This window comes from Iamia sp. (assembly GCF_035575815.1).
Classification (GTDB): Bacteria; Actinomycetota; Acidimicrobiia; order Acidimicrobiales; family Iamiaceae; genus Iamia.
In genome coordinates this window covers 1-44,685 of the sequence record NZ_DATLXO010000118.1, presented here as the reverse complement: position 1 = coordinate 44,685, position 44,685 = coordinate 1, and the positions used below count along the sequence as shown (strand labels likewise).

General features: G+C 73.9%; 40 protein-coding genes and 1 pseudogene. 20 read left to right on the top strand and 21 right to left on the bottom strand.

The annotated features are described in order from the left end of the window. Nucleotides 1–744 (top strand): annotated as a pseudogene (locus VNL12_RS12350) (hypothetical protein); the annotation flags it as partial. Between the two features lie 97 nt (nt 745–841). Next, nucleotides 842–2,242, top strand: a complete 1,401-nt coding sequence (locus VNL12_RS12345; RefSeq protein ID WP_325594975.1) for an adenylate/guanylate cyclase domain-containing protein — start codon at nt 842–844, stop codon at nt 2,240–2,242. 13 nt (nt 2,243–2,255) lie between these two features. Here the strand turns inward: VNL12_RS12345 and VNL12_RS12340 are convergent, their stop codons facing one another. Next, on the bottom strand, nt 2,256–4,949 hold the full coding sequence (locus VNL12_RS12340; RefSeq protein ID WP_325594973.1) for a hypothetical protein: 2,694 nt from the start codon (nt 4,947–4,949) through the stop codon (nt 2,256–2,258). 66 nt (nt 4,950–5,015) lie between these two features. On the opposite strand from VNL12_RS12340, the gene VNL12_RS12335 reads away from it, so the two are divergent. After that, complete coding sequence (locus tag VNL12_RS12335; protein ID WP_325594971.1) at nt 5,016–5,315, top strand: GYD domain-containing protein; 300 nt, start codon at nt 5,016–5,018, stop codon at nt 5,313–5,315. Nucleotides 5,316–5,325: 10 nt separating this feature from the next. On the opposite strand, the gene VNL12_RS12330 is transcribed toward VNL12_RS12335, so the two are convergent. Together VNL12_RS12330 and VNL12_RS12325 are read right to left on the bottom strand one after the other, a co-directional pair. Beyond that, complete coding sequence (locus tag VNL12_RS12330; RefSeq protein ID WP_325594969.1) at nt 5,326–5,547, bottom strand: hypothetical protein; 222 nt, start codon at nt 5,545–5,547, stop codon at nt 5,326–5,328. A 3-nt stretch (nt 5,548–5,550) separates the two neighbouring features. Beyond that, nucleotides 5,551–6,006 carry a hypothetical protein gene (locus VNL12_RS12325; RefSeq protein WP_325594967.1) on the bottom strand — a complete coding sequence of 152 codons (456 nt, stop codon included), beginning with the start codon at nt 6,004–6,006 and terminating at the stop codon, nt 5,551–5,553. Here VNL12_RS12325 and VNL12_RS12320 point away from each other — a divergent pair. Then, on the top strand, nt 5,999–6,748 hold the full coding sequence (locus tag VNL12_RS12320) for a ribonuclease HII (protein ID WP_325594965.1): 750 nt from the start codon (nt 5,999–6,001) through the stop codon (nt 6,746–6,748). The genes VNL12_RS12325 and VNL12_RS12320 overlap by 8 nt on opposite strands. 16 nt (nt 6,749–6,764) lie before the next feature. Here the strand turns inward: VNL12_RS12320 and VNL12_RS12315 are convergent, their stop codons facing one another. Next, nucleotides 6,765–7,658 (bottom strand): hypothetical protein, encoded by an 894-nt coding sequence (locus VNL12_RS12315; RefSeq protein WP_325594963.1) that lies wholly within the window; start codon nt 7,656–7,658, stop codon nt 6,765–6,767. A 176-nt stretch (nt 7,659–7,834) separates the two neighbouring features. Between VNL12_RS12315 and VNL12_RS12310 the strand changes: the two genes are divergently transcribed. Further along, nucleotides 7,835–8,263 (top strand): hypothetical protein, encoded by a 429-nt coding sequence (locus VNL12_RS12310; protein WP_325594961.1) that lies wholly within the window; start codon nt 7,835–7,837, stop codon nt 8,261–8,263. A gap of 23 nt (nt 8,264–8,286) precedes the next feature. On the opposite strand, the gene VNL12_RS12305 is transcribed toward VNL12_RS12310, so the two are convergent. Further along, a complete protein-coding gene (locus VNL12_RS12305; RefSeq protein ID WP_325594959.1) occupies nt 8,287–9,153 on the bottom strand; it encodes a dimethylarginine dimethylaminohydrolase family protein in 867 nt (288 codons plus the stop codon). A gap of 39 nt (nt 9,154–9,192) precedes the next feature. On the opposite strand from VNL12_RS12305, the gene VNL12_RS12300 reads away from it, so the two are divergent. The 3 genes from VNL12_RS12300 (at nt 9,193) to VNL12_RS12290 (ending at nt 12,425) form a co-directional block, all read left to right on the top strand. Next, nucleotides 9,193–9,813 carry a hypothetical protein gene (locus VNL12_RS12300; protein WP_325594957.1) on the top strand — a complete coding sequence of 207 codons (621 nt, stop codon included), beginning with the start codon at nt 9,193–9,195 and terminating at the stop codon, nt 9,811–9,813. Between the two features lie 186 nt (nt 9,814–9,999). Further along, complete coding sequence (locus VNL12_RS12295; protein WP_325594955.1) at nt 10,000–10,797, top strand: hypothetical protein; 798 nt, start codon at nt 10,000–10,002, stop codon at nt 10,795–10,797. A gap of 53 nt (nt 10,798–10,850) precedes the next feature. Beyond that, nucleotides 10,851–12,425 (top strand): DNA polymerase Y family protein, encoded by a 1,575-nt coding sequence (locus VNL12_RS12290; RefSeq protein ID WP_325594953.1) that lies wholly within the window; start codon nt 10,851–10,853, stop codon nt 12,423–12,425. A gap of 140 nt (nt 12,426–12,565) precedes the next feature. On the opposite strand, the gene VNL12_RS12285 is transcribed toward VNL12_RS12290, so the two are convergent. From VNL12_RS12285 to VNL12_RS12235, 11 genes are all read right to left on the bottom strand, one after another. Further along, the gene (locus tag VNL12_RS12285; RefSeq protein ID WP_325594951.1) at nt 12,566–14,038 is read right to left on the bottom strand and encodes a sugar transferase; all 1,473 of its coding nucleotides are present in this window, start codon (nt 14,036–14,038) and stop codon (nt 12,566–12,568) included. Between the two features lie 150 nt (nt 14,039–14,188). Then, nucleotides 14,189–15,724: a polysaccharide biosynthesis tyrosine autokinase gene (locus tag VNL12_RS12280; RefSeq protein WP_325594949.1), complete on the bottom strand. Its 1,536-nt coding sequence runs from the start codon at nt 15,722–15,724 to the stop codon at nt 14,189–14,191. Between the two features lie 42 nt (nt 15,725–15,766). Then, entirely contained in the window at nt 15,767–17,479 is a 1,713-nt protein-coding gene (locus VNL12_RS12275) for a polysaccharide biosynthesis C-terminal domain-containing protein (protein WP_325594947.1), read from the bottom strand. After that, the gene (locus VNL12_RS12270) at nt 17,476–18,423 is read right to left on the bottom strand and encodes a sulfotransferase (protein ID WP_325594945.1); all 948 of its coding nucleotides are present in this window, start codon (nt 18,421–18,423) and stop codon (nt 17,476–17,478) included. The genes VNL12_RS12275 and VNL12_RS12270 overlap by 4 nt, the downstream gene beginning before the upstream one ends. Then, complete coding sequence (locus VNL12_RS12265; protein ID WP_325594944.1) at nt 18,420–19,595, bottom strand: hypothetical protein; 1,176 nt, start codon at nt 19,593–19,595, stop codon at nt 18,420–18,422. The genes VNL12_RS12270 and VNL12_RS12265 overlap by 4 nt, the downstream gene beginning before the upstream one ends. Beyond that, nucleotides 19,592–21,004 carry an O-antigen ligase family protein gene (locus VNL12_RS12260; protein ID WP_325594943.1) on the bottom strand — a complete coding sequence of 471 codons (1,413 nt, stop codon included), beginning with the start codon at nt 21,002–21,004 and terminating at the stop codon, nt 19,592–19,594. Before VNL12_RS12260 ends, VNL12_RS12265 begins: the two co-directional genes overlap by 4 nt. Beyond that, nucleotides 21,004–21,981, bottom strand: coding sequence for a glycosyltransferase family A protein (locus VNL12_RS12255; protein WP_325594941.1), 978 nt, complete (start codon nt 21,979–21,981; stop codon nt 21,004–21,006). The genes VNL12_RS12260 and VNL12_RS12255 overlap by 1 nt, the downstream gene beginning before the upstream one ends. Before the next feature lie 14 nt (nt 21,982–21,995). Beyond that, nucleotides 21,996–22,958 (bottom strand): sulfotransferase, encoded by a 963-nt coding sequence (locus VNL12_RS12250; RefSeq protein WP_325594939.1) that lies wholly within the window; start codon nt 22,956–22,958, stop codon nt 21,996–21,998. Further along, complete coding sequence (locus VNL12_RS12245; RefSeq protein WP_325594937.1) at nt 22,955–23,497, bottom strand: glycosyltransferase; 543 nt, start codon at nt 23,495–23,497, stop codon at nt 22,955–22,957. Before VNL12_RS12245 ends, VNL12_RS12250 begins: the two co-directional genes overlap by 4 nt. Next, complete coding sequence (gene pssD / locus VNL12_RS12240; RefSeq protein ID WP_325594935.1) at nt 23,494–23,970, bottom strand: PssD/Cps14F family polysaccharide biosynthesis glycosyltransferase; 477 nt, start codon at nt 23,968–23,970, stop codon at nt 23,494–23,496. The genes VNL12_RS12245 and pssD overlap by 4 nt, the downstream gene beginning before the upstream one ends. 57 nt (nt 23,971–24,027) lie before the next feature. Beyond that, on the bottom strand, nt 24,028–25,338 hold the full coding sequence (locus tag VNL12_RS12235) for a delta-60 repeat domain-containing protein (protein ID WP_325594933.1): 1,311 nt from the start codon (nt 25,336–25,338) through the stop codon (nt 24,028–24,030). A gap of 181 nt (nt 25,339–25,519) precedes the next feature. Between VNL12_RS12235 and VNL12_RS12230 the strand changes: the two genes are divergently transcribed. Then, nucleotides 25,520–26,371 carry a hypothetical protein gene (locus VNL12_RS12230; protein ID WP_325594931.1) on the top strand — a complete coding sequence of 284 codons (852 nt, stop codon included), beginning with the start codon at nt 25,520–25,522 and terminating at the stop codon, nt 26,369–26,371. Nucleotides 26,372–26,467: 96 nt separating this feature from the next. Here the strand turns inward: VNL12_RS12230 and VNL12_RS12225 are convergent, their stop codons facing one another. Together VNL12_RS12225 and metH are read right to left on the bottom strand one after the other, a co-directional pair. Next, entirely contained in the window at nt 26,468–27,367 is a 900-nt protein-coding gene (locus VNL12_RS12225) for an endonuclease/exonuclease/phosphatase family protein (RefSeq protein ID WP_325594929.1), read from the bottom strand. Further along, nucleotides 27,364–30,900 (bottom strand): methionine synthase, encoded by a 3,537-nt coding sequence (gene metH, locus VNL12_RS12220; protein WP_325594927.1) that lies wholly within the window; start codon nt 30,898–30,900, stop codon nt 27,364–27,366. Before metH ends, VNL12_RS12225 begins: the two co-directional genes overlap by 4 nt. 147 nt (nt 30,901–31,047) lie before the next feature. On the opposite strand from metH, the gene VNL12_RS12215 reads away from it, so the two are divergent. The 3 genes from VNL12_RS12215 (at nt 31,048) to VNL12_RS12205 (ending at nt 31,921) form a co-directional block, all read left to right on the top strand. Next, nucleotides 31,048–31,305, top strand: coding sequence for an AbrB/MazE/SpoVT family DNA-binding domain-containing protein (locus tag VNL12_RS12215; RefSeq protein ID WP_325594925.1), 258 nt, complete (start codon nt 31,048–31,050; stop codon nt 31,303–31,305). Continuing rightward, entirely contained in the window at nt 31,302–31,667 is a 366-nt protein-coding gene (locus VNL12_RS12210) for a PIN domain-containing protein (protein WP_325594923.1), read from the top strand. Before VNL12_RS12215 ends, VNL12_RS12210 begins: the two co-directional genes overlap by 4 nt. A gap of 83 nt (nt 31,668–31,750) precedes the next feature. Next, nucleotides 31,751–31,921, top strand: a complete 171-nt coding sequence (locus tag VNL12_RS12205; RefSeq protein WP_325594921.1) for a hypothetical protein — start codon at nt 31,751–31,753, stop codon at nt 31,919–31,921. Between the two features lie 8 nt (nt 31,922–31,929). On the opposite strand, the gene VNL12_RS12200 is transcribed toward VNL12_RS12205, so the two are convergent. After that, nucleotides 31,930–32,106, bottom strand: a complete 177-nt coding sequence (locus VNL12_RS12200; RefSeq protein ID WP_325594919.1) for a hypothetical protein — start codon at nt 32,104–32,106, stop codon at nt 31,930–31,932. 208 nt (nt 32,107–32,314) lie between these two features. On the opposite strand from VNL12_RS12200, the gene uppS reads away from it, so the two are divergent. The 4 genes from uppS to VNL12_RS12180 all read left to right on the top strand — a co-directional run bounded on the left by uppS (nt 32,315) and on the right by VNL12_RS12180 (nt 36,547). Next, nucleotides 32,315–33,082, top strand: coding sequence for a polyprenyl diphosphate synthase (gene uppS / locus VNL12_RS12195; protein ID WP_325594917.1), 768 nt, complete (start codon nt 32,315–32,317; stop codon nt 33,080–33,082). A gap of 159 nt (nt 33,083–33,241) precedes the next feature. Further along, nucleotides 33,242–34,270: a polyprenyl synthetase family protein gene (locus VNL12_RS12190; protein WP_325594915.1), complete on the top strand. Its 1,029-nt coding sequence runs from the start codon at nt 33,242–33,244 to the stop codon at nt 34,268–34,270. A 132-nt stretch (nt 34,271–34,402) separates the two neighbouring features. Continuing rightward, entirely contained in the window at nt 34,403–34,939 is a 537-nt protein-coding gene (locus VNL12_RS12185) for a cob(I)yrinic acid a,c-diamide adenosyltransferase (protein WP_325594913.1), read from the top strand. A gap of 120 nt (nt 34,940–35,059) precedes the next feature. Next, nucleotides 35,060–36,547, top strand: a complete 1,488-nt coding sequence (locus tag VNL12_RS12180; RefSeq protein ID WP_325594911.1) for a leucyl aminopeptidase — start codon at nt 35,060–35,062, stop codon at nt 36,545–36,547. A 316-nt stretch (nt 36,548–36,863) separates the two neighbouring features. Here the strand turns inward: VNL12_RS12180 and VNL12_RS12175 are convergent, their stop codons facing one another. Beyond that, nucleotides 36,864–37,646, bottom strand: a complete 783-nt coding sequence (locus tag VNL12_RS12175) for a hypothetical protein (protein WP_325594909.1) — start codon at nt 37,644–37,646, stop codon at nt 36,864–36,866. A 152-nt stretch (nt 37,647–37,798) separates the two neighbouring features. On the opposite strand from VNL12_RS12175, the gene VNL12_RS12170 reads away from it, so the two are divergent. Next, a complete protein-coding gene (locus VNL12_RS12170; RefSeq protein ID WP_325594907.1) occupies nt 37,799–38,656 on the top strand; it encodes an SIR2 family NAD-dependent protein deacylase in 858 nt (285 codons plus the stop codon). Between the two features lie 5 nt (nt 38,657–38,661). On the opposite strand, the gene VNL12_RS12165 is transcribed toward VNL12_RS12170, so the two are convergent. Continuing rightward, nucleotides 38,662–40,959, bottom strand: coding sequence for a hypothetical protein (locus VNL12_RS12165; RefSeq protein ID WP_325594905.1), 2,298 nt, complete (start codon nt 40,957–40,959; stop codon nt 38,662–38,664). Nucleotides 40,960–41,286: 327 nt separating this feature from the next. On the opposite strand from VNL12_RS12165, the gene moeB reads away from it, so the two are divergent. The 3 genes from moeB to VNL12_RS12150 form a co-directional block, all read left to right on the top strand. Further along, a complete protein-coding gene (gene moeB / locus VNL12_RS12160; protein WP_325594903.1) occupies nt 41,287–42,480 on the top strand; it encodes a molybdopterin-synthase adenylyltransferase MoeB in 1,194 nt (397 codons plus the stop codon). 63 nt (nt 42,481–42,543) lie between these two features. Continuing rightward, a complete protein-coding gene (locus tag VNL12_RS12155; RefSeq protein ID WP_325594901.1) occupies nt 42,544–43,668 on the top strand; it encodes a lysylphosphatidylglycerol synthase domain-containing protein in 1,125 nt (374 codons plus the stop codon). A 92-nt stretch (nt 43,669–43,760) separates the two neighbouring features. Further along, the coding region (locus VNL12_RS12150; protein ID WP_325594899.1) for a glycerophosphoryl diester phosphodiesterase membrane domain-containing protein at nt 43,761–44,685 on the top strand (925 nt) is incomplete at its 3' end.

Sequence of the window (44,685 nt, the reverse complement as noted above, 5' to 3'; positions counted from 1 at the left end):
GCCGCTGCGGTGCTCGCCGCCGCCCCGCCGGGCCGCCCCGACGGATCCATCGATGGCGGCCGGCGGGCCGACACCCCCCGGGCCCTCGCGGCCGCTGCGGTGATCACGACCCGCATGGGCGCCCCGTCGCCCGACCTGTGGGCCCTGCTCCGCCGGGCGACGCCCACCTGGACGTGGTCGGACCCCGACCGATGGGTCGGCGACGACGGCCTGGTGCCCGCCCGGTTGCTGACCGCCGTGGCCCAGCTGTTCGTCGACGACCGGCCCGACAGCCTCGCTCTCGTGCCGTGGATGCCGTCGGAGTGGTGGGGGCGGGGCTGGGAGATCCACGCCGCGCCGACGCGGTGGGGCCACCTGTCCTACGCGGTGCGCTGGCACAGCGGGCGACCGGCGGTGCTCTGGGAGCTGGGCGACCCCCTCGACGGCGTCACCGCGGAACCCGTCCTCACCGCCCCCGGTCTCGACCCGACCTGGCGGGCCACGGGCCGCACCGGCGAGGCCCTGCTGGCCCCGGTCCGCCCGCCCGACGAGCTGGACATCGGCGCGGAGGGGCCCGAGCGCACCGGCGGGGTCGCTGTCGCCGCTCCGCCCCGCTCGGTGTGGCGCCCCGAGCACCCCGGGCCCGATGCGCCCTCCCGGCGCGGTCCCGACGGCGGGCCGTCCGAGGACACCGACGGCCCGAGCGCTCCTCCCGAGGGCGACCGCGGCCCGGCGGCACCGCCCGACGGGGGCTCGTTCTCCTGACCCGGCCCCGGCCGTGCCCCGACGTTCGCCCCTGCCCACCCCGTTGACCCCGACGGCCATCTGGCACTCGCCGCCCCGACGCGGGAGGATCCTCGGCGTGACCGATGCCGTCGACGGGCCGCCGTCCCTGCCCGTCGACGGCGCCGCCGGTGACGACGGCGCCCTCGGTGACGATCGTGAGGACGACGATCGCGAGGCGGAGCTGGTGACCCTCGACGACGATCCCGGATGGCTCGACCCGGACCCGGCGTTCGGCCTGCCCACGCTGCGGCGCCTGCTGAACGACACCGGCGTCGACGACGAGCTGGTCGCCCGGGCCGAGGAGGCCGGGGTGCTGGGCTTCTTCGCCATCGAGCGCTTCGCCGTGCCCGAGCCGGCCCGCTACGACCTCGGGGAGATCGCCGCGGCCACCGGCATGCCGGCCCAGCAGATCGCCCTCATGTGGCGCTCGCTGGGCCTGCCCGAGCCCCGACCGGGGGTGCGGATCTTCACCGAGGTCGACGCCGAGATGCTCGGCACCATCGCCGGGCTCATGGACCTGGGGCTGATCGAGCCCGACCTGGCCGCCCAGATGAGCCGGGTGATCGGCTGGTCGCTGGCCCGGGTGGCCACCGCCATGGTCGACTCGATCGAGGTCGACCCGGCCGGACGGGCCGCGGATGCCCCCGAGCTGGCCGTCTTCGCCGGCACCATGCTCCCCACCATGACCCAGGTCATCGAGCACGTCTGGCGCCGTCACCTGCAGATCGCGGCCCGGCGCCGCATCGTGCGCGAGCTCGACACCGGCGAGAACCGGGACGTCAAGGCGGTGGGCTTCGCCGATCTGGTGGGGTTCACGACCCTCAGCCAGCAGGTCGACGAGCACACCCTGGCGAGCATCGTCGGACGCTTCGAGGAGATCGCCTACGACACCGTCACCAGCTTCGAGGGGCGGGTCGTGAAGATGATCGGCGACGAGGTCATGTACGTCCTCGACGACCCCACTGAGGCGGTGCGGGTGGGCCTGGCCCTCGCCGATGAGTACGCCGCGGACGAGGCGCTCTCCGACGTGCGGGTCGGCTTGGCGTGCGGGCCGGTGGTCGGGCGCGAGGCCGACCTCTACGGCCCGGTGGTCAACCTGGCCAGTCGCATCGTCAACATCGCCTTCCCCGGCTCGGTGGTGACCACCGACGAGGTGCACGGGGTGGTGGGCGACGATGACCGCTTCGCGTGGAAGTCGCTCAAGCCCCGCAAGATCAAGGACATCGGCCGGGTGCCGCTGTGGGCGGTGCGCCCGGCCACCGACGTCGACCGGGCCGGCCCGCGCTCAGAGGTGCGCGAGCGGCGCACCGAGGCACGCGAACGGCGCCTCGACGCCCTCGACGAGAGTCGGCCGCACTCCCGGCGCGCCCAGCGCTCGACCCCGGCCGAACCTGACGGCGCACCGGTCTCGCACGACGATGAGCCGGCCCCGTCGGACCGCGACGCCGCGGCTCCGGACGACGGCGCTCACCGGTAGCTCCGGTCGATGATCAGCGTCGGGTCGCGATCGCGGCTCCCGCTTCGTCGAGGGCGAGGGTGGCGATGCCCCACGGGCGAAGCGCGAACGGTCCGTCGAGGCGGGCCTCCGGTCGGCCCCGCAGGTCGACGCGCCAGCCGGGCCGGTCGACGGTCACCGTCTTCTCGGCGTCGGTGGGGTTGAACACCCGCACCTCGAGGTGCCCGCCCCGGCGGCGCACGGACCCCACCTCGGCCCCCTCCACGGCCAGCGCGGTGTGGTCATCGGCGCGGTGCGGGCCCCGGGGCTTCGCCACCAGTAGTGGCAGGAAGGCATCGTCCACCAGAGCCCGGGGGTCGTCGGTGTCCACGGCGAGCCCGTAGCGCACGGTCGTGACCCCCTGCAGCTGGGCGCCGGGGGCGGCCACCACCGGCCCGGCCGGCACCGGGCGGGTCTCCATCGGGCCCTGCGACAGCAGCCCGGTGCTCCGCAGCAGCGTCAGGGCGAGGGCGCCGGCGCCAGTGTCGCCGATGTCGACCAGCTCGTACTCGGCCACGCCCTCGACGACGACGGTGAGGCCTCCGGCGGTGACGTGGTCGCGGGCCGGGAACGTCGCCAGCGGCACCTCGGTGGGCCCTCCCTCGGCTTCGAGCCCCCGGGTGACGGTGGCGAACGCACAGCCGGCCGCCGACGCGTCGGCCCGGCGGGGCAGCGGCAGGTGCACCCGCAGTCGGTGGTCGCGACTGCGGTTGTCGATCGTGGTGGCCACCCGCACCAGGCCCTCGCCGGCGTGCAGGGTGAGCGTCGTCACCACCGTGGTGGTGACCCACGAGACATCGGGTCCCCGGCGAGTGGAACCCTCGTCGAGGGCCTCGGGCCAGGTCCAGGTGGTGGCGATCTCGACCGCGCCCCGCACCGGGCCCTCCTCGGCGACCGAGGTCACGACGGCGTCGGGGCGGTCGACGAGCAGGTCGCCGCCGACCGGCGGGCACCAGTTGTAGGTGTCGCCCATGTCGCCGCCGTCGACGAGGCGGCCGTAGCCGGGCACCCCGTCGAGCGACCAGGTGCCATCGGCGGGATCCACCTCCACGGTGACCCGATCGTTGGCGAGGCGCGCCCGACCGTCGGCCGCGACGGCGACGGTCACCGGGTCGACCTCGAGGGGGGTGGGGTGCCAGCGGGCCCACGTGAAGCCGCGAACGCCCGTTCGGGCCGCGACCCGCACCGATGCCGGTCGGTCGCGCCACACCGTCACCGGCGTCGCCGGTGGCCCGCCGGCGCCCACCTGGGAGGCCCGGGCGCGCACCGCGGGCCGGTCGAGCTCGACACCGCTCCCGGCGCCGACGACGACGGTGACCTCGTCGCCTCCGTCGTCGATCTCGACCTCGGTCAACGTGGGGTCGCGATCGAGCACCCGGGCCACGACCTCGCCCAGGTTGGCCCGGCTTCCTTCGTCGACCCGACGCCGGCCCGCCACGACCTCGAGCACCTGGGTCCCGGGCGGGGCCTCGGCCTCCTCGACGAGCAGCTCGATGACCCCGGCGCGGGCCCGGGCCGCCGGGTTCAAGATCAGCGCGCCGGTGCCCCCGGCGGCGGCCCCGATGTGGCGCAGCGCACGGGCCGTGAGGCCGTCGGCCAGGTCGATGGCCTCGTCGTAGCGGTGGAGCACGGCGTCGACGACCGGATCGACCGAGCAGGCGCAGATCGAGTCGTGGGCCGCGTTGCGCACGACCAGGCCCCAGGCCTCGCCGAGGAACGCGTCGGGCCACTCCTCGGGTGCCGCGAACAGGGCCCACAGCGGCTCGGCCCGGCGCTCGAGGCCGACCTCCGCCCGGGCGGCGCGGTGGCGCACGTCGACGCGGTTCGAGGTCACGCCCATGAGCACGTTGGTGCGGGCCCCCGAGCGCATCTCACCGGTCCACGCCGGCAGCGCGGCGCGGCCGCCGGCGGCGGCCTCGAGCCCGGCGACGCGCGTCCGGACGTGATCGGCCAGCGAGCACACCCGCAGGTCCCACTCCTCGGAGAGGGCGTCGGCCTCGTCCACCAGGCGGCCCAGGGCGGCCTGGGGCATGAGGTGGTCGGTGCCGTTCATCCACAGCAGCGGGTCACCCGAGCGGGGCTCGTGGCGGTCGGCCCAGTCCGAGATCCGCGACAGCAGCTCCTTGGCGTCGCCGGGGAGCACGGCCCCGTTGGAGTACCCGTCGGCGAGGTACTCGGCGGTCACCTCGCTGCCGTCGGGGGCGATCCAGCGGAAGGCGGGGGCGTCGATGGCCCGCGGGATGCCCCGCCACACCACGGCCTCGCCGAAGCCGAAGCCGGCCAGGATCTGGGGCATCTGGGCGATGTGGCCGAACATGTCGGGCAGGTAGCCCAGCTCCATGGCCCCGCCGAACTCGGCAGCCCGGTCGAGGCCCATCTCCATGTCGCGGATGATCGTCTCGCCCGACACGAGGTACTCGTCCATGAGGATGTACCAGGGGCCCAGGGTGAGGCGCCCGGAGCCCGCCAAGCGACGGATCCGGTCGGCCTCGTGCGGACGGATGGCGAGGTAGTCGTCGACCACCGCCATCTGCCCGTCGAGCATGAAGTGGGCGTAGCCGGGATCGGTGTCGAGGCGGTCGAGCAGCCCGTCGAGCAGGTCGACCAGGCGCATCCGGAACGACTGGAAGGGGCGGTACCACTCACGGTCCCAGTGGGTGTGGGGGACGATGTCGACGCGACGAGCCATGACGGCCACGCTACGCGCCGCCCCGGCCCGGAGAGGGCGCCGTCGGGGCGCGAGTAGGTTCGGTGCATGCCCAAGTACGTGATGTTGTCGACCCTCGGTCCCGATGGCGCGGCCCGGCTGCGGGACGACCCGCAGCGGCTCAAGGCGGTCAACGCCGAGCTGGAGGCCATGGGCGTCAAGGTGCTCGAGCAGTACGCCCTGCTCGGGCCGTACGACTTCCTGAACATCCTCGAGGCGCCCGACGAGGTCACCATGGCCCGGGTCGCCACCGCCCTCGGCGCGCGGGGCACGTTGAAGACCCTGACGCTCACCGCCATCGACGTCGACACCTTCATCGACTCCCTGGGCGAAGGCGTCGGGCGCTAGGCGCTGCTTCTCAGATCCACCACATCGAGTTGCGCCGCTCGCGCCGCACCGACGGGCGGGGGAGGGCGCTCGGCAGCACCGCGTCGTCGGAGGTCCGCCGGACCCGGTAGCCCTCCGGGGCGATCTCCTCGACCACGAACCCGCGGTGCCACTGGCCCTCGAAGCCGTCGCGGACCTCGACGCGCGTGCCGGGCTCGAGGTCCGACTGCGCCGGCGCGTCCTGTTCGGTCACCGGTCACGCGTTTCCGCGGAGGACGGTGACCAGTGCGACCACGGCCACCACGCACGCGACGGTCGGGACCGCACGATCGGGGGCGGTTCGTCGAGGGCGGGCACCGACCGACCCGCTCCGGCCGATGGAGGCGATCCCGGCCGCCGAGCCGATCGAGGCGATCGAGCCGGCGGACGCGATGGAGGCCATGCTGGCGACCGAGCCGATGGACAGGATGCTGCCGGCGGAGCCGATGGACAGGATGCTCCCGGCGGAGCCGATGGAGAGGATGCTGCCGGCGGAGCCGATGGACAGGATGCTCCCGGCGGAGCCGATCGACCGGGTCGGCCGGGGCCGGGTCTCGCGACCGTCGACCCGGTGGCGCGCCTGGGAGCGGAGCGAGGCCGCGGGGGCCGACGACGGGACGGGCAGCGAGCGGAGGGGGCGGATCGCGGAACGGTAGCGTCGGGCCGTGCCCACTCGCTCGCCATCGACCCGGCCCCGCCCGAGGATGCGGCGCGCCCTGCAGGGCGGGGCGCCGTCGCTGGCCGTGGAGCGCGAGCTGTGGGCCGAGGGCCACGGTGTCGTCGTCGGCCTGGACGAGGTGGGCAAGGGCGCGTGGGCCGGGCCGTTGACCGTCGGTGCCGCCGTGCTACCGGCCGACCGTCGGGTCAACGGCGTGCGCGACTCCAAGGCCCTGACCGAACCCGAGCGCGAGCGCCTCTTCGACCGGGTGGCCGGGTGGTGCCGGGCCTGGGCCGTCGGCCACGCCAGCGCCGCGGAGTGCGACGCCCTCGGCATGTCCGAGGCCCAGCGCCTGGCCGCCCGCCGGGCGCTGGCGGGGCTCGGCATCGTCCCCTCGGCGGTGCTGCTCGACGGGCGCTGGGACTTCGTGGGCGCGAGCACGACCCGGCTCATCGTGAAGGGAGACGCGACCTGCCTGTCGATCTCGGCCGCCTCGGTGCTGGCCAAGGTGACCCGTGACCGCATCATGCGAGGCTTGGCCGCCACCCATCCCGGCTTCGAGTTCGACGCCAACAAGGGCTACCCGTGCCCCCGGCACAAGGTGGCGCTCCGGGGCCAGGGACCCACGGCCATCCACCGAGTGAGCTGGGCGTTCGTCGACGACCTGCCGTGGTCCACCGGCGCCCGCGAGCGGGCCATCGCCCGGCTGGCGGTGCGGGCGGGGAACCACCCCGACCAGCCGCGCCTCTTCCCGTAGCGGTCGGCGGGTCCCGTCAGCCCCAGCCGGGCGGCAGCTGCGCATCGGGCGGACGGGGACCGCGCACCGGCCGCCCGGTGCGGCGGGCCTCGGCCCGGGCCTCCTGCGGTGTGGGCGCCGCCTCGTCCGGGGACCCGTCGCCAGGGGCCCCGTCGGTGACCGGATCGCTCCACGGCGGCGGCGGCGGAGGGGTCGCGGCGCGCTCGTGGTCCGGGCCCCACCCAGGGTTCGGCGGGGCCGGGGTCCAGCCCGTGGCGGGTGGCACCGGACCGGTCGGCGTCGCCGTCGGCCCGGACGTCGGCTCGGGCGGCGGCTCGGGCGGCGGACCCGTCGGCGGTCCGGCTGGCGCATCGCCCGGGCGCGGCGCCCATGGCGCCGGGGTCATCTCCGAGCCGGGTGGGCCGTAGGCGCCGGGTCGGGAACCGGCGGCCCGGCGACGCGACCGCACCACGAGCAGGACGACCAGCCCGACGACGACCACCACCAGGACACCACCGCCCAGCAGCGCGACCAGCACGCCGATGCCCACCCGGTTGATGTCGTCGGAGAGCTCGCCGCCGTCGTCGAGCTTCGCAGGGCGGTCGCCGTAGCGCTCCTGCATCTGGGCCCGGGTGACGGTGCGGCCGTCGCCGTCGATCGTGATGCGGGCCTCGGCGAAGCGGCGCGGGAACGTGTCCCACACGATCTCCGCGGCGGCGTCGTGGCCCTCGTCGGTCGTGTCGCCCGAGGGGGCGCCGGCCCGGACGGTGAGCGCCACCGGGTCGCCACCCGACACGTTGACCTGCGTGGAGGTGAAGCCGGCGGACTCCAGCTCGGAGCTGAGGTCGGTGAACGCCCGGACCGTGCTGCACCCGGCGAGCACGGCCAAGACGACGAGGACGAGCGCCGCTCCCCACCGGGGGCAGCGCATCGATCGTCTCGCGGCGGACGGGTCCGGCCGGATCGGCTGTGGGTGCTCCACATCTCCCCCTGGGTCGGGTGCCGCCCGAGCCTACGGGCCGCGCCCGGTGGCCCACGTCCGGTGCCCGCGCCGGAGGGCCCTGCTCCGGTGGGGAGCAGTCCCGGGCGCGCTCGTAGGGTAAGGGGGTGGCCGCCGTCCTCTCTCCCCGCAGCCGGGTCCCCGCCCTCGCCCTGGCCGGGTGGACGCTGCTGACCTGGATCACCCGGGTGCCGCTCTTCGTGACCGACGAGGAGCTCGGCGTCGGCGAGAAGGTGCTCTCCACGTTGCCGGTGGCGGTCTTCGTGGTGCTCGCTGCGGTCACCGCGGTCGCGGTGCTGCGCCGGTTGGTCCGGGGTGACACCGCGGTGCGCGCCCTGGCGGGCTGGTCGCTCGCGTACTGGGCCGTGCGGCTCCCCCTCATCTTGGTCAACGACCACCCGGTGCCCTTCTACGTCGTGCACGCCGTGCTGGCCCTGGTGGCCGCCGCGCTGTCGATCCTGGCTCTGGCGCGGCTGTCGTCCGAGGGCGCCGGGCCCCGACCGGCAGCCCGCGTCGGGTCCCGTTCTTCGGCCTGAGCCCCCCCGTCGCCCGGCTGCGCTCAGGGGCCGCCGGTCGGGGCGACGAGGTCGACGTCGAGGGCGAGGGTGAGGCAGCGGCACGCCCCGCCGGCCTTCAGGAACTCACCGACGTCGACGGCGACGGGGTCGAAGCCCCACGCCTCGAGCTGGCGGCCCACCCGCGGTGGCACCTCGGGCATGACGACCGTGGTTCCCACCACGACCGAGTTGGCGGTGAACGAGAGCGCCTCGGTGTCGGTGAGCCACAGTGGCTCGGGCACCAGCGACTCGATGGCCTTGGTGCCGTAGCGGTCCCACCCGACCGGTGCGCAGAGGGCGCAGCGGTCATCGAGCGGGCAGAACGTGATGTCGAGGTGGTAGAGCCTTTCGTCGACCAGCTCGAGGGGGCGGACGATGGCGCCGGTGAGCACACTGAGGGGGGTGGTGGCAGCTGCGTCGGAGCGGAACCGGTAGCCCGAGAGCAGCACCGGGGCCGACCCGCGGTCATCCGCGCCGAACGGGAGGGCGTCGCCGGCACCCTCGTGGCCGAGCTCCGCGGGCAGGCGCTCGACGGAGAAGCCGCGGTCGGCGAACCAGGTGGCGAAGCGCTCGGTCTCGGGCTGGCGCTCGGGGTGGCGGAAGTGCGCGGGCACGAACGTGGACCCCGACACGACGCCGGCGTTGGCGGTGAAGACGAGGTCGGGGACCTCCTCGTCCTGGGTGATCTCATCGACGGTCGCGCCGGCGCGGCGGAGGGTGGCGACGAGGCCCTCCCACTGGGCGAGGGCCCGGTCGGGGTCGACCGCGACCTCGGCGTGCATCCAGGGGTTGATCTCGTAGAGGACGCCGAAGTGGGTCGGGCGACAGCAGAGGAAGTGTCGCCCCCAGCTGAGGTCGCCGGCGGCCATCGGAAGAGTCTGACCCCTCAGCAGGTATGTTGCCCGGCCATGGGTCAGCCGATCGTCGTCGTGGAGAAGCCCTCGATCGCCAACCCGGGGATGGTGCGCTTCGAGACCAACCGGGCGCTCACCGGCATGGGGCACGAGCGCTACCTGGCGGGGACCGAGGTGCGGGGTGACCGCCCGCCCGACGAGATCGCTCGGCGCCTGCTCGCCCTCGGTGGGATCGAGGCCGTCCACGTCAACGGCAGCGTGATCACCGTCGACCTGATCAAGGACCACGGTCCGGCGGGCATGCGCGAGGTGATCGAGAGCCTCTTCATCCACTACCCGGCGGTGGCCGAGGACGAGGTGGTGGTCCCCGACGCCGACCAGCCCGAGACCGAGGGGGAGCTCGTCGAGCAGGTCGCCGCAGCCGAGACGGCCGCCCCGGACCCTCATCACGAGCCGGCCCGGACCGGGTCGGACGCCGCGGCCGAGGCGATGGTCGCATCGGGCGGGGGCTCGGCGTCGACGGCCGCGTCGTCGGAGGCCGCCGCCGACGCGGACGATGCGACCGGCGTGGATGGTGCGACCGACGCGGCCGACCCGCCGGCCGACCCGCCGGCCGATGCCGATGCCGATGCCGATGTCGAGGCCGATGTCGAGGAGCCCGACCCCGCACCGTGAGGTCGCAGGGCGTCGTCGTCACTCGTCGGCCAGCGAATCGACAGCGAATCGCCCGCGGACGGCCGTCATGGGTGCGAGGCAGGTTGTGTCGGTCAGCGAATCGACGTCGAATCGCCATCCGACGGAGTGGACGCTCCTCGACCTGAGCCCTTGCCGGATGCGAACGCATGTTCGATACTGAAGGTGATGATGTCCGCCCCGGTCCCCGCCTCCCGCCCGGTCGTGCCCCTCGACCTGTTGGAACAGCGCACCCGTCCGGTCACCCTGGCCGCCGAGCGCTCGCTGCCGGTGCCGGCGGCTCTGGCCCCGCTCCTGCCCGACGGCGCCCTGCCCCGGGGATCGACGGTGGAGGTCGCCGGCCCCGGCGCCACCAGCCTGGCCCTCGGCCTGGTGGCGGCCGCCTCCGCCGCCGGATCGTGGACGGTGGCCGTCGGCGCCGCCGACCTGGGTCTGGTGGCGGCGGCCGAGGCCGGCCTGGTGCTGTCGCGCACGGTGCTGGTGGCCTCGCCTCCACCGGAGCGGTGGGGCACCGTGGTCGTCACCCTGGCCGAATCGGTCGAGATCCTCCTGGTGCGGCCGGTGGGTCAGGTGCGGGCGGCCGACGTCCGTCGGTTGGGCGCCCACCTGCGGACCCGCGGCGGGGTGTTGGTGCGGCTGCCCGGCCCGGGCTCGTGGCCTGAGGCCCCCGACATCGCCCTGCAGACGTCTCAGCCCGACTGGTGGGGTGCCGTCCCCGCCGACCGGGCCGACGGCGCCGGCCGCCTGCGGGCCCGTCGCCTGGTCGTGGCGGCCACCGGTCGACGCCGGGCGGCCCGTCCCCGCCGCATCGAGCTGTGGCTGCCCGGCGCCGATGGCGCCCCCGTCCCGGTCGTGGCCGAGCCGCACCGGACGGGGACCGACCCGCCCGGAGCGACCCCGCCCGAGGCTCCCCGTGCCTCGACCCCGACCCGCCCTCCCGACCCGGGCTGGGCCCACGCGGTGTGAAGCCGGCGGGAGGGCAGGAGACCGATCGTCCCGAGCGGAGCCTCGTCGCCCGGGTGCCCGATTGGCCCGTGGTGGCCGCCGGGCACGACGGCGACGAGCCGGTGGTGGTGGTCCGCGCCAACCGGGTGGTGGCGGCCTCGGCTGCGGCCCGCGCCGTCGGGGTGACGGTCGGGCTTCGCCGCCGTGAGGCCCAGCGCCGCAGCCCCGATGCGCTGATCGTCGCATCGGATCCTGCCCGCGACGCCCGCGCCTTCGAGCCGGTGGTGGCCGCCCTCGACGCGATCACCCCCCGGGTCGAGGTCAGCCGACCCGGCCTGGTCGCCGTCGGCACCCGAGGGCCGTCGCGCTACCACGGGGGCGACGCCGCCCTGGGTGCGCGGATCGTCGCGGTCCTCGCCGCCACCCTGCCCCGGCCCGCGCCGGTGCGGGTGGGCGTGGCCGACGGGATCTTCGCTGCCACCTGCGCAGCGCACCGGCCCCGGCGCCCGACGCCCGGCGCCGCGCCCGGTGCGGCGTCCGGCCCGGTGACCGTGATCGCCCCGGGGGAGACCCCGGCCTTCCTCGCCTCCTGGCCGGTCGCGGTGGCCGCCGTGCACCTGGGCACGGCTGAGGCCGACGCCGCCGCCGACGTGCTGGGTCGCCTCGGCCTCCGCACCCTCGGATCCCTCGCCACGCTGGCCGCCACCGACGTGCTGGCTCGCTTCGGCACTGACGGCGTGCTGCTCCACCGCCTGGCCCGGGGCGTCGATCCCCGCCCCCTCGCGGCCCGGCGACCGGCCCCCGAGCTGGCCGTGGGCACCGAGATCGACCCCCCGGTCGAACGGGTCGACGCCCTGGCCTTCCGCGCCGTGGCGCTGGCCGACGACCTCCACGCCCGCCTCGGGTGCGACGGCCTGGCCTGCCTGCGGCTCGGCATCGAGGTGGAGACCGAGCACGGCGAGCTGCGCCGTCGGTCATGGCGCCACGAGGGTGGGCTCACCGCCGCCGCGGTGGCCGAGCGGGCCCGCTGGCAGTTCGACGGGTGGCTCAACGGGCCGGTCGCCGATCGGCCCACCGCCGGGATCACCCGCCTCCTGCTCGACCCCGAGGAGGTCACCGCGGCGCGTGGTCGACAGCTCGGGTTCTGGGGCGGGGAGACCCGCATCGACGAGGGCGCGGCCCGGGCCCTCGCCCGGGTGGCCGCCTTGCTGGGAACCGATGCGGTGACCGTGCCCGAGGTGAACGGGGGCCGGGGGCCTGCCGATCGCATTGGTTCGGTCCCCACCTCGGCCGTCGACCTCACCGGGGAGAGGGCTCTCTCCCGTCCCGGGGGCGAGGGCCCCTGGCCCGGGCGCCTTCCCCCACCGTCACCGGCGCTGGTGTTCCCCGAGCCCGAGGTGATCGACCTCCTCGATGCCGCCGACCAGCCGGTCCGGGTCGGGGGTCGGGGCGTCATCAGCGCCCCGCCGAGCCGGATGGGCCGCCACCCCGTGGTCGGCTGGGCGGGACCGTGGCCTGCCGAGGAGCGGTGGTGGGACCCCGACCGGGCCCGCCGCCGGGCTCGGGTGCAGGTGGTGCTGGGCGACGGCTCGGCTCACCTCCTCGCCCTCGAGCACGGCCGCTGGCACCTCGAGGCCACCTACGACTGAGCGGGCGCCGTGTCGGTGCTGGTCGGGCCGGTCATGGCGACTCGTTCGCCGACCTCGTGGCTGTCTCGCTGATGCCTGACAGACCGCTGGCCGCCACGGCGCCCATCCCCTGCTCGACGAGGAGGAGCGGTGCGTCGGGGTCAGGAGGCGCCGCTGCGGAGGAGGACGACGGGGATGGTCTTGGCCAGGATGGCCAGGTCGATGAGCAGCGACCAGTTGTCGACGTAGTAGAGGTCGAGGCGGGTGTAGTCCTCGAACGACGACTCGCTGCGCCCGTTCACCTGCCACATGCCGGTGATGCCGGGCGTGACCCGCAGGCGCTGGGTGAGCAGCGGGTCCCAGGCCTCGGTCTCGTGGGGCAGCGCGGGGCGGGGCCCGACCATGCTCATCTCGCCCCGCACCACGTTCCACAGCTGGGGCAGCTCGTCGATCGACGTGCGGCGCAGGAAGCCCCCGACGCGGGTGACCCGGGGGTCATCGCGCATCTTGAACAGCGGGCCGTCGGCCTCGTTGTCGGCCATGAGGTCGCGCCGGCGGGCCTCGGCGTCGGCCACCATCGTCCGCAGCTTCAGCACCTGGAACGGACGCCCGTTGCGCCCCACGCGCACTTGGCGGAACAGGACCGGCCCGGGCGTGTCGATGCGGATGGCGACCATGGCCAGGGCCACGAGGGGGCTGGTGGCCACGAGGGCCGAGAGGGCCAGGACCATGTCGAAGGACCGCTTGGCCGTGCGGCGCCAGCCGTCGCGCTGCACGGGCTCGACGTAGACGACCGGGAAGCGGCCGAGGGGGCGCACCACGAGGCGCTGCGAGGCGATGTCGCGCAGGGTGGAGGACAGCTCGACGTGGACGCCGCGGTCAAGCAGGTCGCGGGCCAGGCGGTTGGTGGTGGTGCTCTCGATGGCCGAGGCGGCGACGATGACCGACGCCCCCCGACGCGAGCGCAGGATCTCGGCCGCGTCGGCCACGGTGCCCAGCAGCGGCACGCCGGGCACGGGCTCGGGGTCGGTCACCGTGTCGTCGACGAAGCCGAGCACCCGGTAGCCGAGCCACGCATCGGTGCGCAGCATCGCCGCCAGCTCACGGCCCTCGGGGTTGGCGCCGGCGATCACCACGTTGCGGATCAGGCGGCCACGGCCGCGGAGAGCGGCGAAGACCCGCCGGGCGATCTCCCGCTCGATCGACACGAGGAGCGTCACGGTCACGAACAGCACCACGATGCGTGACCGCGGGAGCTCGACGTCGCCGAAGAACCCGACGAGGGCCACGCCCATGGAGCCGAGGAACGTGGCGTTCACGATGCGGCGGACCTCGTCGATGCGGCGCCCGATGAAGCGGATGTTGTAGAGCCGCTGGCCCGAGAAGATCGCCAGCCACAGCGGCAACGTGGCCCCGCCCAGGAGGAGGAAGAGCAGATCACCTCGGGCGTTGGTGTCCCGGACGGCGGGCACGGTGAGCAGCGTGCAGGCCAGGATCGAGATCATGACGGTGGTGAGATCGGCGGCGCCGAGGGCGAGCTTGGGGTCGATGCGGGGCGGCCGCGGGTCGGTGCCGGCGACGACGTCGGCGGCAGCATCGACCCTCAGGTTGGTGGCGGCCTGTGTCAGCGTCACGGATGGTTCCCCTTGCGTTCAACGATCGGCCACAGAGAGTAGTCGAAATCTGACCGACAGGCACGTTTCGGAGGCGCGGCACCGCGACCATCGGCACGCACACGGGGTGACATGAGCTGCACCGAGCCCAGGCGAGGCCGACGGCCGGGGTCAGGAGCGGATGCCGTAGGCCGAGGCGCTGGCCGAGCGCCGGCGGGAATCCGCGTCGTTGTTGATGGCGGCGCCGAGCACCTTGGCCCCCGCCAGGGTCAGCTCGGTGCCGGCCTCGGCGACCTGGGCGGTGCTGGCCTGGGCCAGGGACACGACCATGAGCGTGGCGTCGAGCAGCGGCGCCAGCACCAACACGTCGGCCACGGCCAGCACCGGCGGCGTGTCGATGATGACGAGGTCGAAGCCCTGGGCCAGCTCGAGCAGGGCACGAGTGGAGCTCTCCGAGCCGAGCAGGTCGGTGGCGTTCTCGACCGGTGATCCACGGGTGATGATGGTGAGGTCACCGACGCGGTGCTCGACCTCGTCGATCGTCCGGTGGCCGAGGAGCAGGTCACTCAGCCCTGGGCTGGCCGGCAGGTCGAAGAGCTCCTCGATGCCGGCTCGCCGCAGGTCGGCCGAGACGAGGATGACCTTGCGGCCCCCCTGGGCCAGGGCCACGGCCAGGTTGGCGGCCACTGTGGTCTTGCCCTCATCAGCGACCGAGCTGGTGATGGCGAGGGTGCGCACCTCCTGGTCGCGCGAGGCGAGCACCACCGACGTGCGCAGGCGTCGGAAGGCGTCGGCCTCGAGCCCGGCGGGGGCGTGCACGGTCACGAGGCGGGTGCCGGGGTGGCGGTGACGCTCGGGGAAGGTGGGGATGCTGCCCAGCACCGACACGCCGAGGGCGCGCTGGAGGTCGGCCGCGCCCCGCAACCGGGTGTCGAGGCGGTCGAGGACGAAGGCGGCCCCCAGCCCCAGGAGCAGTCCGGCGGCGAGGGCGGCGGCCAGGGTGCGGGCCAGGCCACGGGGCTGCGGACCCTGGGGCAGGCGGGCCGGGGTGATGATGGTGCCGCCGTCGACCAGCGTGCTCTCGAGCTCGGTGAGCTGGCCGGTCAGGTCGCTGAGCGTGGTCGACGCCCGGTCGATCTCGTCTTGGGCCTGCGCCGCCTCGGCGCTGCCCTCCTCGGCGTCGTCGCGCAGGGCGACCTGGGCGTCGATCCCTTCTTCCACCGACGCGATGCGCTCGCGGAAGGTCTCGCCCCGGGTCTCGATGGTGGCGCTCTGCTCGGACTCCTTCTGGGCCAGGTACGCCTCGGCGAAGGCCTGGGCCCCGCGCTGGGCCGCCTCGGGGCCCGCCGCCGCGTAGGAGACGATCAGGATCCGCGCGTCGGGCGGGGCCTCCACGCTGACTCGCCCCAGGAGCGTGCGGGTGTCGTCGGAACCGGGGATCGCCTCGGCGGCGCGCGCCGCCACCAGCTCCGAGCGGATCACCGCCAGCTCGGTCTGCACCTCGGCGGTGACCGCGGCGGGGGTCTGGGTGTCGGTGGCGGCGGGCAGGGCGATCTGGGCGTTGGCCCGGTAGACGTCGGGGCGGGTCAGGCCGTAGGCGGCGCCGAGCAGGACGCAGATCGCCACCGCGGCACCGACGACGACGTAGCGCCGGCGGATGACCCCGAGGTAGTCGCCCAGCTCGACCGATGCCGGTTCAGCGGCCATGGGGGTGTCCTCCGGGGGAGCGGTGGGTGGTGGTGAGGTCGGTCATGTGACGGCCCTGCGGAGCACGTCGGCCATGCCCATGCGGTCGGGGCTGTGCACCACGCCCACGACCAGCACGGCTCCGCCCAGGGTCACGCCCAGCAGCAGCCCGGGCAGAGTGGCGCCCAGAGCGGCGCGGGAGGCGACGAGGGCCACCCCTACGCCGGCGCCGATGGCGAGGGCCCGCAGGCTGCGCGCCCCGAACGGCGAGATGCCCAGCAGCTTCCACATCTGGGCCATCGGCACCGCGTTGGCCACCACCAGGCTGAGGGTCCAGGCCAGCGCCGCGCCACGGATGCCGAGGTGGGGGATGAGCACCAGGTTGGCGCCGATGTTGGCGGCCAGGGCGATGCCGGTGTTGATGAGGCTCAGACGGCTGCGCCCCGCCATCAGCAGCAACATGTCGATGGGGCCGGCGGCGGCGGCGAGAAGGAACCCGGCGCCGGCGATCACGATGACCGTGGCCCCCTCGTCGAAGCCGTCGCCGAACGCGGTCACGAGGAAGGGGGCGAAGACCATGGCGGTGAGGTACGCCGGCCAGGCCAGCAGCACCAGCCAGGCGGTGGCGGACTGGAACAGGCGGCGGGCCCCGTCGGTGCCGTCGGTGGCGAGCACCGCGGCGATCTGCGGGCCGAAGGCGATGGCCACGGCGTTGCCGGCCACGTTCCCGACGATCAGCCAGCGGGTCGCGGCGGTGTACACGCCGACCGACTCGGTCGACTCGAGGGCGCCGAGCATCAGGGCGTCGACCCAGAGGATCGTGAGGGCGAAGACCCCGGCGAAGGACCGGGGGAGGGCGAAGGCCCAGAAGCGGCGGCGCAGCTCCCGGCCCGCGATCGGCTCCGGCACGCCGGCGGTGGGGGCGGCGGGCTCGGGAACGGCCCCACCGGTTGCCGCGCCGGCGCCGGGGGACGCGTCCAGGCCGTCGAGGTCACCGGTCCCGACGAGCGGTGTCGCCGCCGGGGTGCCCGGCGGGTCGAGGCGGTCCCTGAGCGACCGCTCGGCCCGGCGCACCAGGACCGTGGTCCACAGCGCGATCGGCACCAGGGCCACGGCGTAGGGGCCGGCCCAGGCCAGCCCGACGGCGGTCGTGCCGCCGCCGGCACCGATGACCACCAGCATCAGCACGGGCAGGGAGGCGGCGCGGCCCAGGCGCTCGGTGACCACGCCCGGCACCATGGTGCCGAACCCCCGCGACCCGCCCTCGATGACCTGGTACACCGTCGCCACCGGGATGAACGGCGCCAGCACCCGCAGGTAGGTCGTCAGGTCGTCGGCCGAGCTCCCCGCTTCCTCGCCGCCGGAGGTGAGCAGGCGGCCGAGGGGCTCGGCCACCACGAACAGCGCCGCAGCGGCGGTGGCCGACACGGCGGCGACGGGGACGAGGGCGATGCGGAAGAGGTGGCGCACCTCGCGGTGGCGGTCTCGGGCGAGGAACCGGCTGGTGAAGCGGACGAGGGCCAGGTCGGTGCCGGCCATGGCCGAGCGGGCCACGATGTTGAACACCGCGATGGCCAGCAGCAGGGCCCCGGCCCCCGCGTTGCCGAGCTGGCGGGTGATGACCACGATCAGGGCGAAGTTGCACAGGCCGTAGACGCCGAATCCGGCCAGGTTGATCAGGCTGGAGCGGCCGAGGGCCCGGCCGCCGGGGTCGCCCGGGTCCTCCGAGGCCACCACGGCCGTGGGTCCGGCGGGGCCGGGGACGAGGTCGGTCACGGCGCGACGGTCCACGGGGGCGGCGTGGGGAGCTCGGCGCGCAGCCAGGCGTCGGACTCCGCGGTGGCGGCGCGGATCTGGGCCGCGGCGGAGGCCGGGATCGAGCCCTCACTCCGTGGGTTCCACCGCCCCGGGGTCACCTGGCGTCGGCTGAGGCCGAGGAAGTCGTGCAGGCGGTCGAGGGTCGGGTCCGGGCGTTGCTCCAGGTCGTCGGTGTAGAGCACCAGCACCCGCTCGCGTCCTACCGCAGCCCACAGGCGCGCGATCTGCTCGGCGTAGCGTCCCCTCGCCACGTACGACTGGTGCTGGTGAGCCAGGTGGCGGCCAGGTCGCTGGGCGAGCGTGAGCTCGGCGCCGCGGAGGCGGGCGGCCTCGGCACCGATGGCGTCGCCGAAGTCGGCGAGGGGCTCCCAGCCCCGGGCCCGCTCGTGGTGAAAGTGCGACCAGGCCCTCGTCACCGGGTCGCGCAGGATCATCACCAGCTTGACCCGGGGGAGCTGTTCGGCGATGCGGGCGGGGGCGAAGGGGTGGAAGCCGTAGTACGGCGCGGCCTCGCCCACCGCGACCTGCTCACCGACGCGTGCCGCGTCGCGGGCGACGACGGCGCGGAGCGCGAAGTTCGAGCGGTACCACCCGGGCGAGCGGTGGTACTCGACGTCGAACCAGTGCGCGCCCTTGGTCAGCCGCGGGAAGCGCACCGCCGGGTGGTCGGCCAGCAGCCGGTAGAGGGTGGTGGTGCCCGAGCGCTGGGCGCCGACGATGAGGAAGTCGGGCTCGACCCGCCACGCCGCGGTGGGGCGGGCCACGTACTGGGCGCCGCGCAGCGCAGCCAGGAACAGCCGGTAGCGCACCATCTCGGGCACCTTCGGCGCCGTCTTGGGGCGACCCGAGGGACTCCGGTCGGGCTCGGCGGCGGGCGACGGGGAGGTCGAGGGGGCGGTCATGGGGTGCTGGTAGCCCTCCGGCCGAACGTGGGATCGGCGTCGTCGTCGATGGCCCGGGCGATGGGACCGCCGGGGCCGAGGGACCCGGTGCGGGCGTCCTCGGCGTAGCGGACCCGCAGGGTGGCGAGGTAGGCCGAGATCACGAGGGGCACCTCGCCGGGCCCGTAGCCGAGCGCCACCAGGGTGTCGGCCTCGCGGGCGACGACGGTCCCCACGGCGAGCGCGAGATCGGCGCCGTCGCGCAGCAGGGCCACCTGCACCCGGTTGTGCACCAGGTCGAGCCCGAGGGGCACCGGGCCCCCGGCGCGCTCCCAGTCCCACACGTGGAGGCGGTCGCCCTCCCACGTGGCGTTCCACGGGGCCAGGTCGCCGTGCCAGGTGCCGAAGGGCCACGACCGCGCGCCCAGGGCCACGTCGAGGTCGTCGAGCAGGGCGCCGATGCGGCCGTCGGGGTCGGTGCCGGGGGTGGCCACGGAGGTCCGCAGCCGCTGCCACCACGCGCTGGCCGTGGCCTCCTCGTGGGTGGTGGGCCCGGCGATGGCCCGGATCACCGGGGCGGTGAGGGCCAGGTCGTTGGCGGTCTCGGTCATCTCCAGGTGGGCGAGGGCGAGGAGGCGGTGGCCCCGCCACGAACCCGAGGCCAGCACCTTCGGGGTCACGACGGGATCTCCGGGCGCACGGGTGAGGGCGTCGGTCTCGTGGGCGACGAGGCGGTCGGTGTGATCGTCGACGCCGAGCTTGACCCAGGCCACCGTCGCCCCGTCGCCGCCGATGGCCTGGATGACCGGCTTGCGGTTCGGGCGGGGGGCGCCGAGGGCCACGGCCAGGTCGATGTCGGCCCGGCCGAGCAGGGCGGCCAGGTGGCGGCGCAGGCTCGGGTCCGCATCGGTGCCGTCCGCGACCCGCACCCGACCGGGCACCAGGCGCGCCGCACCGAGGCGCAGCGCCGGGCGCAGGACCAGCCGGGTGAGCACGTCTCGTCGCGGGTCGGCCGCGGGTCGGATGAACGTGGCGCCCGCGGCGCGCCCGGCGGCGGGTAGCACGTAGCGGGGCCGGGTCGGGCGGGGGAGCACCGCGTAGGCGCGCCGGGGCCCTGCCGGCGCGCCCTCCGGTGCGAGGAGGGCGACCACGGCGTCGAGGGCGGTGGCGTCCGAGCGCAGGGCCGGGGTCATCGGCCCACCGCCAGCGGCCGGTCGTCGCCGGTCCTGAGGTCGGCCTCCTCGTCCTCCGCGCCGTGGCGGACGGCACGGAAGCCCAGGGCGGCGGCGATGAACACGATGTGCAGCGACGACGGGATCATGTCGTAGACGAGGATCTGCACCAGGCCCACGATCAGCACCACGTGGCACCAGAAGGTGATCGACGGCCCGGCGCGGGTCTCCCAGATCAGGCGCAGCCAGGCGGCCAGGAACACCCCCAGCCCCACGTACCCGGTCGACACCAGCACCGTCCAGAACATGCCCTGGGTGCCGATGTTGGGGTAGATCCGGTCGCCGGGGAGCGGCCGGGGGCCGCCGAGGCCGATGACGGGGCTCTCGAGGGTGGTCGTGAAGGCGGCCTCGTAGAGCAGGGTGCGCCCCTTGGAGCTGTGGTCGTTCTCGGCCCGGCCCTCGACGATGCTGCCCACCGGGGTGAAGACGATCACCAGCATCCCCACGGTCACGAGCGCGAGCAGCGCCTTGCGGGCCAGGCGGGCCACGTCGCCCGAGCGCCCGGCGGCGTAGATCAACGCGATGCCCAGGCTGAGCCAGAGGCCACGGTTGAGCGAGATGAACACCGGGATCAGCGACGCCCCCAGCAGCAGGTAGGCCAGCGAACGACGACGGGCGTCGGGCGCCTGGAGCCACGACAGGAAGAAGAACGGCAGCAACAGGGCGTAGGCCGAGCCCCAGTCGTTGGTGTAGACGAACGGCGCCTTGGGGCGTCCGAGGGGGTAGCCGAGGATGTCCTGCACCTGGGCGAAGCCGGGCGTGACCAGCTCCTGGAAGAACTCGTTCGACGCGATCGACCCCGGCAGCAGCCGCGCCGTGAGGCTCGGCAGCGATCCGTCGGGCAGCAGGGTGCCCAACCACCCCCCGATCACCACCACGACCCAGAACCCGGCCAGCAGCCGCACCAGGTGCGCGGAGGGGATCTCGTCCTCGTCGGAGCCGACGATGGCGAGGAAGAACACGGTGCACGAGGCGTAGTTGGCGAACCGCCACAGGTAGGCGAACGGCAGCCCGCCGCTGTCGAGGGCGGTGAACGACAGCACCACGAACACGAGGTACAGCAGCCACAGCCCGAAGCCGATCGGTACCCGGATCGGCCGGCGGCGGGTGATGAGCCGCACCGCCAGCGGGGCGGCGAAGACCGGCCAGATCAGGGCCCCGGCGCCCAGGGCCCACCAGAGCGGGAACCCGCCGATGCACAGCGTGATGGGCCAGTGGGCAGGCAGGCGAGCGACCCGCCCCGCCGGGCGCCCGGTCGCCCGACCGCGCGCCAGGCCGGGGGCCACCTCGTCGATCCGGCGGGTCCTCCCGCTCAGGCCGGTCGCGCCGAGCGGGGCGCGACGGTCGCGGAGCGCTCCGGCCACCGCCATCAGATGCCCCGGCCGCCGGCCTGCAGGGCGCGCAGCACCCACTCCGAGCGCACCGCTCCCGAGGCCACCAGCAGCGCCAGCCAGGCCCGGGGCTGGCGCCGGTCGCGGCCGAGGGCCCGTCGCGCCGTGACCCACGCGCCGCGTCGGTCGCCCATCGACGCCCGGGCGAAGGCCTGCTGGCCCTCGATGCGGGCCAGCCCGGCGGGCACCGTCGCCAGCTCGGGGTGGGCGGCGACGAGGTGGTCGAGGGCGTCGACGATGGTCTGCCAGCGCTCGGCGAAGAACGACGACCGGTGCCAGAACACCTTGGCCAGCGGCAGGTTGACGGCGCCGACATCGGCCCGCCGGGCGGCGCGCAGGAGGAAGTCGTAGTCCTCGGCGTAGCTGCCGGGCAGCTCCTCGTCGATGAGGCCGATGCCGTTCAGCACCGCGGTTCGCCGGACGAGGTAGGTCGATGGGTGCGCCTCGGACACCCGCGACCGCAGCAGCTCGGCGTGGGTGATGCGGGACCGGTCGAGCACGCGGGTCGACACCCGGCCCCGGGCCGCGACGAGGACTCCGGCGGTCACCAGCTCGAGGGCCGGGTCGGCGACGAGCAGGGCGACCTGGGCGGTCAGCTTGTTGGCCAGCCACAGGTCGTCGTCGTCGCAGAACGCGACCAGGTCACCGGTCGCGGCGGTGAGCCCGGTGTTGCGGGCGCCGGCCAGGCCCGCCACCCGCACGTTGCGCAGGGCCCGCACCCGGCGCCGGGCGCCCTCGGGGGTGACCTCGTCGCGACCGAGGTCGGCCTCCGGCTCGGACTGGTCGAACACGGCGAGCACCTCGAGGTCGCCGTCGTAGCGCTGGGCGAGCACCGAGGCCACGGCTCGACGCAGCAGGACCGGGCGGTCGCGCGTGGCGATCACCACCGTCACCGATGGAGGGCGCGCCTCGTCGGGTCGCTGCTCGTCGCCGTCGGGGCGCGCCGGGTGGTCCACGGGTGCCCTATCGGTCACTGGGGCCGCCGGGTGTAGCCGTAGGCGAAGAGCAGAGGAGCGGTGAGGGCCGTGACCACCCGTCGGTCCGCCGCGGGCAGCGCCTCGCGCCAGGCGTCGTCGCGGCGCAGCGGCACCGTGCCGGTGCCGAAGCGCATGGGGTTGCCGGCGACCGAGTGGCTGGCGCCCAGCCGGGCGCCGTCGGGGGTCAAGAAGGCGTCCCACCCGGGTGCGAGGTGCAGACCGGTGGGGGCCAGCACGGCGCGCAGGGTGGCCGCCGGGTCGACCAGCAGGTCCTCGTAGCGCAGGCGGTGCACCGCGGTGCCGGTGGCGCTGAGGGCGGCCAGCATCACGTTGAACGCGTCCCACCACGCGGCGGAGCTGGCGGGTGAGTAGCGGGGCATGAGGCCGTCCTGCTGCTCGGGGCGGGCCACCTCCTTGGTCCACGAGTAGGCCACGCCCCGGCTGTCGCGCACGATGTGGGTGACGCAGACGTCGACGGCGCGCAGGTGGCGCAGGGCGAAGGCGGTCGAGGCGTGCTTGGAGGAGTCGACGAGCACCGCGGCGCCCGACACGCGGGCGGCGGCGAGGTACAGGCGCTCGAGGCGGGCCACGTGGTCGGCCAGGTCGCGGCGGAACCCGGCGCGCACCGGCACCGCCAGCAGGGGCAGGTGGCGGTTGCGGTCGACGCGGTGCTGGAGGGCCTGCCACCCCGGACCGTCGACCTGGTCCCACCCGCCGAAGGCCATCCGGCCCACCTCACCCCAGAACGCACAGCTCGCCAGGCGCGCACCACAGGCACAGGGTTCGCCCTCGACCAGCCCCCGGGTCGGCAGGTGGACCACCTCGCCCAGGGTCGTCACGCCGGGCACCGCGCCCAGGAGGCGCTCGAGCAGGGTGCTGCCGCTGCGCCCCGAGCCGCCGAGGTAGAGGACGACGGGACGGTCGGGGGTGGGCGGCTTGGGCCGGGCGGCGCTCACCGGGCCAAGAGCCCGTCGACGAGGTCGCCGAAGAGGGTGACCGCCGCGGGTGGTCGATCGGTGCCCGCGGTGGTGACATAGGCCGTCGGGTCGGCGACGGCGGCGTCGATGTGGCGGCGCAGGTCGGCCTCCTCGGTGACGCAGACGGCCTGGCCCCGGTCGTCCATCCACCGGCCGAAGCTCACCTGGTGGTCGTCGACGACCTCGCCCCGATGGCCTCGCCGCGGCACGATCACCGGGAGGCGCCCGGCGCCCCGGGCGTCGAGCACGGTGCCGGGCCCGGCGTGGCCCACCACCACCCGGGCGCGCGCCATGAGGGCGGGGATCACCGCCGGGTCGAGCACGGCGTGGCCCTCGGCGTGGCGCGGCGCCGGGGCCGTGCCGTGCTGGATGACGCACACCGAGCCGGGGTGGTCCGCGGCCCACCTGTCGACCCACTCCACGAGACGGGTGAAGGGGTGGTGGTCGGTGCCGAGGGTGACGACGACGTCGAGCGGGCCGGTGCCCTCGACCGCCGAGGGGACGGGTCGCGGCGTCACAGCAGCGGCCCGATCACGACGCTGCGGGGGTAGAAGGCCTGCTGCTCGGCCCACTGCACGCAGAACAGGTCGGTGAGCGGGCGGCACATGCGTCCGGTGAGCGTCGGGCTGTCGACCCGGTCGAACACCTCGACGTACACGGTGGGGATGCCCATCCGCCGGGCCAGCAGGAAGAACGGCACGGCCACGCCGGCCCCGTTGCTGACGATCACGTCGGGGCGCTCGTCGCGCAGCACCCGGCGGGCGAGCACCAGGTTGCGCAGCGCGTTGGGCAGGTTGCGGGTGGTGGGGTGGTGGGCCCACCAGGTGCGTTCCGAGGCGAGGTGCGAGCGGGCGTCGGCCCGGTCGAAGGTGACCCACGCCCGATCGAGGGCTGCCCACCACGGGCGCAGGCACAGCAGCTGGGCCAGGTGCCCGCCGGTGGAGCAGACCAGCAGCACCCGCCGGTCGCGAGGGGTCGGCTCCGAGGTCACAGGGCCGCGACCCCACTGGCCACCCCGGGCCCGATCCGGTGCCCGATCGGCGGTGCCTCAACGGGGCAAGAACGCAAGGCGCGGGTGCCACTCGCCGCCGATGCGGCTCGAGTCGCTGCCGATCCAGAGGCCCTCGTCGGTGGGGGTCATGGTGCCCACCTGGAGGCCCCGCTCGCGGTCGGGGGCGAACGGCAGCACCGACCCGTCCGACGACCGGTAGGCGGCGATGCCGGGGCGGTCGACGGCACCGGGGCCCTTGGCGTCAGCCCGGGGGGCGTTCTCGTTGTTCGCCCAGCGCTGGTGTCCGGCGGCGTAGATCACCGGTCCGGTGACGGCGACCGCCGAGAGCGAATCCCCGCCGGTCCAGTCGGCCCACGTCTGGCGCTGACCCCCGCCGGTGCGGCCCATCTCCCAGCGGGCGACGGTGTCGCAGAGGGTGGCCAGTCCACCGCCCCAGGCTCCGGTCGTGACGATGGCGAAGAACGAGTCGTCGGGCGCGATGTCGACGTCCTTGACGTAGTAGTCGACGTTCGGGCTGCACACCCCGCCCCGGTACGCGGTGGTGGCCCAGGTGCTCACCTGGGCCGACGAGGCGCCCACGTCGATGATCGCCACCTGGGCGCGGGGCTGGTAGCCGACGCGGGTGAAGTTGCCCGTGATGACCAGCTTCGACCCGTTCCTCGTGGCGTCGAGGCGCCAGACGTTGGGGGCGCCCCGCAGGGCCAGGTCGACGGGCACGTTGAAGCCGGGGTCGACCACGCCGGTCGTGGCCCTCACCGCCGCGAGGCGGTAGCGGTTGGTGGCGCCCACCTTGGTGAAGGTGCCGCCGATGAACAGCCGCTCGCCGCGCAGGGCCATGGTGTTGACCCAGCCGTTGGTCGTGCCCTGGAACCCGGTGTCGGTGGCCCCGGTGGTGAGGTCGATCTTGGCCAGCCCCACGTAGGGCCGGCCGTTGACCGTCTGGAACGAGCCGCCGATGACCAGACGACCGTCGGAGCTGACCACCATGTCGCGCACCCCGCCTCGGTCGAGGGCCGGGGCGAACCTGGTGTCGATGGCGCCGGTGGCCTTGTCGTAGGCGAAGAGGCCGCGGCGGGCATGGACGGTGGGGTGGTTGAACCGCTTCACCCGGGTGAACTCGCCGCCCACGATGACCCGGTCGCCCAGGTCGATCACCGCGTACACCTGCCCGTCGAGGATGTGCGGGGTGCGGTCGTCGGGGTTGGTCGACACCGCCCGGGCGTGCACCGGGTTGGCCGGCGGGGCCACGACGGTCGGGCCACACGCCGAGAAGGTCAGGACGAGGGTCGCGAGCAGGGCGATGCCGCCGGTGGCGGTGCGGGCGGGGCTGCGGGTGGCTCGGGCCATCTCAGATGTTCTCCGTGGTTCTGTATGTATCACCCTCTGTGTACCCGTGGGACAGCGTCTCACCCTTCGTGGCGAGAATCAAGGGATATTCACACAGAGTGATCTCAAGGTCGCAGCGGGCGGTGACCCGGCCCGGGCCCGAACTCTCCCGCCCTCGGATCCGACCAATAGGTTCGGCGCCGTGATCCGCCTCGACGCCGCCACCGTGCTGCTGCAGTGGAGCACTGGGGGCCTGGCCTTCCTGTGGGTCACCACCCGCCGGCGCGAGGTCGGGCTCGGCTACGGCTGGCTGCTGCGGGCCACGTTCGGGCTTCTCGCCCTCGCCGGCGCCGTCATCGGCTTCGGAGTGGGCGTCGTCTGGGTCCGGGACCTGGCCTCCCTCGCCGTGGCCGCGGCGGCGGCCGCGGCGCTCGCCGTGTCGATCGTCCGTCGGCGCGCCGGGGTCGTCGGCCAGCGCCAGCGCGTCGAGGGTCGCAGCGCCCGGGTGGCGGCCATGACCGGTATCGATCGCGACGAGCAGACCTTCGACCACGGGGCGCCCGAGTTCCCGGCCCGGCTCGATCTGATCGCTCCGGCCATCGGGCTCGTCGGGCTGGTCGCGGCCGGCGTTGACGCCGGCTCGCCGGTCTGGCTCTCGGTGGCCCGCACGGTGGTCGGCGCGCTGTTCCTCGGCGCCATCACCGACGCCATGTTGCTCGGGCACTGGTACCTCGTGCAGCCCGGCCTGGCCCGCGGGCCCCTGCTGGAGATGGTGTGGGCCACGGCGCTGGTGTGGCCCCTCGAGGTGGCCCTGCTGCTCGTCCCCACCGGGATGGCCTCGGTGCTCTCGGGCACCATCGACGACGAGTACGGGGGGATCCTGGGCTGGACGTGGGTCACGTGCGCGGTCACCACCCTCGGGCTTCTGGCGGTGACCCGTGCCGCGCTGAAGGAACGCCAGTACAGCGCGGTGATGGCCGCCACCGGCCTGCTCTACCTGGCCATCCTCACCGCCTTCGGCACCGACCTCATCGCCCGCGCCCTGCTCTCCTGACCCACCGGCACCGAGAGAAGAGCGCCGGGCTTCGTGACCGTCAGAAGACCACTTCGGGACCGGCGTGACCGGATGCGGGGACCGGCGTGGAGGGGGTCAGGCGGGGAGGCGGAGCGTGGCCCGGAGGGCCATGTGGTCGGTGCCGGGGACGCGGATCCGTTCGAGGGCCTCGGTCAGCACGTCGCGCGAGGTGACGATGTGGTCGAGGGGCAGGAACGGGGGGAACCGGATGCCGGCGATGGGATGGTCGACGGGCCAGGTCGGGAACCACCTCCGACCGACGCGCGCCTGGGCGTCGACCAGGTCGTGGTGCGCGAGGGCGCGTCGGTAGTGGCCGTGGCCGCCGGTGGCGTTCCAGTCGCCCGCCAAGATGAGCGGCCGGTCGCAGCCCTCGGCGATCGCCGCGGCCGCGGCGATCGTGGTGTGCCAGAGGCTCACGTCGCCGACCTCGATCGGGGCCTGGGCGTGGACCGGAACGACGCGGATGTCGATCCCGTCGACGTCGATGTCCACCACGTGCCCGGGCCGCCCCCCGAGGTCGAGCAGCCGCCGATCGACGATCGGGTGGCGAGCGGCGACCAGGGAGCCGAACCACCCCTCGTCCACGTCCTCCGAGACGTGGGGGTAGAGCTCACCGAATGCCGATCGCGCCAAGGCGTCGGCCGTGGCGGTGGTGTGCTCGATGATGCAGACGAGGTCGGCGTCGGCGTCGAGCAGGGCAGCGACCTGTGCGTCGGCATCGGCCATGGTGCACTCCACGTTGGCGGCGAGCAGGGTGAGCGTGGCGCCCGGCGCGCCCAGCGCGCTCGGCGGGGGGCCGGGGTCGCGCGGGAGCAGCGGCAACGCGGCGAGGCCCATGATGAACCGTTTGCGCACCTCGAGCGCGACCCGGCCCTGCGGCCCCGCCGGGCGAACCCCCTCGGTCGCCCCCGGCGTCTCCGCCGACCCGGTGTCACCGCCGGCCTGAAGCCGGTCGGGCCCCTCGCGTCCGCTCAACGGACGACGAAGTACTTGGCCTTGGGGTGGTGCAGCAGGATCGCCGAGGTGGTCTGCTCGGGCTGGTACTGGTAGCCGGTGTCCTCGCTGACCTCGATGCCGATGCGCTCCGCGCCGAGCAGCTGGGCCACCTTCTCGTTGTCCTCGAGGTCGGGGCACGCCGGGTAGCCCCACGAGTAGCGGCCGCCGCGGTACTGCTGGCGGAACAGCCCGGCGATCGAGGGGCCGTCCTCGGCCGCGAAGCCCCACTCCTCGCGGATGCGGCGGTGCCACAGCTCGGCCAGGGCCTCGGCCATCTCGACGCCGAGGCCGTGGAGCATCAGGTAGTCCTGGTACTTGTCGGCGGCGAAGAGCTCGGCGGTGCGTTCGGAGACGGCCGATCCCATGGTGACGATGTGGAACGCCACGTAGTCGACCTCGTCGGAGCCCACGGGGCGCACGAGATCGCTGATGCAGGGCCAGGGCTCGACCCGCGAGCGGGGGAACCAGAACCGGTCGAGCTCGGCGTCGCGGGACTCGTCGGCCCAGATGACGATGTCCTGACCGTCGGCGTTGCACGGGTAGTAGCCGTAGACGACCGCCGGGTGGAGCAGGTTCTCGGTCACCGCGGCGGCGAGCTGGGCCCGCAGCTGGGGGCGCATGCGCCCGCGGAACTCGTCGTTGGTCTCCTTGGTGCCGTCGGCTCGCTTCTCGGGGCGGAACTGCCACTGGTTGCGGAACAGCGCCGTCTCGTTGACGTAGGTCAAGATGTCGTCGAGGGCGATGCCCTTGACGATCTTCGACCCGGTGAACGGCGGTACGAAGATCGGGTTGTCGGTCTCGAGCTCGGGGGAGCGGTCGGGGACCTCCGCGTCGTCGCTGGCGCCGGCGTCACGGCCGCCGAAGCGCCCGGCCAGCTGGACCTCGGACTCGCTCGGCGTCACGCCCCAGTCGGGATCGTCACCGTCGGGGTTCCGCTTGATCTCGTTGAGGCGGTCCATCACGTGGAGGCCCTCGAAGGCGTCCTTGCCGTAGAAGAGCCGCCCGCCGTAGACGTTGCGCAGGTCACGCTCCACATAGGTGCGGGTGAGCGCGGCGCCGCCCAGCAGCACCGGGAACCCGAGGGAGCGCTGGTTCAGCTCCTCGAGGTTCTCGCGCATGATGAGGGTGGACTTCACCAGCAGGCCGCTCATGCCGATGGCGTCGGCCTCGACCTCCAGCGCCTTGTCGATCATGTCGCTGATCGACACCTTGATGCCGATGTTGTGGACCTCGTAGCCGTTGTTGGTGAGGATGATGTCGACGAGGTTCTTGCCGATGTCGTGGACGTCGCCCTTCACGGTGGCGAGCACGATGCGACCCTTGCCCGAGTCGCCCTCGACCTTCTCCATGTACTGCTCGAGGTAGGCGACCGACGCCTTCATGGTCTCCGCCGACTGGAGCACGAAGGGGAGCTGCATCTCGCCCTTGCCGAAGAGCTCGCCCACGACCTTCATGCCCGAGAGCAGCACGTCGTTGACGATCTGCAGGGCGGTGAAGTCGCCGGCGAGGGCCTCGTCGAGCTCGGCGACCAGGCCGTCGCGCTCGCCGTCGATGATCCGCTGGGCGAGGCGCTTGTCGACCGGCCAGTCCGACCGGTCCTCCTTTTCGACGACCTGGGCCTTCACATCGGCGAAGATCTCCAGCAGCTTGTGCAGCGGGTCGTACTTCTCGTCCCCATCGGCCAGCGCACCGGCGGCGCCCCGGCGGTCGTAGATGAGGTCGAGGCTGACGTCGCGCTGCTCGTCGGGGATGCGCGACAGCGGCAGGATCTTCGACGCGTGGACAATGGCCGAGTCGAGGCCGTTCTTCACGCACTCGGCGATGAACACGGAGTTCAGGACGTGGCGGCTCGCCGGGTTGAGCCCGAAGCTCACGTTGGACACGCCGAGGGTGGTGTGGGCGCCGGGGATCTCGGACTTGATGCGGCTGATGGCCTCCATGGTGGCCATGGCGTCGCGGCGCAGGTCCTCGTCGCCGGTCGAGAGCGGGAAGGTGAGGGCGTCGAAGATGAGGTCCGACGGCGCCAGGCCGTAGGTCCCCACGGCAAGGTCGGTGATGCGGTGGGCGATGCGCATCTTCCACTCGACGTCGCGGGCCTGGCCCTCCTCGTCGATGAGCAGGCAGATCACCGCCGCGCCGTACTCCTTGGCCAGCCCGAAGACCCGGTCGAGGCGGCTGCCGGGGGCGAAGCCGTCCTCCAGGTTGGCCGAGTTGAGGATGGCCCGGCCGCCGATCCACTGCAGCCCGGCCTCCATGACCTGCGGCTCGGTCGAGTCGAGGACGAGCGGCGCGTTGGCCTGGGTGGCGAAGCGGCTGGCGAGGGCGTCCATGTCGCCGGTGCCGTCGCGGCCCACGTAGTCGACGCAGAGGTCGAGGACGTGGGCGCCCTCCTTGATCTGGGCGTTGGCCATGGCCGAGCAGGTGTCGTAGTCGGCTTCGAGCATGGCCTCGCGGAACTTCTTCGAGCCGTTGGCGTTGGTGCGCTCGCCGATCATGAGGAACGAGGCGTCCTGCTCGAGGGTGACCGCCGAGTAGATCGAGGTCACCGCGGGCTCGAACTCCGGTGTGCGCGCCGCCGGGGTCAGCCCCGGGGCCATCTCGGTGAGCAGCCTGATGTACTCCGGCGTGGTGCCGCAGCAGCCGCCGATGACCGAGACGCCCATGTCGGTGACGAAGCGACGCTGGTGGTCGCGCAGCTCCTCGGCGGTCAGGTCGTAGTGCATCTGGCCGTCGACCACCGAGGGCAGCCCGGCGTTGGGCAGGCACGAGATGGGCCGCCGGCTGTGCTGGGACAGGTGGCGCAGGTGCTCACCCATCTCCGACGGGCCGGTGGCGCAGTTGAGGCCGAGGATGTCGATGCCGAGGGGCTCGATGGCCGAGAGGGCGGCGCCGATCTCGGTGCCGAGCAGCATGCGCCCCGTGAGCTCCATGGTGACCTGGGCCTGGATCGGCACCGGGCGGCCGTGGGCGGCCATGGCCCGCCGGGAGCCGATGACCGCCGCCTTCAGGGCCAGCAGGTCGAAGTGGGTCTCGAGGATGAGGAGGTCGACGCCGCCCTCGATGAGGGCGTGGGCCGCGTCCTCGTAGGCGTCGCGCAGGGGCGCGAAGCGGATCTGGCCGAGAGAGGGCGACTTGGTGCCCGGCCCGAGCGAGCCGGCGACGAAGCGGGGCCGGTCGGGGGTCGAGAACTCATCGGCCACCTCGCGGGCGATGCGGGCGTTGGCCAGGGCGATCTCGTGGCTGCGCTCACCGATGTCGTACTCGCCGAGGGGCACGGCGAAGGCGCCGAAGGTGTTGGTCTCGACCACGTCGGCGCCGACCTCGAGGTAGGCCGTGTGCAGGGCCCGGACGATGTCAGGGCGGGTGACGCCGAGGATGTCGGTGCACCCCTCGAAGGCGGGGCCGCCGTAGTCGTCCAGGTCCAGGTCCTGGGTCTGGAGCCAGGTGCCGGTGGCCCCGTCGTAGACGACGACCCGTTCGGCGACGGCGTCGAGGAAGGTGCTGCTGCCCATCGGGCGAGGCTACCGAGACGCCGCGACGTGGCTGCCATCCCTTCCTCGCAGAACCGCCCGCCATCTTGCGTGCGGGAGGTGGAACAACGCTCCGGTCTGGGGTTCAGTCCGTCCCACAGTGGTGTCGTTGGTGGTACATTCGGGACCATGGATGGGACATCAGCCATGACGATGGGAGACCGGGGACGGGTCGTGATCCCGGCGGAGCTGCGGCAGCGAGAGGGCTGGACGCAGGGCACCACGTTGCTCCTGATCGATACCGACGAGGGTGTCCTCCTGCTCACCCGCGACCAGCTCCGCGATCGGATACAGCGGGATCTGGCCGGAGGGCCGAGCCTGGTGGACGAGCTCATCGCTGAGCGCGGCGCCGCGGCGGCCGAGGAAGACCGGGAGAGCGGGTATTGAACGTCTTCGATTCCTCCGCGCTCCTGGCCTACATCAGGAAGGAGCCCGGAGCCGAGGTCACCGAGGCCGCGCTCATCGCCGGGGGGACGTGTGGCGCGGCCAACTGGTCCGAGGTGGCACAGAAGGTTACGGCGACCGGGTACCGCTGGGCGGCCGTCTCACGGTTCCTGCGGGCGTACCCATTCACGATCGAGCCCGTGACGCGCATCGACGCGGAGTGGGCCGCCGCCCGATGGCGGGCGGGCGAGGGACTGTCGTTGGGTGACCGCCTGTGCCTCGCGCTCGGCGAGCGCCTCGACGCAACGGTGTGGACCGCCGATGGGCGCTGGGGGGAGGGCGGTCGCATCCGCCAGATCCGCTGACCCCGGCGCGGCCCGTCGGGCCCAGGCCCTCATGACGGCGACAGACTCGCCTGCCTACGACAAGTCATAGTAGGTTGAATCGAGTGAGCATCGGAGCCGGGAACCAAGCACCGAGCTCCCGGCCGACGCTGCGGCGGCCGGCCGTCCTCGTCTGTGTGGTGGTCCTTCTGATCGTCGTGGGCTACTTCGCGCTCGGGATGCCGGGGATGGATCACTCACCGAGCGGCTCCCGCATGCCGGCCATGGATCACTAGCACGCCGGTCAACGACGCTCCAGCAGGTTGAGCTGCCCGAGGAGGACCACGCTGACGATCCCGATCAGCCCTAAGCAGGAGCCGGCGAGGAAGCCGACGGCGGTGAAGATGCCGTGGGGCGAGACCGAGAGGACGCCCAGGTCGATGGTCACGAGCGGGGGATAGGAGAGGGCGCTCCAGATCATGAGCGCAACCTACGACGTCATGTCGTAGTTGTCTTCCCGGAACGCAACGCCTGGACGCCACGTCCTACTACGTCGCTGAAGTAGCGAGGCCCAGAGGCAGATGTCGCTGACCGTGATCGACCGCCATCATCGTTGGCGAGGTCGACCTCGATGCCCACGATGTCGGGGGGAACGGAGGTGGTGGCGGGCGCGCCGGTACTGTGCGGCCATGCGGATCATCGAGGCCGACCAGGTCGCCGACGTGCGGGCGGGGGAGATCCCCGCCCACATCGGGGTCATCATGGACGGCAACGGGCGGTGGGCCCAGATGCGCACCCTGACCCGTTCCCAGGGCCACGCCGCGGCCGAGGACGCCGTGGTCGCCACCGTCGACGCCTGCCTCGCCCTGGGCGTCGAGTGGCTCTCCGCGTACGCCTTCTCGACCGAGAACTGGACCCGCGACATGGAGGAGATCGCCTTCCTCATGCGCTTCGACGAGTGGCTGCTGCGCAAGGAGCGGCGCGACGAGCTCAACGACAAAGGCGTGCAGATCCGGTTCCTCGGGCGCCTGGACGACCCCCGCATCCCGCCCGACTCCCGTGACTGGTTGACCGAGACCGCGGCGCTGACCGCGCACAACTCGCGCATGGTGCTGGGCATCGCCTTCAACTACGGGGGCCGGGCCGAGATCGCGGATGCAGCCCGGCGGCTGGTGGCGTCGGGCATCGGACCCGACGATGTCACCGAGGAGCGCCTCGCGGCTGAGCTCTACGCGCCGGACATGCCCGACATGGACCTGGTCGTGCGCACCTCGAGCGAGCACCGCATGTCGAACTTCTTCCCCTGGCAGGCCACCTACGCCGAGCTGGTCTTCCTCGACACGCTGTGGCCCGACTTCCGCGAGGGCCACCTCTACTCGGCGGTGGCCGAGTACCAGGCCCGTCGTCGGCGCATGGGCGCGGCGAGCGTCGCCTCGCTCGGGGCCCGTCGCGAGTGAGAGGCGACCGCCGATCGCGGCGGGCCGAGGGCCCACGACCAGGGCGGACGGGCACGGCCTCGAACCCGAGGCCCATCGAGATGTGACGGGCGGATCGTCGGCGGCGACGCCGTCGCTCCGACTCGTCGGTCCGCAGGGGCAGGTCGGTACGCTCCTGCCATGACCCCGGAGGACCTGGCGGCCCGGCTCGGCCTGGCGGAGCTCCCCGTGGGACTCGACGCCGTGGAGGTCGAGCTCGACCGGGCCGTCGTCGTCGATCGGGCCGAGCTCGAGGCGCCTGCCCGGCGGGTGGTGCTCGGAGGAGGCAAGCGCCTGCGCCCGGCCCTCGCCCTCGCCTGCGCAGCCGCAGCCACCGGTCGGGGCGACGACGTCGTCCGCAACCCCGACGTCGTCGCCGGGGCCACCGCGATCGAGCTGGTCCAGGCCGGCTCCCTGGTCCATGACGACATCATGGACGAGGCTGGCGAACGCCGCGGCGTGCCCACGATCAACGCCGTCGAGGGGCCCAGCCAGGCCCTGCTCGTCGGTGACTTCCTCCTCGCCCGCGCCGGCCAGCTCGCCGCCGGGGTGAACCAGTCGGTCGCCGGGTTCCTGGCCACCGCCATCGCGGATCTCTGCATCGGCCAGTCGGCCGAGGTCGCCACCCTCTACGACCCGGAGCGCAGCCTCGACGCCTACGAGGACTCGATCCGAGGCAAGACCGCGGCGCTCTTCCGGGCGTCGTGTGAGATCGGCGTCGCCGCCACGGGGGAGGCCTCCGACGCGATCGCCGCGGTGGCCGCCTACGGCACCGCGTTCGGCATGGCCTTCCAGATCGTCGACGACGTGCTCGACCTCGTCTCGACCGCCGAGGCCCTCGGCAAGCCGGTAGGCAACGACATCCGCGAGGGCGTCTACAGCCTCCCTGTCCTGCTGGCCCTGAAAGGCCCCGACGGCACCGCCCTGCGGTCCCGGCTCGGCCACGTCCCGGCCGAGGGCGAGGTGGCCCACGCCCTCTCCCTGGTGCGGACCTCCGCCGGGGTCACCGACGCCCTCGAGCGGGCCCGGGCGTTCAACGACGAGGCCGCCGCCGCCCTCGTGGTGCTGCCCGCTGGAGCCGTGCGCGACGGCCTGGCCGGCCTCCCCGCCGCCTACCTCGACTGGGCCCTCGAGCAGAAGGCACCGGACCTCGTCCCGACCGGCTCCTGAGCCCGCCCGATCGGCCGGGCGCCGGTGCGATCTGCGAAGTGGGGCACACATCGTCGCCCCGACGACCAAATCGCGCCCCGGTTCGGGCTCGTCGGCGGGGGGCCGCCCGTCACGCCGGTAGCCTCGACGCCGATGAAGATCTACACGAGGAAGGGCGACGACGGCACCACCGGTCTGCTCTACGGCGGTCGGGTCTCGAAGCACTCGGCCCGACCCGAGGCCTACGGGCAGCTCGACGAGGCCCAGGCCTTCCTGGGCGTCGCCCGCGCCCACGCCGAGCCCGGCGGCGAGCTCGACGGCATCCTCACCGGCATCCAGCGCGACCTCTGGGTGCTGATGGCCGATCTGGCCACCGACGCGGCCAACCGGGCCAAGCTGACCCCCGGCGCCACCCTCGCCACCGGCGAGATGGTCACGCCGCTCGAGGCCATGATCGACGACATCGGCACCCGGTTCGAGGCCCCCACCGAGTTCGTGATCCCCGGGGGCACCGTCGTCGCCGCCCACCTCGACGTGGCCCGCACCGTCGTACGCCGAGCCGAGCGCGTCGCGGTCGCCCTCGCCCCCGAGAGCGCCGCCGCCCTCGCCTACCTCAACCGCCTCTCCGACCTGCTGTGGATCCTCGCCCGGTGGCAGGAGGGCACGTCGCTCACCAGCCGCTCGGCCTGAGCGGTGCCGCCGCCGACCCACCGGACCCCGAGAAACGTCGTACGGATGTGTGTCACCGAGGATCACATTCGGTACGAAGCTCGAGGCCCCGCTCGCTGATATCGCCCTGAGAGGACTTTCGTGACCGCTACACCCGTCACCCCCACCACCGCGGCCCAGGCGCCCGCCCGCGCCGATCTCCGCGTCGTGGCCGCCCGCTCCGACCGTCTGGGTGCCGACCTCACCGACCTCGGCGTCGACGAGGGCTTCGCCGAGGCCGCCGGGTTCGGGGGCCAGGCGAACCAGACCCTCCTGCTGCCGGCGGGCGGTCCCGGTCCCGACACGTTGCTCGTCGGCGTCGGCGAGGAGGCGGGGGTCGACGGCAACCGGCTGCGCGCCGCCGCCGGCGCCGCCGGGCGCAAGGTGACCCGCCACCGCAAGGTCGTGGTGGCGTTGGGCGAGAAGGCGGCCGACGGCACGAGCCGCGAGCACGTCGCCCAGGCCGTCGCCGAGGGCTGGGTGCTCGGCGCCTACCGCTTCGATGGGCACCGCTCGAAGCCCTCAGAGGTCGAGGTCACCTCCGTCGTGCTCACCGCCGGAGCCGCCAAGGTGGCCAAGGACGCCGTGGCCCGGGGCGTGGCCCTGGCTCGCGCTGTCAACCTCGCCCGCGACCTCGTGAACGAGCCCGGCGGTTCCCTCCTGCCCGCCGACCTCGCGGCCCGGGTCAAGGCCGTGGGCGCCGAGGTCGGGCTGAAGGTGAAGGTCGACGGCCTGGCCGCCATCAAGCGGCGCGGGCTCGGCGGCCTGGCCGGTGTGGCCCAGGGCGCGACCAACGAGCCCCGCTTCGTCGAGATCGCCTACGAGCCGAAGGGCAAGCCCACCGGCCACGTCGCCCTGGTGGGCAAGGGCGTCACCTTCGACACCGGCGGGTACTCGCTCAAGACCTCCGACGGGATGAAGGGCATGAACGGCGACATGGGCGGCGCGGCGGCGGTCATCGGGGCCATGAGCGTGCTCGGCACCCTCGGCGTGAAGGTCAAGGTCACCGGCTACCTCCCGCTGGTGGAGAACATGATCGGGCCCGACGCGATCCGCGTCGGTGACGTGCTCACGACACGCGGGGGCACCACCGTCGAGGTGCAGAACACCGACGCCGAGGGTCGCCTGATCCTCGCCGACGGCCTGCGGGTCGCCTCGGAGGCCGAGCCCGACGCCATCATCGACCTGGCCACCCTCACCGGTGCCTGCATGGTGGCCCTCGGCCCCCGGGTCGCCGGCCTCTTCGGCAGTGACGACGGCCTCGTCGGGCGGATCCACGCGGTTGCCGACGCGGCCGGGGAGTCGGTGTGGCCGATGCCCATGCCCGAGCACCTCCGCGCCGGGCTCGACTCCGACATCGCCGACCTCCGGAACATCTCCGGTGGCCGCCACGCCGGGGCGTCGGTGGCCGCGCTGTTCCTGCGCCACTTCGTCGGCGACGGCATCGCCTGGGCGCACCTCGACATCGCCGGCCCGTCGTGGATCACCGATTCGGCCCAGGGCGAGGTCCCCAAGCTGGGCACCGGCTTCGGCGTGCGCCTGCTCACCGACCTGCTCGCCGGCTGGGAGCCGCTGCCCGCGTCCGGCTGATCGACCCGGCATCGTGGTGCCTGAGCCGTTCTTGCGCCCGATCACCGCGGTGGGTCTCGGCCGTTCTTGCGCCCGATCACCGCGTTGGTCTCGACATCTGGGCGCAAGAAGGGGTCGTCTCTGGGTCGGGGTGCGTTCTTGCGCCCGATCACCGTGGTGGGCGCCGGGTTTCGGCGCAAGAACGGATCCTGAGGGTCCCGAAGGGTCCCGGTCGAGCCCCCGGGACCATGGGACTCGACCGGGAGGTCGGGCGATCGCCGTTCTCCCCGGGTGTTCCGTGCGCCCTGTGCGGGCGGCCCGGCGGCGCGGCAGGCGGTCAGGCGGCGTCGCCACCGAGGTCGACCTCGACCGTCGGCCGGGGTGGTGGGGGTGGGACGCGGCGCCCGCCCGCGGCGGTGGGCGGGGGGACGGCACGTTGCGACGGGGCGGGGCCGCCCACCGGCTGCGGGGTTCGGGTGTCCGGGGTGGCGGCCACCTCCTCGGGTGGCGGGAACGAGACGTCGGGGTCGCGGGCGGCGAGGAGGCGGTGGGCCCACACCGCGGCGTCGCGGGCGACGACGGGGTGGATCTTCCAGCGGTGGAGGCGTTGCTCGGTGGTCGCCACGTCCTCACCCAGCTCGGCGAGGGCCAGGGCGACACGGCGGGCCCGGCGCTGTTGGGCGTCGAGGGTGGCCGCGTCGCGCTCGACCTCCCGCCACCGGCCGTGCTCGCTCCGCACGCCCGGAGGTAGACGGTCGATCTGGTGGCGGGTGAGCGGCGGCAGGTGCCGGCGCACCGAGAGGGTGTGGTCGGCTCCGGCTCGGGCCACCCCGAACTGGCAGCATCGGTGCAACGCTCGCACCAACGGGCTGTGGCGGCCCCGCCCGGTGCCGAGGCCGAGGGCCGAGGCGGTCGCCTCGAGGTCGAGGGTGAACCCGTCGGGGTCGGCTTCGAGTCGAGTGTCGATGTGGCGCACGAGCCAGGTGGTCGAGGGCCCGAGGATCGACAACCAGAAGCGTTCGACGTAGGTCGATCGCGGCGCGTAGCCGAGGGTGTCGATCACCGGGTCGGACCAGGCGTCGACGGTGAGGGTGGGGGCGGACAGGTCAGGGGCAGGCATGGGTCGCTCTCCCGGGCGAGGGGATGGGGGAGGCGGAAGCGATGTGCTTCGAGTGTTCTCGTGTACTTTCAGCTATTTCCACGGCATTGTCAACCCCCCGCTGGCGACGGGTCCCGGGCCGACGCGGTGGCCCACAGCGGTACCGTGCGGCGATGGCGGCGAGCAGCGCGACCTCCTCGACCTCTGACCGGGAGGGCATTCAGCACCGGGCTTGGCTGGGCGGCCACGAGGTGGACGTGGGCCTGGCGGTGGCCGAGGCGGCCGACTGGGTCGCCGGGAGCCGGGCCACCGTCGTACTCACCGGCGCCGGCATCTCCACCGACAGCGGCATCCCCGACTTCCGGGGCAAGAACGGCCTCTGGACCAACAACCCCGACGCCGAGAAGGCCAGCACCATCACCCACTACCTCACCTCCCCCGCCGTACGTCGGGCGGCGTGGCGGATCCGACTCGCGTCACCGGCGTGGGCGGCTCGTCCCAACGCCGGGCACCTCGCCCTCGTCGAGCTCGAGCGCCAGGGGCGCCTCGACACGGTGATCACCCAGAACACCGACGGGCTCCACCAGCTCGCCGGCGCCCGGCCCGACCGGGTGGTGGAGGTGCACGGGTCGATGCGCGGCGTCATGTGCGTCGACTGCGACGATCGGGCCGACATGGGTCAGGCCCTGGCCCGCGTCGAAGCCGGCGAGGACGATCCCCCGTGCCGCGGCTGCGGCGGCATCCTCAAGTCGACCACGGTGCTCTTCGGCGAGGGCCTCGACCCCGCCGACACCGAGGCGGCCCAGGCCGCGGCCGAGCGGTGCGACCTGATGCTCGCCGTCGGCACGACGCTCAACGTGTTCCCGGTCGCCTACCTGCCGCGCGTCGCTCGGCGGGCCGGCGCCCGGCTGGTCATCGTCAACGGGGGTCCGACCGACCAGGACGACACGGCTGACGCCGTGCTGTGGGGCTCGATCTCCGACCTCCTCCCCGCGCTCGTTGCCGCCCCTCCCGCACCGCCCGGCGCCTGATGCCGTCAGCCCTGCACCACCATGGTGAAGGTGCTGTCGGCGCCACTGGCCACGAACCACTCCGGATCCGCCTGGCCGATGCCGAGCGTGACCCGGTAGCGACCGGGGGGGAGCGGCTGGAGGAACGCCCCGACGGCGAAGACACGGACCTCGGTGGTGAAGCCGTCCCCGGGCTCGATCCACCTCGGCAGCTCGCCCCCGGACTGGGCCCCGACCGGGTTGGCGGGGTCCAGGGGCACGATGTCGGCCACGATCCGAACCCGCGCGTCGAGGCCGTAGCTGGCGGCATCGGGCCAGGGTGACCCGGTGCCGGTGTGGCGACCCCTGACCGTGAGGACCACCTCTCCGCTGGGCTCGACCTCCACCGTGTCGAGTCGGTCGACGATCTCCAGCTCGCCCCGCCGGGCCGACTCCGGCAGGCCGGTGGGGAACCCGGAGGGCAGCAGGCGTCCCTCCTCTTCGAGGCGGTCCTGCTCGGCGCCGGGCAGGACCCAGAGGGCCATGCCCCCGGTGGTGCCACGAAACTGATAGAAGCCGCCCTCGTCCAGCAGGGCTATCCGCGCCCCTCTGCCCTGCAGACCGCCGTCGGTGACCGGTGCGAAGACGTACGGGCCGTCCGGACGCTGGCCCAGCTTCGGCTCGTAGAGGTCGAAGCGCACCTCCGGCATCCAGAACTGGTAGCTGAGCACCGTTGCACCCCGCGTGGCATCCGCCTCGAGGTCGGCCCGGGTGACGCCGAGCGCCTCCACCTGCTCGGGCACCCTCCAGTCTCGGTAGGTGGCCTTGGCAAAGCTGTCGACGTCTTGCACCCGGCCGAAGGCCGACCAGGTGAACCAGAGGGCCAGGGGCACCACCAGCCAGCGGGGTCGCCTGAGGGTCCATGCTCCCAGGGCGACGATTCCCAGACCGCCGGCGGCGATGAGCGTGGCCCGCACGTAGGTACCCGAGGACGGATCACCGAGGGCCCGGGTGATCGCGGGTACCGCGAAGTGGGCGTAGGTACCCCCGTAGGCGGTGGGGTCCTGGAGCAGGTGGAGCCCGAGGGCCAGGGCCGCGACTGCGGTCGCCGCCCCCATCAGCCACGAGGCCAGGGCCCGCCGGTCCCGCACGCGCAGGAGCACCGCGATGCCGGCGGTGGCCCACACCGGCGAGAAGCAGTCGTTGTGGCGGCCGTAGATGAGGTGATCGGCGCGGAACTGGGTCTGGGTGAAGAACAGCACCGAGATGGCGAACACTCCGAGGGCTGCGGCCAGCAGGGCCCCGGCGGTGAGTCGCGCCGCGGGGCTCACCGCCGCCGATCCGGCACCCGCGCTCCCGCCGTCCGCCCTCGACACGACGGGTTCGGCCGTTGCGGCTGTTGGGACCGTTGCGGCCGTTGCGTCGACCGCGGCCGGCTCGGTCGCCTCGCCGCTCGGGTCGGGTCGCACCTCCTGCGGCCCTCTGCCGGGGTTGCGTCCCCGCGCCACCGCCGCCAGGAGGGCCACGCCGAGCACGGTGAGCCCCAGGCTCCCCACCGCCAGGTACCACGCCTGTCCGACGGCGCTGGTGCTCAGATCGGCGAGGCCGGTCCGGTCGGTGACCAGATCGACGGCGTCGCCGACGTCGCCCTCCAAGGAGTCGACCTCGGACCAGCGGGCCGCCACCAGCGCGCCCTGCACGAACCAGGCCCCGGCGGTGAGCGCGACCAGCCCGACCAGGTTGGCCACCGCCACGGTGATGGGGAGACGGCGGCGCCAGGTGGCCACCCCGATGACCACGACGGCCACCACGAGCACCGGGATGAAGCGCGGATGGCTGGCGTACAGCAGAGCGGCGGCGGGCCCGAACCAGACGCGGCGGAGCAGCGGGCCGGGCGACAGCGACCGGTGCAGGGCCAACGTGGCCGCCACCACCAGGGGAAGGGCCAGGTTCTCCGACAGGGCGGAGACCCCTGTGCCGGTGGCCGCCGGCACCAGTGCACCCACCACTGCGGCGAGGACGGCGTCGCGGGCGCCGAGGCCCAGGACCCGGCGCCCCAGGGCGGCCAGCAGCGGGACGAGCGCGCTCAGCAGGGCGGCGTTCAGAACGAGGATCGACCGCCAGAGGTGGGCGGGGTCGTCGAAGATCCAGTGCAGTGGCGCGAGGAGCAGTGAGTAGCCGAAGCCGTAGGACGGTGACACGGGCATCCCGAACGTCGGCCCCTCGCCCGCGAGCCACCGGGCGTTGCCCAGGTACCCCGCCTCGTCGAGGATCACCGAGGGACCCGGGATCCGGCTCGACAACCACACATGGAGGGCGAAGGCGACTCCGGTCGCCAGGACCACGGACCAGCGATCGGTCCGTCGCCCGATGGCCGGCGCCCCCGTCGACCCAGTCCGGTCGGCCGGTACGCTGCCGGTGGTGGTGTGCTGGGTGCATTGGACGGCCGGCGCCCCCGTCGACCCAGTCCGGTCGGCCGGTACGTTCTCGGCCACCGGGGGTGGCGGGTCGGGCACGGGCGCGCAGGCTAGCCACGGGTCGCGCCGCCCACGGTCACCCCCGGGGAATCGCCAGCCGGGTCCGATTGTTGAGCGACTCGGTAGGGTTTTCCCCACCGGCGCCGGGCCGACGGCTGCGCCCGACCCCACCGACACGACGAGAAGAGGATCGACATGCCGAGCTTCCGGGACATGCTGGCCGACGCCAAGAGCCAGATCCGTGAGGTCACCACGGCCGAGGCCGATGAGATGCGAGGCTCCGAGGACGCCGTCGTGCTCGACGTGCGCGAGGCCGACGAGTACGAGCAGGGCGCCATCCCGGGGGCCGTGTTCATCCCCCGCGGCACCCTTGAATCGGGCATCGAGGGCCGCATCCCCGACAAGGACACGCCCCTCGTCGTCCACTGCGCCGGCGGCGTGCGCTCGGCCCTGGCGGTCAAGAGCCTCCAGGAGCTCGGCTACAACAACGCCGTCTCGGTGCAGGGCGGGTTCAACCAGTGGAAGGACGAGGGGCGCGACTGGAGCCAGCCCCAGACCCTCAACCCCGACCAGCGCAACCGCTACCAGCGCCACCTGCTGCTGCCCGAGGTGGGCGACGAGGGCCAGCAGAAGCTGCTCGCCTCCAAGGTGCTGCTGCTCGGCGCCGGCGGCCTCGGCTCGCCCGCGGCGCTGTACCTGGCGGCGGCCGGCGTCGGCACCATCGGCATCATCGACATGGACGTCGTCGACGACTCCAACCTCCAGCGCCAGATCCTCCACAACCTCGAGCGCATCGGCGACCGCAAGGTCGACTCGGCCAAGAAGACCATCACGCTGATCAACCCCGACGTCGACGTGGTCACCTACGACACCCGTCTCGGCGCTGACAACGTCATGGACATCCTCTCGGGCCCCGACGGCAACGGCTGGGACGTCATCGTCGACGGCACCGACAACTTCCCGACCCGGTACCTCGTCAACGACGCCACCGTGAAGCTGGGCATCCCCGTCGTGCACGGCTCGATCTTCCGCTTCGAGGGCATGGTCACCGTCTTCGACCCGCAGCACGGCCCCACCTACCGCGACATGGTCCCCGAGCCCCCGCCGGCCGACATGGCGCCGTCGTGCGCCGAGGCCGGGGTGCTGGGCGTGCTGCCCGGCATCGTCGGGTCGCTCCAGGCCCTCGAGGCCATCAAGATCCTGCTCGACCTGGGCGACCCGCTCCGCGGTCGGCTGCTGGCCTATGACGCCCTCGAGACCACCTTCCGGGAGTACAAGGTCCAGGTCGACCCGACCAACGAGATCACCTGGGCCAACCGCGAGCGCATCACCGTCGCCGAGGTCGAGGGCCTCTGCGCTCCGCTCCCGCTGGCGCCACCGCCGTCCTGACCGGGCCCCGGCCCCGGCGCACGGGCTGCGGTGCGCCGCGGGTTGCGGCGTAGCCTCGCCCCGATGGATGCGGCCGCCGACCTGACCCCCGGCGCGCCCGGCCCGGGTCCGGCCGGCCCCGCTCCCACCGACGCCAGGCCCACCGAGGGCGGGGGCGGCGGCAAGCGGCGCCTGGCCCAGCTCTCGACCGTGGCCGGCCTGGTGATCGGCGGGCTCACCTGCGCCTTCGTGATCAACGAGCTGGCGTCGGAGTGGAGTCGGGTGCGCGAGGCGGTCACCGACGCCTCACCGGTGTGGATCGCCGTCGGGTTCGTCCTCTGCGTGCTGGCCATGAGCAGCATCGGCTGGGTCTGGACCGACGTGCTGGCGCTGTTCGGCGTCCGGGTCGACCGCCTCCGAGCCCTCGGCTGGTACTACATCGGCGAGCTGGGCAAGTACCTGCCCGGCGGCGTGTGGCCGGTGCTGGGCCGAGGCGAGCTGGCCCGGCGGGGCGGGGTGAGCGGATCGCGCGCCTATGCCAGCGTCGCCCTCTCGCTCGTCACCCTGTACCTGGCGGCCATGATGGTGGCCGTCGGGCTCCTGCCCTTCGCCTTCGGCGGTGACGGACCCGGCGCCGCGGCGGTTGTGCTGGTGCTGCTGCCCCTCGGCCTGGGCGCCCTGCACCCCCGGGTGCTCGGCCCGTTGCTCGGCCTGGTGCGCCGGGTCACCAAGCGCCCGCTCGCGGTGGCGATCCCGCCGTGGCGGGACACGGCGGTCGTCGTCGTGCGCTACGTGCCCACGTGGATCTTCATCGGCGGCGCCACCGCCGCGGTGGCCCACGCCGTCGAGCCGAACGCCTCGGTGCCGCGCCTCATGTTCGCCGCCGTGCTCAGCTGGATCGTCGGGTTCCTCGCCGTGCCCGTGCCCGCCGGGGCCGGTGTGCGCGAGGCGGTCTTCATCGCCGCCAGCGGCCTCGACGACGGGCTCGGCGCCACGGTGGCGGTGGCCACCCGGGTGCTGTTCATACTGGTCGACGGGGGCGGCGCCGCCCTGGCCGCTCCGCTGCTGCGCCGGGTCCGCCTCCGGGACGCTCCTGGCGGAGGGATCGCAACCGGTGACATCGCCGCCGATGACGCCACCGGAGCTGAGGTCGTAGCGGGGACCGCAGCCGGCGACGTCGCCGCGGGTGAGACCGTCCGCGAGGTCTGACTCGGCGCGCCGTCGGCCGACGATCGAGCGACCGGCACCGGCGGTCGCCAGGAGAAGAACGAGGGCGTCGGGCAGCGGTACAGTGCCGCCCCATGGCGGTGGCCGCAGGAGCCGGTGGGGGCCCGTCGGCGGGCGGTCCGGTGGTCACGCTCCGCCCCCTCGCCATCGGTGAGGTGCTCGACGCGGCCATCAAGGTCTACCGGAGCCGGCCCCGCCAGATGGTGCTGGCCTCAGCCGTGGTCACCGCCCCGGCCATCGTCGTGCAGACCCTCGTCCAGGTGTCGGCCGGAGATCCCTCGGCCCTGACCGAGACCGACGCCGCGACCGGGCTGCCGACGGTGGACGGGGGCGCCTTCGCCACCTACCTGGGCGGCCTCCTCGTCTCCACCCTCGTGCTGATCGTGGCCAACAACCTGGCCCTCGCGGGCACGACCCGCATGTCGCTGAGCGCCTACCTCGGCGACGACACCGACTGGCGAGACTCCCTGCGCTTCGCCCTGCGCCGCTTCTGGCCCCTGACCGCGCTGCTGGCCCTCTCGACCCTAGGTCTGGCCGGAGGGGTGGTGCTCTGCGTGATCCCCGCCATCTGGCTGCAGGGCATCTGGGCCGTGGCCGTGCCCGCGTTGCTGGTCGAGGAGCGGGGGGCGGTCGACTCGCTGCGCCGGTCCGCGTCGCTCGTCAAGGGTCGGTTCTGGCCCGTGCTGGGGGCCATCGTCCTCGGCTCGCTGCTGGCCTCGGTGCTCCAGGGCGTGCTCACCGCGCCGGTGATCGGCCTGCAGCTGGTGGGCACGAGCTTCCTCATCACGTCGCTGCTGCTCGGGGTGGTGCAGCTGGTGGCCGTCGCCCTCACCACGCCGTTCGTGGCCGCCCTGACCGCCGTGATCTACATCGACCTGCGGGTCCGCAAGGAGGCCTTCGACCTGGAGCTGCTGGCCCGTGGCGTCGGCGTCGATCCGCCGCCGCCCGACGCGCCCGGGCCCGACGCGCTCGGGCCCGGCGGTGCGCCGGGTGCCGGCG

Coding starts and splice junctions, on each gene's coding strand:
- metH (WP_325594927.1), bottom strand. CDS start 30,900: ATGGGCAGCAGCACCTTCCTCGACGCCGTCGCCGAACGGGTCGTCGTC.
- VNL12_RS12340 (WP_325594973.1), bottom strand. CDS start 4,949: ATGGCTCGTCGCGTCGACATCGTCCCCCACACCCACTGGGACCGTGAG.
- VNL12_RS12190 (WP_325594915.1), top strand. CDS start 33,242: ATGACCCCGGAGGACCTGGCGGCCCGGCTCGGCCTGGCGGAGCTCCCC.
- uppS (WP_325594917.1), top strand. CDS start 32,315: ATGCGGATCATCGAGGCCGACCAGGTCGCCGACGTGCGGGCGGGGGAG.
- VNL12_RS12200 (WP_325594919.1), bottom strand. CDS start 32,106: ATGATCTGGAGCGCCCTCTCCTATCCCCCGCTCGTGACCATCGACCTG.
- VNL12_RS12265 (WP_325594944.1), bottom strand. CDS start 19,595: ATGACCCCGGCCCTGCGCTCGGACGCCACCGCCCTCGACGCCGTGGTC.
- VNL12_RS12260 (WP_325594943.1), bottom strand. CDS start 21,004: ATGGCGGTGGCCGGAGCGCTCCGCGACCGTCGCGCCCCGCTCGGCGCG.
- VNL12_RS12185 (WP_325594913.1), top strand. CDS start 34,403: ATGAAGATCTACACGAGGAAGGGCGACGACGGCACCACCGGTCTGCTC.
- VNL12_RS12280 (WP_325594949.1), bottom strand. CDS start 15,724: ATGGCCGCTGAACCGGCATCGGTCGAGCTGGGCGACTACCTCGGGGTC.
- VNL12_RS12295 (WP_325594955.1), top strand. CDS start 10,000: ATGATGTCCGCCCCGGTCCCCGCCTCCCGCCCGGTCGTGCCCCTCGAC.
- VNL12_RS12305 (WP_325594959.1), bottom strand. CDS start 9,153: ATGGCCGCCGGCGACCTCAGCTGGGGGCGACACTTCCTCTGCTGTCGC.
- moeB (WP_325594903.1), top strand. CDS start 41,287: ATGCCGAGCTTCCGGGACATGCTGGCCGACGCCAAGAGCCAGATCCGT.
- VNL12_RS12235 (WP_325594933.1), bottom strand. CDS start 25,338: ATGGCCCGAGCCACCCGCAGCCCCGCCCGCACCGCCACCGGCGGCATC.
- VNL12_RS12300 (WP_325594957.1), top strand. CDS start 9,193: ATGGGTCAGCCGATCGTCGTCGTGGAGAAGCCCTCGATCGCCAACCCG.
- VNL12_RS12270 (WP_325594945.1), bottom strand. CDS start 18,423: ATGACCGCCCCCTCGACCTCCCCGTCGCCCGCCGCCGAGCCCGACCGG.
- VNL12_RS12170 (WP_325594907.1), top strand. CDS start 37,799: ATGGCGGCGAGCAGCGCGACCTCCTCGACCTCTGACCGGGAGGGCATT.
- VNL12_RS12335 (WP_325594971.1), top strand. CDS start 5,016: ATGCCCAAGTACGTGATGTTGTCGACCCTCGGTCCCGATGGCGCGGCC.
- VNL12_RS12175 (WP_325594909.1), bottom strand. CDS start 37,646: ATGCCTGCCCCTGACCTGTCCGCCCCCACCCTCACCGTCGACGCCTGG.
- VNL12_RS12215 (WP_325594925.1), top strand. CDS start 31,048: ATGGATGGGACATCAGCCATGACGATGGGAGACCGGGGACGGGTCGTG.
- VNL12_RS12155 (WP_325594901.1), top strand. CDS start 42,544: ATGGATGCGGCCGCCGACCTGACCCCCGGCGCGCCCGGCCCGGGTCCG.
- VNL12_RS12315 (WP_325594963.1), bottom strand. CDS start 7,658: ATGCGCTGCCCCCGGTGGGGAGCGGCGCTCGTCCTCGTCGTCTTGGCC.